Below are 51,938 nucleotides of genomic sequence, written 5' to 3' on the forward strand. Positions count from 1 at the left end.
ACCGAAGAGTACGTGTTTGTTGGTCGGTACGTAGTCCAGACCGTCATTGTTGAGCACGGCGGGGGTGGCTCGATTGGGGTCGAGTTGCATCACCCTGGTGGCGATGAACAGGCTGTAGTAGCGATAGGCAACCAGATAGATAGCGACTGCTGCGACTACGATCCAGAGGGCGTTGATCGCTTCGCCGCGGCGCAGGGCCACGACACTTAGCGCAAACGCTCCGAGGACAGCCACGGCAAACCAGGCGAGGTGTTTAGCCAGACGGGGCATAGCGTGTCTCCTGCCGACAGACAGTGGCTGCGGCGGTAATTTTTATAATTGTGTCCGCTGTGCGGAGCTGGCCCAATATCCCCGCATGGCGTCTACAAATAAATCCGCGTTACTACGTACGCGACGCCTACGTAGTTCTACGTAGATGGCTTGTCACTCTGTCCGGCACCGCTACTGGACGCGCGAATCTTTGGCATATGATGCCGGGCCTTCGCCTTGTAGGAGCGAGCTTGCTCGCGATGGACTTCGGAACGACGCGTACGTCCAGTGAACACACGTCTTCGTTAACGACCATCGCGAGCTAGCTCGCTCCTACAGTTCCGGGTATTCACCTTCCCTCGGTCAGGAGCAGAGATGCAACTCAAACACAAAATCGTCGCGCTCGGAATTCTGCCGCTGGTGCTGGCAATCGCGGTCATTTGTGCACTGGTGATTTCCCTGAACCGTCAACTCGGTGATCAACAGGCGCAACTGATCGAAGACAGCATTCTGGCCAGCAAACGCGCCGAACTTAAAAACTACGTGGAAATGGCGCAAAGCCTGATCGCGCCGCTGTACGACGACGGCCACGGTGACGCTCACGCCCAGCAGCAAGTGCTGGAGGAGCTGCGCAAACTCAGCTTCGGCATCAACGGCTACTTCTTCGTCTATGACCGCGAAGGCCGCAGCCTGATGCACGCGCGACAGTCAGAGCTGGTGGGCCAATACCTGTGGGACATGAAGGACCCGCACGGCCTGCCAGTGATCCAGGCCTTATTGAAAACTGCCGAATCCGGCGAAGGCTTTCAACGCTACGCCTGGAAAAAACCCTCCTCCGGCGAGGTCACCGACAAGCTCGCCTACGTGGTGATGCTGGATCGTTGGGGCTGGATGCTCGGCACCGGCATTTACCTTGAGGACGTTGAGCGCGCTACGCAACAGGCGCGCGCCGAGGTAGCTCAGGGCATCCACACAACCATGATGGCGATTGCCGTGGTAGCCCTCGTCGCAGTCCTGTTTGTCTTCGCCAGCGGCATGACGCTGAACGTCAGCGAGCATCGCCTGGCCGACAAAAAATTGCAGCGCCTGACCCAGCGTATCGTCAGCTTGCAGGAAGAAGAACGATCGCGTGTGTCCCGCGAGTTGCACGATGGCATCAGCCAGGTGCTGGTCTCGATCAAGTTTCAGTTCGAACTTGCCAGTCATGTGTTGGAGAATGGACAAGACAAGGGCCTGGGCATTTTAAGAGAGGCCACCGAGCGTCTGGGCGATGCGATTGGTGAAGTTCGCAGCCTTTCTCATGACTTGCGCTCGTCGCTGCTCGACACCCTGGGCCTGCCCGCGGCCATCGGTCAACTCGCGGCAGAATTCGAGCAGCGCAGCGGGCTCACCGTGACCTACAACGACAATGAGTTCGACTGTCATCTGGTCGATGGCGCGGCGGTCTCGCTGTTTCGCATCGTGCAAGAAGGACTGACCAATATCGAACGGCACGCCCAGGCGAAAAATGTCTCCATTACCCTGCACGGCTGTGAAGAGTCGGTAAGGCTGACGGTGATCGATGACGGCATCGGTTTTAATGTCACCCAGGTCGAACGTCGTCACTCGGGCATCGGCCTGCGTAATATTCGTGAACGCGTCGAGCATTTTGGTGGACGATTCGACCTGATCTCGACGCCCGGAAGAAGTGAGCTGGACGTTTTACTGCCGATGAAAATACCCGGCACAAAACGCTGATTCGCCCCTAACAACAAGAGTGAATGCCTTCGATGAACCTGCCCTACCCGATCCGCGTCGCCCTGGTCGACGATCACGCCCTGGTTCGTGACGGGATCAAAGCCCTGCTCGCTGTCATGACCCCTTTGGAAGTGGTGGGCGAAGCCGAAAATGGTGCCGATGCGATTGAGATGGTCGGGCGTTGCCAGCCCGATCTGTTGTTGGTCGACATTAGCCTGCGGGACATGAACGGGCTCGAGCTGACCCGCGTATTACGCAGCCAGTACCCGTCGCTCAAGGTGCTGATGCTGAGCATGTACGACAACAATGAATACGTGAGTGAATCCGTTCGCGCGGGGGCCAGCGGCTATGTATTGAAAAACTCTCCGTCGCGGGAAATCATTGCCGCGATTGAAGCCATTGCCAGCGGCGGGACGTTCTACAGTGCCGAAATCGCCCAGCGGCTGATTGCCGATAAAAGCACCGACAACGAGCTGACACCTCGAGAAAGCCAGGTGCTGTACAAAATGGCGCAAGGGTTGAACAACAAGGAAATGGCGCGCGAGCTGGATATCAGTGTTCGTACGGTAGAAACCCATCGCCTGAGCATTCGCCGCAAACTCAACATCGACAAACCCGCAGCCCTGGTCAAATACGCCATCGATCACGGGATCATTTCGCGATAGGGATTGCGATAGCAATGCTGAATTTCAGGCAAAAAAAAATCCCAGGCAGCTGATGGACGCCTAGGATTTAAAAATGCATAAACCGTGGTGGTGAACGCGGGGCGAATATTACGTAATATTTCGCCTTGTAACAAGATGTTTTGAATTCACCATTCAGTTACTAAATCTTCTAACCCCTTAAATATCCACACTATTTCTAAGGCAAACCACAGAAGAAAACGCTATTCCCAAAACAATGCTACCTCCGATCGATCCTACAAACAGTCCCGCACGACCTTGCGCATCGCTGCTGATTTTGCCCAGGGCGGCCCCTGATACAGCGATATATGGCTGCCATCCTTGTACTTCACGATGTCGACAATTTCATCCGCCGTGATGATGCTGGGCGCGGTGATTCTGTAGCCGTTGGAAATGGAAATTTGAGCCGTTTTGGGGATTTCCTTCTGCCAGGCGGGCAGAACGCACGCGGCATAGTCTTTTGGTGTCTTGTTACTGTACTTGCTGACATTTGGCTCACCTGGCACCAGGGACGCGGGCAATGAACAACCCGCTAGCAGCGCCAACCCAACTCCCCCTAGTAACATCCGCATGACGCTTCCTTATCCTGAAAAATGGAAATGTAACGCGTCGGCGTCCAGACATCCATCCGCTGCACACACATTTCAGGGGACGGCCTTGTTATCGCCCGGATCCGGATAGGACCGCTTGTTCAGATAGGTCATCCATCGTTCATACGCTTCATGCTGCCATCGAGTGACCCGCTCCCATTCCGGGCCGCTCAGCTGATGAGCGGAAATCAGTTTCATCATTTCCGTGGTGGCCGCGTCCAAATCAACCATCAGCTTATGAGCATGATCCCTAAAATCATCGGTAGTCGTCATTTGGCTGCCTCACCCTAGCGAAGAATCATTCCCTCTTCGACAGCAAGTCTGATGATTTGCCTTCATATTCCCGACAAAAGGCAATCTCGCTGTATCAGACGAACACAACCGCCCCGCCGTCTAAATGGGACTACTATTTTGTAGTGAAGACTGGCAGGAGGTCATCATGTGGCTTAACGAATCTGAACAAGAACTTCGGCGCGACCTGCAAGGCGTAGCGTCGGATCTGCGGTGGTCGGCGGTGGAGCTTTTGCGCATAGCTGAGCAGTTGCGCCAGGCCGGAAATGAGGTCGATGCCCAGGCCGCAACCCGTCTATGCGAACTGTTTCAGGGAGATGAAGAGCGATTGGCGGGCTACGCCGAAGAAATCAAGGCCAAGGCCATAACTCGAACGAAAGCTCAATAGCGGGAGGGAGGCTATGAACAAGCCTCTTTGCGCGCTGATCGTCGTACTGACAGCGTTGGGTGGTTGCAGCACTGAATCACGTCTCTATGGAGATCAGCCGCTGGTCGCCAAGGTCGAGAACGGCATGAGCAAGGAGCAAGTCCAGCAGATTGGCGGCCAGCCTTTATCGATCACCGATCGCACCGTTGAGCCGGGTTCGTGCTTTGACTACAAACTGGTGCAGGCCGGACATCAGCAGACCTTCAATGTCAGTTTCAATAATCGGGGCAAGGTCGATCATAAAAGCTTCATGACCTGTGCGGAATGGAGCGCGGTACAGCAAAGGGCCAGGGAACCTTCCCACACTACCGGCGGTGGTGGGTATTAATGTTTCGAATGAAAACCTCGATATGCCGGTCCAGCCCAAAGTAACCAAAGGGTTCTTGCCCCTGAGAATCAAAAGCGGTACCCCGCCCCACTGTAGGAGCGAGCTTGCTCGCGATGATCTATCAGCTACGTCGACGTCGACTGACACAACCCCTGTAGGAGCGAGCCTGCTCGCGAAGCTGTTGATCTTCAGATCTGCCACCCCTTTCCCAGAGGCCGAACGCAGGCGTTGCGCAGGAGGTACCGCGGCAAGGATGCCGCGGTACCGCCGCTACCAAAAAACGGATATGCCCTCCATCCCAGACCTTCAAACCCACGGTCACTCTGACTTCTGACTGACCGGCGATCGCGCCCTTGCTCTATAGGCAGGAAGTGCCGCCGCATACGCCAGTGCTTCCTCCCGGCTAGCAAAAGCGCCAAGTCGGTCACCTTTGGTGCAAACTCGCCAAGGGCCGTTGTTGACGCTGAGTACGTCATAACCGTTCATGTGCATTTTGTTCAGAACCGGAACGCTCATAGTCACCTCCTTTTCGGCAGTGATATCCGCTATTGACGTGCCTACCTTACACCTGACCTTTACCGAGGTGCCAACCAGATGTCACGCCAATATTCCAGCATCCAATTGCACTTTTCGTCACCCACCTCGCTCCAACCCTTGAAAAGCAGCCACATCGGCCTAAATACTGCATTTTTATAACTGGTTTATGACAGCTAGATCAGGTAACGCATGAAAGTACGCGCAACGGTCATTTGTGAGCAGGACCGCCATATTCTCCTGGTGCGCAAACTACGGTGTCGTTGGATGTTGCCCGGCGGAAAAGTCGAGCGCGGTGAAACCACGCGGGGCGCCGCCATGCGTGAACTTCAGGAAGAAACGGGTCTCGACGCTGACAGCATGCTGTACCTGATGGAGTTGGAAACGGGCGGCACCCGGCATCATGTTTACGAAGCTTTTGTGGTGAACTTTGATGCGCTTCGGCCACAAAATGAAATCTTCGATTGCATCTGGCATCCGCTGGACACCGTTCAAAACCTGAGCACCAGCGAAGCCACGCTCAGAATCGTCAAGGCATTCCAGCGTCGCCTGTAAGATTTTCTACGCCGTGGCCAGGGTTTGTCGCTCGTCACGAGGACTCCGTCAGTGGATGGTGGTGTCAGCCCTGATCGCCGCCGCCCACCGGCATGACCATGCCGGTGATGTAAGACGCGTCGTCGCTGGCCAGAAACAGAATAGCGCCTGCCTGCTCATCCAGCGTGCCGTAGCGTTTCATCAAGCTGCTGTCGAGGGTCTGGTCGACAATCTGCTGATACCACACCTTTTCCTCTGCACTTTGTTCGGCGCTGTTGCGCGGAATCACCCGTGGCGGCGCTTCGGTGCCGCCCGGCGCAGTGGCGTTGACCCGAACCCCACGCCCGGCCGTTTCGAACGCAAGGCAAGCGGTCAGCGCATTGACTCCGCCCTTCGCCGCGCCGTATGGCACGCGATTGACACTGCGCGTGGCAATCGAAGAAACGTTGACGATTGCACCACTCCCCTGCGCAAGCATGAACGGCAGCGCCGCGTGGCAGCACCATAATGTCGGGAACAGCGAGCGGCGGACTTCGGCTTCGATCTGCTGCGCCTCGTAATGCTCGAACGGCTTGGCCCAAATGGTCCCGCCGACGTTGTTGACCAGCACATCCAGACGACCGAAACGTTCGACAGCGGCGTGCATCACGCGGCTGCATTCGTCGTATTGCTCAAGGTCGGCGGTCAGGGCGAGCACCTGGCTGCCCTGTCCCAACTCCTTTTGCACCTCGAACACCAGCTCGGAACGGTCGACCAGGATCAATTGCGCACCCTCAGCCGCCATGCGTTCGGCGACGCGCCGACCGATGCCTTGCGCTGCACCGGTGATCAGCGCGACTTTATCGTGAAATCTGTTCATACATTCCTCGTTGCAAATATCGCTTTCGCGGAAAACGGGATCTGTAGCAGCTGGCGAAGCCCGCGTTCGGCTGCGCAGCAGTCGTAAAACCTGACTGCACGGTGTTCCTGATGAACCGCATTGTTTAATCTCACGACTGCTGCGCAGCCGAACGCAGGCTTCGCCAGCTGCTACAAAATGTGTTGCCGCGAAAATGCTCAAGCCGCGCTGGCGGCAAACTTTTCGTAGTAGAAATTCGCCGGCGCAATGCCTTGGTCGCGAATGAACTGGCTGACCGCCTCGACCATTGGCGGCGGGCCGCACAGGTAGACATCGACGTCGCCATCGTTCAAATGCCTGGGCTCGATGTGCTGGGTCACGTAGCCCTTGAGCGGGTGCTGACTGTCGGGGCTGGCCACGCAGGCACTGAAGCTGAAGTTCGGAATTCGTACGGCGAGCGCTTCCAGTCGGTCGAGTTCCACCAGGTCGAAATCGTGAGTCACGCCGTAAATCAGATGCAGCGGGTGCTCACTGCCATGTTCGGCGATTTTTTCCAGCATCGCGGTAAACGGCGCCAGCCCTGTACCACCGGCCAGCAGCAACAACGGTCGCCGGATGTCGCGCAGATAGAAGCTGCCCAACGGCCCGGCCAGGCTCATGCTGTCGCCGGCCTTGGCCATGCCGGTGAGGAAACTGCTCATCAAGCCACCGGGCACGTTACGAATCAGGAAGCTGACCTCGCCATCACGCTGCAATGAACTGAACGAGTAAGCGCGCGTTTGTTCGCTGCCGGGAACCCCCAGGTTCACGTATTGCCCCGGCAGGAACGCCAGTTTGCTCAGCGCCTCACCCTTGATCGACAGCGCGATGGTGCTGTCGGACAACTGGCGCACGGCGCTGATGGTCGCGTCATAGCTGGCCTGTTGCGTGCGACAAACCTGTGAAGAGGCCGGCACCCGCACCACGCAATCGCTCTGGGCGCGCATCTGGCAGGTCAGGACAAAACCCTGCTCGGCCTCGTCGGCCGTCAGCGCGTCTTCGATGTACTCCTCGCCCAGATCGTAACGCCCGGCTTCGGCGAAACACTTGCACGTGCCGCAAGCACCGTCGCGGCAGTCCAGCGGAATATTGATGCCCTGGCGATAGGCGGCATCGGCCACGGTTTCGCCCACATTGGCGTCGATGAATCGGGTGACGCCGTCTTCGAAATTGAACGCAATGGAATGAGTCATGACGGCCGCCTCAGAGGTGGTAAACATCGATGACCTGACGAACGTAGTCGTTCTTCAGGATCACTTTCTTGGCCTTGATCAGCGGGTTTTCGCCACGCATATCGAGGGTGTAGAAACTGCTGCCGAAATAGCTGTCGACGGTCTTGTAGCGAAAACTCAAGGTGTGCCAGTTGAAGCGCACGCGGCACAGCCCATCAGCCTGGTCGAGCAGCTCGATGTTGCTGATGTTGTGCGAGGTGCGGGTGTCTGGAATGCTCGCGCTGGAGCGTTCGGTCTTGATGCGGAAAATGCGGTCCTCAAGGCCGGTGCGATTGCCGTACCAGATCAACGAGATTTCGCGCTGAGGGTCTTCGGTCAGCTCGTCGTTGTCGTCCCAGGATGGCATCCAGAACGTCGCGTCCGGGGCGTACAACTCCAGCCAGTCGTCCCATTGCCGGTCATCGAGGTAGCGTGCTTCGCGGTAGAGAAAATCGCGCACGGCGTCGTAGGTGATGGTCATTGCACGGCCTCCACTGCAATCAATTCGGACTGTTCAGCGGCCAACGCCTTGAGCATCGTCTGCTGCCAATACTTGTGTTGCAGCACAAACAGGCCTTCGTCTTCGGTGCGTAAACCGCTGAGCAGCGGATGCAGGTCGATTTCCTTGGCCGCATCATCGGCGCCTTCGATCCAGTGTTCGGCGCCACGGGACATGTCGTTCCACGTCGTGACACTGCCCTGATAGCTGGTCTGGCAGGAGCGAAACTCTTCCAGATCGTCCGGCGTGGCCATGCCACTGACGTTGAAAAAGTCTTCGTACTGACGAATCCGGCTCGACCGTGCGGTGTCGCTTTCGCCTTTGGGGGCGACGCAATAAATGGTGATTTCGGTGCGGTTGACCGAAATCGGCCGCGCAATGCGAATCTGCGAGCTGAACTGATCCATCAGGTACACGTTCGGGTACAGGCACAGGTTGCGCGAATTCTCGATCATCCAGTCGGCGCGAGCCTGGCCGACGTCCTGGGCCAACTCATCGCGACGCTCGTACAGCGGACGGTCTTCGGGGTTGGCCCAACGGGTCCAGAGCAGCATGTGGCCCTTGTCGAAGGAATAGAAACCACCGCCCTGCTTGGCCCAACTGCCAGCGCTCATGGTCGGATTGGTGTCGCCGGCCTCGCGTTGTTTACGCTGGTTCTGGGTGGCGGCGTAGTTCCAGTGCACCGAGCTGACGTGATAGCCGTCGGCACCGTTTTCGGCGGTGAGTTTCCAGTTGCCCTCGTAGATGTAGCTGGAGGAACCGCGCAGCACTTCCAGGCCATCGGCGGACTGGTCGACGATCATGTCGATGATTTTCGCCGACTCGCCCAGGTGCTCTGCCAGCGGCACTACGTCGGCCTTGAGGCTGCCGAACAAGAAGCCACGATAGGACTCGAAACGCGCGACTTTGGTCAGGTCATGGGAGCCTTCGCAGTTGAAACTTGCCGGGTAGCCAGCCGCTGCCGGGTCCTTGACCTTGAGCAACTTGCCGGAATTGTTGAAGGTCCAGCCGTGGAATGGGCACGTGTAAGAGCTCTTGTTGCCGGACTTGTGCCGGCACAGCGTCGCGCCACGGTGACTGCAGGCATTGATAAACGCATTGAGCACACCGTCCTTGTTGCGCGCGATAAAGACCGACTGGCGCCCCATGGTGGTGGTGTAGAAATCATTGATGTTGGGGATCTGGCTTTCGTGGGCCAGGTACAGCCAGTTGCCTTCGAAGATGTGTTCCATCTCGAGATCGAACAACCGGGGGTCAGTGAACATCTCGCGTTTGCAGCGATAGATGCCCTGCTCTGGATTGTCTTCAAGCAGGGAGTGCAGGTATTCGGGTCGCAGGGACATGGCCGCCGCCTCCATTGTTTTTATCAGGCAAGGCCATGCTAGGACGGGAGGATGGGGCGGACTATCCGATGGGTGCAGACCTGTATCCGTTTTCTGCAGAGTACCCTGTAGGAGCGCTCGCTCGCGATGGACTTGAAAGCGCCGCGTTGATTCAGAAAGCACGCGTTATCGTTCACGTCCATCGCGAGCGAGCTCGCTCCTACAGGGGGATTTCAATGCCGGCGCTTGAGGGTGTCGGAGGGTAATTCGCCGAACTGCTTGCGATAGCTGTCGGAGAACCTTCCCAAATGCAGGAAGCCGTAATCCATCGCCACTTCCGTGACATTGCGCACGTTGCAGGTCGGGTCGCTCAGGCAGGCGTTAATACGCTCCAGCCGCTTCTGCCGGATGTAGTTTTTCGGTGTAGCGCCAGCGTTGCGCTCGAACAATCCATACAGCGAGCGCAGGCTCATCCGCGCCTGACGCGCCAATTCTTCGCTGTCGATGTCCTGCTTGAGGTTGCGCGCGATGTAATCGGCGATCACCTCGAACGTGGCGGCCGGTGAGCCGAGGCAGACCCGGCTGACATTGGTCTTCATCAGGCTGAGCATCTTGCTGACGATGATCTGCGCGTAATGCTCCTGAACCCTGGGGATCTGCTCGGTGGCCTCGGCTTCCTGGCAAATCATCGCCAGCAGATTGACGAAACCTTCCAACTCATTGAGTTGATAACGGTTCTCCAGGAACCGCACACCCTGCCCCGGATACCGCCAACGCTGTTCGTCGCACACCGACTCCAGCAGGTGAGTCGGAACTTTGAGGATGAATTTTTCGCAATCCTCGGAATAGGTCAGGTCCACGGGATCGTCGGGATTGATCAGCAGCAACTCGCCCGGAGCGAAGTAATGTTCCTCGTCGTGGCCACGCCACAGGCAGTTGCCGCGCAGCAGCACCTGCAGGTGATAAATGCTCTCCAGTGCGCCCGAGGTCACCCGCACGCTGGCGCCGTAACTGATGCGGCACAGGTCAAGACTGGCGAACTTGCGGTGGTCGAGGCTGGCCAGCGGCCGATCGGTCCTGGGCATCAGGATGCAATGGTTACCGACGTGTTGATTGACGTACCCCGACACCGCATAGGGGTCGGCGTGGTCGAACACTCTGCTGCGCTGACTCAACAGTTGCGCGTGCATCATCGGGTCACTCTCATTGTTGTTATCGATTACATCGGGCCATTCTAAGGCAGTACTTGCAGCGGTGTGTCAGTGGGCTGACCTGTGGAGCATTCTGGCCTCTTCGCGAACATTGCAATTGTGTACGACAAATTAACGGTGGGAGCGAGCCTGCTCGCGAAGAGGGCATCAGCTTCAACATCAACGTTGACTGACACTCCGCTTTCGCGAGCAGGCTCGCACACAGGGTGGCTCACATCGCGCTATCAGTCTTCAAGCGCGCGAACTCGCTCAAGTCGTTGTTGTTCCTCAGGTTGCGCAGACGACTGCAAGGTGAAATCGAATTCGATTTCGGCAAAGCGACCGCTGACGCCGTGCGCCTTTGCGCGTTCCTGATCATCGCTGAAGGTGATTTTGGCGATCAGCTCGTCACGGGTGGCGTAGGCGAAATCGTCGTGCAGGTACTGGTCGCCATCGAGGTTGATCTGGGTGGTCAGGTGACGATGGTCCGGCGCGGAAATAAAGAAGTGCACGTGCGCTGGTCGCTGACCATGACGGCCCAGTTGATCGAGCAGTTGCTGGGTCGGACCGTCCGGAGGGCAACCGTAGCCCGACGGCACGATGCTGCGGAAACGGTAACGGCCCTCGGCATCGGTGACGATGCGCCGACGCAAATTGAACTCCGATTGCGCGGTATCGAAATAAGAATAGGTGCCGCCTGTATTGGCGTGCCAGACGTCTACGACGGCGCCGGCCAACGGTTCGCCGGCGGTGTTCTTGACCTGGCCCTGCATGAACAGCACCACGCCCGGATCGAGGCCGTCATCGAGGCGCGCTTCGAAGTTCGACAGCGGTGCGCCCGCCACATACAACGGCCCTTCGATGGTCCGCGGTGTGCCACCGGACTTGCCGGCCTGCTCGTCTTCGGCGTCCATCAGCAGGTCGAGGTAATGCTCCAGACCGAGCCCGGCCACCAGCAAACCAGCCTCCTGACGCGCGCCCAGTACGTTGAGGTAGTTGACGGCTTTCCAGAATTCTTCCGGCGTCACGGCCAGGTCTTCGATGATGTTCACCGAGTCACGCAAAATGCGGTAGATCAAGGCTTTGGCGCGTGGGTTGCCGGCGTCATTGTGCAGGCCGCTGGCCTCTTCGAGAAATTTCTGGGCACTGGCAGTGTGGGAAATCTTGACGTTCATGGTGGTTCCTCATCTTGTAATTATTAACTTGGCAAACTGAACAGGCAGGTTCAGCGGTCGTCGTCACGGATGGAAGAAGGATGCCGGCACATCGCGGTGACTTCGATCGCCATGTATGGGTACAGCGGCAATTGCATCAGCAAGTCGTGTAGCTCTTGAACGCTGTCGACATCGAATACGCTGTAATTGGCATAGAGCCCCGCGATGCGCCACAGGTGACGCCATTTGCCTTGGTCTTGCAGTCGCTGGGCCAGCGCTTTCTCGTCAGCCTTCAGCTTGGCGGCCGCTTCTGGATTCATGTCGACCGGCAGGTTCACGGTCATTTTTACGTGGAACAGCATAATGCTCTCCTCAGGCTTGATGAATGGCAGTGGATGTCTTGTCGCGACGGAAAAACGCCAGGCGCTCTTCGTCCAGGCTCAGACCCAGGCCCGGCGTCCCGGGAACGTGCAGTTCGAAATCGCGATAGACCAGCGGCTCGCTGAGTATGTCTTCGGTCAGCAGCAAGGGGCCGAACAACTCGGTGTCCCAGGCCAGTTTATTCAGGGTGACAAAGGCATGGGCCGAGGCCAGTGTGCCGATGCCGCCTTCCAGCATGGTGCCGCCATACAGGCCGATACCGGCCGCTTCGGCAATGGCGGCGGTCCGCAGCACCGCTCGCGGGCCGCCATTCTTGGCGATCTTCAGGGCGAATACCGACGCCGCGCCTTCGCGGGCCAGATTGAACGCATCTTCCACACATTCGATGGATTCATCGGCCATGATCGGCGCCGGGCTCATGGCATTCAGGCGCACCATGCCCGAACGGTTATTGCGCGAGATCGGTTGTTCGATCAGGTCAATGCCGTTGCTGCCGAGAATCCGGCAGGCGCGCAACGCGACCGCCTCGTCCCAGGCCTGATTGACATCGACCCGCACGCTGGCGCGATCGCCCAGGGCTTTTTTGATGGCAATGACGTGGGCCAGGTCGCGGTTGACTTCGCCGGCACCGATTTTCAGTTTGAAGATCCGGTGGCGACGCAGGTCGAGCATTTTTTCCGCTTCGGCGATGTCCTTGGCAGTGTCGCCACTGGCCAGGGTCCACGCCACCGGCAACGCATCGCGAACCCGGCCGCCCAGCAATTCGCTGACCGGCAGGCCAAGGCGTTTGCCCTGGGCGTCGAGCAATGCGGTTTCGATACCTGATTTGGCAAATGTGTTGCCGCGAATGCTGCGTTCCAGCCTCAACATCGCGGCATTCACGTTGCCGCTGTCCTCACCGACCAGCAGCGGCGCGAAGTGTTTATCGATGTTGGTCTTGATGCTGTCCGGGCTTTCATTGCCATAGGACAGACCACCAATAGTGGTCGACTCGCCAATCCCTTCGATGCCATCGGCGCAACGCACGCGAATGACCACCAGCGTCTGATTCTGCATGGTGTGCATCGCCAGCTTGTGCGGGCGGATGGTCGGCAAATCGACGATGATTGTCTCGATCGATTCAATGGCTGTTGCAAGCATGTCGATACCCGTCAGGTTCTTAAAGTTCTGGCACCGATTCTGGTACGGCTTTTTTTCCGAAGCCAATATAGAATTGGTCTGGCTTGATACCTTAAAGGTATGCAACCGATTGACGATTGGAGGCCCCATGGAATTGCGTCACCTGCGGTATTTTCAGGTGCTGGCTCAAACCCTCAACTTCACCCGCGCTGCCGAACTGTTGCATATCGCCCAACCACCCTTGAGCCGGCAGATCCAGCAGCTGGAAGATGAACTGGGCGTGTTGCTGCTGGAGCGTGGGCGGCCGTTAAAGTTGACTGACGCCGGGCGGTTTTTCCATGAACACTCCACCGCCCTGCTCGAACAGCTGGGTAAGGTGTGCGACAACACGCGACGGATCGGACTGGGCGAAAAGACCTGGCTGGGCATCGGTTTTGCGCCATCGACACTCTACGGCGTGTTGCCGGAGCTGATTCGCCGCTTGCGCGGACGGGAGACGCTGGAGCTCGAGTTAGGGCTCTCTGAAATGACCACCTTGCAACAGGTGCAGGCGCTGAAGGCCGGGCGGATCGATATCGGCTTCGGCCGAATCCGTATCGACGACCCGGCGATCATCCAGACCGTCTTGACCGAAGATCGGCTGGTTGCCGCCCTGCCCGCTGGCCATCCACTGCTGGCCGGCCCCATCAGCCTTCGCGAACTGGCGAAGGAACCCTTTGTGCTGTACCCCGGCAACCCGCGACCCAGTTACGCCGACCATGTTATTGCACTGTTCGAGTCCTATGGCGTGAGCATCCACGTGGCGCAATGGACTAACGAGCTGCAAACAGCCATCGGTCTGGTGGGGGCTGGAATCGGCGTCACCCTGGTGCCGGCCTCGGTGCAATTGCTGCACCGCGACGACATCGGCTTCACGCCGCTGCTGGAAGAAAACGCAACCTCGCCGATCATTCTCAGTCGGCGGGTGGGCGATGTTTCACCGGGGTTGAATCATTGTTTGAAGGTGATCGAGGTGTTGCAACCGCAGGAGCGGGCATCGACGCCGGACACTTAAAGAGAGAGCCCTGTGGCGAGGGCGCTTATTGCCTTGCCACCGTTTCGGTGATCGTCTCTGACATCCTGGTGCCTCAGCCGGCAAACGCCCGGCGCCCCGCGCTTATCTCGGTGCGCAACTCACCAATGAAATCGGAGATGGCGCGCACGCTGTCCAGATGTTCGGTCGAGACCCCGCGAATCAACAGCTCGATTCGCCTGCTGCTGGGCTCATAAACCGTGATTTGCAGCAACCCGCCGCTCTCCGTGCATTCGCAGGACAACGGCATGAAACCGGACTCGACGATGTTGCAAAGGACTGAGATGGGAACCATGGCCGGCGCCTCTGTCCGCAGCTGATCGGATTGGATCCACTCAGGATAGATGCACTTTGCCGTTTCTGCGCCAGAAAAATTGTTAGCTGCCTCTCACTTCGAACTGTTATTCACTGGAATTACCTTTCCAGATCCAATTCCAGATCCCCGGCAATTCAACCGGCTGAGAGCTGTCGCGCACTGTTCGCGCCATCGCCGCCCGTTGCAGTGCGGCGGTGTCGTCGTAAAACGGTTGTTCTGCGGTTTTCACGCCTGCCGCCTGCGCACTGTCGAGCAGGATTTGCAGGTACTCGCGGGTGTGCCGGGCGGTATAGCGATTGAGGTCGTGAAAGGTCACCACCACCGGAATCACTCCGTCCACCACCGGAAGCTCTCCCAACGCAATGCGCTCGCGCACTTCGGACATTGAGCGCAGGAAGTGAGCCCGCCGCCGGGGGCTGGCGTTAAAACCCCAGATCTTGCCGTCATTGGCGCTCAAGTCGGTCAACAACATATGCAAGCCATGTTGCTGATAAGCGGCGAAGGTACGCTTGTCGTAACTCCAGAATGGCGGGCGTAGCAGCGTCGGTGGTGCGCCGGTGATCGCGGCGATGTCGGCACTGCCATCGGTGAGTGCTTGTTCAAGTTCCTGTGGGTCGAGAGAGCGATGGTTGGTGTGCGAAGGCGTGGCGGTATGAAAGCCCAGAATGTGCCCGGCGTCCCGCTCATGGTGCATGACCTCGCGTCCTATCTCACTGCCACCGGCTCGCGTTGCACGGGTCTGCACGAAGAACACGGCTTTGATGTCCGGCTGCAGCGGATTACGCGCCAGGCTATCGAGCACGGTTTCGGTCGGATTCCAGAAACTCGATGCGCTGGGACCGTCATCGAAGGTCAGCAGAAAGCGGATCGGTGGTTGTGCGCGCAGACGCTGTTCGGTCTGCGGTGTCATTTCGATGGGGGCCGCGATGCAGCCCAGCAGACTGGCTGCAATGGCGATCGCCGAGAGAACCTTGAACAACTGTTTCATGTTTTGCCTTGGGCCAGACCGTTTCGGTCACCACTTCAAACGGCAAAAATCCATTGCCCGTTTATCCTTCGCCAGCCCGCAGGTCGCTGCGGGCCGAGGTTGGATCAGGGTACACAGAGTTTGGTTCCGACGCTGCCCGGCAATCACGGGTTACTGGATAAAAGGCGGCTGGAACAAGTTATCGAGGATCGGCGCGGTCGCCACCTCGTTTGGGCGTAGGTGTCGACCCTGGCCCGAGGCCGAACGCAGGCGTTGCGCAGGGGGCACCGCGGCAAGGATGCCGGGTTAGCCGCCCCCGGAGCAATGCCTTCGTTATGGCATGCCGAGCCTTAGCGAGGCACCGAATGGAGGGGCAACGCCTTTTGGTTCCTTTTTGCCGGGCCGGCACTCCGGCGCTTGAAAAAGGGACTCGCCGTAAGGGCGAAACCGCCAGCCGCCGTCACCTCAAAAACGGATATGCCCCCCCCTAAACAGCACTGGCGTTCAACAACAACCCCTGCTCCCGCTCACACAACTCCACCACATAATCCCAAAGCACCCGCAACCGCACCGACTTGTGCAGTTCGCGGCGCGTGCTGATCCAGTAGCTGCGCTGAATACTTTCATCCGGCAACAGCGGCACCAACTCCGGATCCGCACTGGCCATGTAGCACGGCAACACCGCAATCCCCAACCCTGAACGCGCGGCCTGTTGCTGGGCGATGACGCTAGTGCTATGGAAAACCACCTGCGGATTGCGACAAAAGCTGTTGAGGAACATCAGCTCCTGGCTGAACAGCAAGTCGTCGACGTAACCGATCCAGGCATGACGACCAAGGTCTTCACGGCTGCGCAGCGGTGGCGAGCGATCCAGATAGGCCTGGCTGGCGTAGAGCGCCAGGCGATAGTCAGTCAGTTTTCGGGTGACCAGCATATCGGCCGCCGGGCGTTCGAGGTGGATACTGATCTCGGCTTCGCGGTTGAGGATGCTGACAAAGCGCGGCACCGCCACCAGTTCAACCTCCAGCCCCGGATAGCGCTCGAACAAGCCATTCATGCGACTGGCGAGGAACATGATGCCCAGCCCCTCAGTCACACCCACGCGGATCTTGCCCAGTGGCGCACTCGATTGGGTGATTTCCTCTTGAGCCAGCAGCGCGACGTTTTCCATGGCTTCGGCGTGTTTGAGCAGCGCATCACCGGCCGGGGTCAGTTCGTAGCCTTGGGCATGCTGAACAAACAGCGCGGTGCCGAGGCTCTTTTCAATGGCCTCGATGTGCCGGGCCACGGTGGCGTGGGTCGTATTTAAACGGCGGGCAGCCGTCAGCAAACGCCCGCTCCGCTGTAGTTCGAGAAAAAACCGCAGGTCATTCCAGTCAAACATGAATCGTCCTTAGGGCTGCGCTGTTTAAAAACGCACAGCAGCTGCGTAAAAACTAACATTCTTTTAACGAAAGCTAACAACTAGGATGACCGACAACAAGAACAACAAGACGAGGTCAGGGATGCAGACTTCTCTGGATGAATACGACTACATCGTGGTCGGCGCCGGGCCGGCAGGCTGTTTGCTGGCCAATCGGCTGTCGGCCAACCCGCAACATCGGGTGCTGCTGCTCGAAGCCGGCGGTCGGGACAACTACGCGTGGATTCACATCCCCGTGGGTTACCTGTTCTGCATCGGCAACCCACGCACCGACTGGTGCTTCAAGACCGAAGCACAACCTGGCCTGCAAGGTCGCGCCCTAAGCTACCCGCGCGGTAAAGTGCTGGGCGGTTGTTCCTCAATCAACGGCATGATCTACATGCGCGGCCAGGCCGGCGACTACGACGGTTGGGCCGCCGATGGAAATCCCGGTTGGAGCTGGCAAGACGTTCTGCCGCTGTTTAAACAAAGCGAAAATCATTTTGCCGGCGAGTCGGCGTTTCACGGTGCTGCCGGCGAATGGCGGATCGAGCGCCAGCGTCTGTCGTGGCCGATACTGGATGCCTTTCGCAGCGCAGCCGAACAAAGTGGCATCGCCAGCATCGATGACTTCAACCTGGGCGACAATGAAGGGTGTGGCTACTTTCAGGTCAATCAGAAAGCCGGAATTCGCTGGAATGCGGCCAAGGCGTTTCTCAAGCCCATCCGCCACCGTGCCAATCTCACCGTGTTGACCGACGTCGAAGTCGACCGCGTACTGCTGGAAAATGGCCGCGCCTCAGCGGTCACCACACGCTGGCAAGGCCAGGCGAAATCCTTCAAGGCGCGCAAGGAAATCGTCCTTTGCGCAGGCTCCGTCGGTTCACCCACTATCCTCCAACGCTCCGGCATCGGCCCTCGCCCGCTGCTGGAAAAACTCGGAATCGGCGTGGTTCATGAACTGCCAGGGGTGGGTGGCAACCTGCAGGATCACCTGCAACTGCGCCTGATCTACAAGCTCGAAAACGCCCGCACCCTGAACCAGATCGCCAACAGCCTGTGGGGCAAGATGGGCATGGGCCTGCGTTACCTTTATGACCGCAGCGGGCCGCTGTCCATGGCACCCAGTCAGCTCGGTGCCTTTGCCCGCTCGGGGCCGGAGCAGACCTCGGCGAACCTGGAGTATCACGTGCAGCCCTTGTCCCTCGAACGGTTCGGCGAGCCGCTGCACCCCTTCCCTGCCTTCACTGCATCGGTCTGTGATCTAAGGCCGCACAGTCGGGGTCGAGTGGAAATCCGCAGTGCCGATCCACAAGCGGCACCCCTTATCCAGCCCAACTATTTGAGCCATCCAGAAGACTTGCGCGTCGCTGCCGACGCGATTCGCCTGACCCGCCGCATCGTTGCCGCGCCGGCCCTGCAAGCCTTCAAACCGGTGGAATACCTGCCCGGTGACAGCCTGCAAAGCGAGGAACAACTGCACGAAGCCGCCGCGCGGATCGGCACCACGATTTTTCATCCAGTCGGCACCTGCCGCATGGGCCCTGACGCGGACGCCGTGGTCGATGCGCAACTCAACGTCCACGGCATCCCCGGCCTGCGCATCGCCGATGCCTCGATCATGCCGCGCATCACCTCGGGCAACACCTGTTCGCCTACGTTGATGATTGCCGAAAAAGCCGCGCAACTCATCCTCAACCCCAATACAAGAATCATCACCGGGCAAAAGGAACTGGTCACCCACACTTGAACACGGACCCGGATACTGTAGGAGCGAGCTTGCTCGCGATGGTGTGTCAGTCGACACCTATGTAGCTGACACACCATCGCGAGCAAGCTCACTCCTACAGGTAAAGGTAACGAGTCCCCCCCGATACATCGAAGTAGCGGCGCCAACCCAAAAGGCCGGCGCCGACAGTGGAACAACAAAAACAATCACTGTGAGGGATAACGCTATGTCAGAACATGTTCAGCCTATGGAAGCCGTGCGCAGCGCGGGCACCAGCCAAGACACGCAAAAAGTCATCTTCGCTTCGTCACTCGGGACGGTATTCGAGTGGTACGACTTCTTCCTCTATGGCGCGCTCGCCGCGGTGATCAGCAAACAGTTTTTTGCCGGGGTCAACGACACCACCGCGTTCATTTTTGCGCTGATGGCCTTCGCCGCCGGCTTCATCGTCAGGCCATTCGGCGCGTTGGTATTCGGTCGATTGGGGGACATGATCGGGCGTAAATACACCTTCCTCGCGACCATCATCCTCATGGGTCTGGCGACGTTCTGCGTCGGATTATTGCCGACCTACGCCAGCATCGGCATCGCCGCGCCGATCATCCTCGTGATGCTGCGCATGCTTCAGGGCCTGGCCCTGGGCGGTGAGTACGGAGGTGCTGCGACGTATGTCGCGGAACACGCACCGATCGGAAAACGAGGCTTCCACACCAGCTGGATTCAGTCCACCGCGACCCTCGGGTTGCTGCTGTCGCTGCTGGTGGTACTCGGGTGCCGCTACTTCACCGGTGACCAATTCGAAGTCTGGGGCTGGCGGATTCCGTTTCTGTTTTCGATCATTCTGCTGGGCATCTCGACCTGGATTCGCCTGAGCCTGCACGAGTCGCCCGCGTTCGTGAAAATGAAAGCGGAAGGCAAACTCTGCAAATCGCCACTGCGCGACTCCTTCGGTAAATGGGAAAACCTCAAAGTCGTGTTGATCGCCCTGTTCAGCATCAACGCCGGGCAAGCGGTGACGTTTTACGCGGCGCAATTCTATGTGCTGTTCTTCCTCACGCAATTTCTGAAGATGGACCCGGCCCTGGCCAACAGCCTGCTGATCGTCAGCGTGATCATCGGCGCGCCGTTCTTCATCTTTTTTGGCTGGCTCTCGGATAAGGTCGGGCGTAAACCGGTGTTGATGATCGGCCTGCTGCTGGCCACCGCGCTGTACTTCCCGATCTTCAAAACCCTGGCTCACTATGCCAACCCGGCCATCGACCAGGCGAGCCGTCAGGCACCGATCACCGTCATGGCCGACCCGGCCACGTGCACCTTCCAGTTCGACCCGGTGGGCAAGGCTAAATTTGATAGCCCGTGCGACAAGGTCAAAACCTTCCTGGTGAAACAGGGCCTGCCCTACTCCAGCGCGGCGGCACCTGCGGGCGCCGGCGTGCAGGTCAGCGTCGGCGACGTGAAACTCGATGGCTTTGACGAAGCGGCCCTGCGCGGAGCGGTGACATTGGCCGGGTATCCGTCACAAGCCGACGTGCAGCAGATCAACAAGCCGATGATTGTCGCGTTGATTGTGGCGCTGATCATCATCTCCGCCATGTGCTACGGGCCGCTGGCGGCGCTGATGGTCGAACTGTTCCCGACCCGCATCCGCTACACCTCGATGTCCCTTCCGTACCACATTGGCAACGGCTGGTTTGGCGGGTTCCTGCCGACCGTGTCCTTTGCGTTGGTGGTGTACACCGGGGACATTTTCTATGGGCTTTGGTACCCGGTGGTGATTACCGGGGTGAGCCTGGTGGTCGGGCTGATCTGTTTGCGTGAGACCATGAATGTGGATCTGCATACCAACTGATATCAAACGCCCTGTGGGAGCGAGCCTGCTCGCGAAGCAGACACCGCGGTTTAACAGACAGACCGCGTCATCGTTCTTCGCGAGCAGGCTCGCTCCCACAGGGTTCCCGGAGCAAGCTCGCTCCTACAGTGATCGGCATGATCGCAAAGCGGGCCGTTTTCGCTAATCTGACCTGATACATAGCCCCGCCACTCACCAGACCGAGGCACCATGATCATTTCATCTGCATCCGACTACCGCGAGGCAGCACGCCGCAAACTCCCCCGTTTCCTGTTCGAATACATTGATGGCGGAGCTTATGCAGAACACACGCTAAGGGCCAACAACGCCGATCTGGCAGAAATCAGCCTACGCCAGCGCATTCTAAAAAACGTCGAAACCCTGAGCCTCGAAACCACCCTCTTCAATCAACCCCTTTCAATGCCAATCATATTGGCGCCGGTCGGCCTGACCGGCATGTTCGCCCGCCGTGGCGAAGTGCAGGCCGTCAAAGCGGCGGAAAATAAAGGCATCCCCCTCTGCCTCTCAACCGTCTCGGTGTGTTCGATCGAAGAAGTCTCGACCCAGAGCCAACAATCCATCTGGTTTCAGCTGTATGTGCTGAAGGACAGAGGGTTCATGAAAAATGCACTGGAGCGTGCGAAAGCCGCCGGTGTGAAGAACCTGGTGTTTACCGTCGACATGCCCACCCCCGGTGCCCGATACAGGGATGCGCACTCGGGCATGTCCGGCCCTTTTGCGGCATCGCGGCGAATTTTTCAGGCCATGACCAAACCCGACTGGGCATTCAATGTCGGCGTCATGGGGCGCCCACATGACCTGGGCAACATATCGAAGTACCTCGGCAAGGCCGTCACGCTCGAAGACTACATGGGCTGGCTGGCCAATAACTTCGACCCTTCGATCAGTTGGAGCGATCTGGAATGGATTCGTGATTTCTGGAAAGGCCCGATGATCATCAAAGGCATTCTCGACCCTCAAGATGCCAGAGACGCGGTCAGCTTTGGCGCGGATGGCATTGTGGTGTCGAACCACGGTGGCAGGCAGCTGGACGGCGTGCTCTCCACGGCCCGGGCATTACCGCCCATCACGCAAGCGGTGGGTAATGATCTGACAGTGCTGGTCGACTCGGGAATCCGCTCGGGGCTTGATGTGGTGCGGATGTTGGCGCTGGGCGCGAAAGGCGTATTACTGGGGCGTTCGATGGCCTACGCGTTGGCCGCCGATGGCCAACGCGGGGTGGAAAACATGCTGGACATTTTCGCCAGGGAAATGCGCGTGGCCATGACCCTGACCGGTGTGACTTCGATTGGCCAGATTGATGAGTCCACGCTGGTTGAGGCTGTTCGATAACAACCGCAGCTTCGTTATCGGCTGAAAAAGCGAGCGTCAGACCTCCGAGTCGAGGAGTTCAAACTTCACTTGATCGGGATAGAACGCCATGTACTTTTTGATCTGCTCTACCGACACTTTGGGTTTTTCATAGCTCCACACCGCATTGGCGCCTTCATGCCCCGGGACTTGCAAGCTGAAATAGGTGGCATCGCCCTTGTAGGGGCAATAACTGGTGTGATCGGTGATGGCAAAGTACTTTTCGTCGATATCTTCCCGCGGAATGTAATACACCGGCGGATAGTTGGCCTCGAGCATCACCAGCGCCCGTGAAGACGCGGCCACCTGGATACCGTGAAACTTCACCAACAGGCAGCCTGGCTGCTCGGCGATGGTGATGACAGGACTAGGACCGGAGCTTTTCATGGAATACATTCCTCATGATGCTAATGAACCTGTAGGAGCGAGCTTGCTCGCGAAGGACTTGAGAGCAACGCGTTTATTCATGAAGAACGCGTTATCGTTAACGTCCTTCGCGAGCAAGCTCGCTCCTGCATTCCCCGCGACGGCTGCGCCGCAGCCCCAAAACCAGAGACCACGACTGTCAGGTATAACCCAGAATTCGCAATCACGACGGTTTCGCAGCCGAACGGGATTGCCACTCTCCTGGAAACGGGCGAAACACTCGAACCGGGTAAAACATCGTCTACGATCAATAGCACCGTGACACCCCTACTGGGCAGTCGAGCAGTCGTGGCGTGGGGGGGACGAGTCTCAACAGCTTGAGGGACCCTACATGCCGGCCACACAGTTCGCTCTCGATCAAAAGCTCATCACCCTCGATGCCCGTCCGGATCGCCTGGATCTACGCGATCGCATTTTCACCCCGCGCGTCCAGTCACTGCCGCCCTCCTGGCCCGCCGACAAAGACATTGCGACCGAGCTCTCGGCTTACCTGGCTAAAGGCATGGTGCTTTACCAGGGCAACGAAGGCGCGTGCACCGGGTTCGGGTTGGCGGCGGTGGTCAACTATCTGTTGTGGCGACGGGACCGGGCCTCCACACAAACCAGCCCGCGCCAGCTTTATCATTTGGCCAAGCTGTATGACGAATGGCCCGGTGAAGACTACACCGGCTCCAGTTGCCGGGGTGCCTTGAAGGGATGGCATAAGCATGGCGTCTGCGCGCAGGCGCTGTGGCCGTATACCGTAAAACCCGACGGTTCGGTGCCGGATTTCGAAGCGCCGGCCGAGAATTGGGCGATTGACGCGATGACTCGACCGCTGGGGGTCTATTACCGTGTCGAGAAAAACGATGTCACCGCGATGATGGCGGCGCTCTACGAAGCGGGCGTGTTGTACGTTTCCGCCAATGTGCATCAGGGGTGGGCGCTGATGCAGCCCAACGCCAAAAAACGCCCGCCCGTGGTGTTCAAGAGCATGTCTGTGCTTCCCGTCATCAAATGGCCGGCAAAGCCTCAGGGCGGTCACGCGTTTGCCTTGATCGGCTACACCTATCAGGGGTTCATCGTGCAGAACTCCTGGTCAACCGACTGGGGATTTTCAGGTTTCGCCATCCTGACGTTCGAGGACTGGCTGGCCAATGGCACCGACGCCTGGACCGTGGCTCTCGGCGTGCCGATCGAACACGGTGCGCTTTCGAATAGCCCGTCGGCACGCGCCAGGGTCGATGCTCGATCGCCGTTTCGCAACGCGCTGTCGAGCGCCAGCGCCAAGCGCGAAGGTGTCTCGCTGTTCACCGCCAGCGCCCCCGATCTCGATCGCAAAGGCCCGCCGCTGTTGACCATGGACCAAGCCTATGGACTGACCATCGTGATGGAAAACAACGGCAGCATCGGGCCCCGACTCACCGACGTGGAAAACGTCCAGGCCGGGGTCAGGCGTATCGTCTACGAGTCCCCCCGCGCCTGGTACGACAAGCTGCCGGCAGCCAGCAAACCGGCGGTGTTGCGGATCGCCATCTATGCCCATGGCGGACTCAATTCAGAGCAAGACTCCATCAACCGGATTTGTGCGATGGCGCCCTACTTCCTCGAAAACAGCCTTTACCCGCTGTTCGTCACGTGGCGCACCGGCGCGCTGGAAACGTTCGCCGACATCGTTAAAGACACCCTGCCGGGACTGTTTCCCGAAGCCGGCAGCCTCAGCGATGTGTTGAAGAACATCAAGGACAAGGCCCTGGAAGGCCTGGACCGCACGGTGGAGCTGGCAACCAAGAAACTCGGCGGCGATCAGTGGAGCCAGATGAAGCAGAACGCCGACGCCGCCTCCGTGGCAGGCTTCACGCCGCGCGGGCTGGTGGAAATGGCGGATAATCTGAAACAACTCGTCGCCGACATGGGCAAGAACAACGTCGAGTTGCACCTGATCGGTCATTCGGCGGGCTCGCTGATCAATGGCCACTTGATTCAACTGTTGTGGGCCAGAAGTTTGTCCATCGAAACGTCGACGCTGATGGCCCCGGCCTGCACCCTCGATTTCGCCAATCAGACCTACCGCAAAGTCATCGAGGCCGGTGGGCTCAAGCGCGAGGATTTCCACATCCACATGATGTCCGACAACCGCGAACAGGACGACAACGTCATCAACGTGTACCACAAGTCACTGCTGTATCTCGTGTCCCGTGCCTACGAAGAACTGCAACGCATGCCGCTGCTGGGCATGGCCAAAGCCCTGGATAAAGACTTCCAGGACTTCAGCGACCCCGATCTGTCCGAGTGGAACATCGCCGCGAAAAGCATGACCGAACAGTGGAATCAGTTTTACTGGGGGAGCACCATTCCAGCCGGTTTTGCCGCGACAGGCCGCGGGCTACCGGAGGAATTCGCGAAAACCCTGCACATCTTCAACGATCCCAAAATGAACTATGGCGCAGGCACCAAGGCAGACACATCCCACGGAGGATTCGACAACGACGTAAACGTCATTACCGCCGTGTTACTGACCATCCTCAGGCGCGACCCCGACGCGAAGCTGGACCTGCCAGTGGTGAACCTCAACTATTAATGTAGGAGCAAGCTTGCTCGCGATGGAGGTGAACGATGACGCGTACCGTTTGGAAAAATGCGTCGCCTTCAAATCCATCGCGAGCAAGCTCGCTCCCACAAGAAAAAACTGTACATCCATACAGATAAAGATTGATCCATCGTTCATCAGCCGCCATTCTGTCCGCCTCTCGACTGTTCATGAGCGATGGTGGTTATGCGGCTGTATCTCTGTGAAAAACCTTCCCAGGCCAAAGACATTGCGGCGGTGCTCGGCGCCAGGCGTCGTGGCGACGGCTGCTGGTTGGGAACGGACGTCACGGTGACCTGGTGCATCGGCCACCTGCTGGAAACCGCGCCACCGGATGCCTATGACGCACGTTACAAGCGCTGGGTACTGGCGGATCTGCCAATCATTCCAGAAAAGTGGAAGATGACCGTCAAACCGCGCACGGCCAGCCAGTACAAGGCCGTCAAACGGCTGCTGGGCGAAGCCGATGAGCTGGTGATCGCCACCGACGCCGACCGTGAAGGCGAGATGATCGCCCGGGAGCTGGTGGAGCATTGCCGGTATCGCGGGCCGATCCAGCGTCTGTGGCTCTCGGCGCTGGACGATGCCTCCATCCGCAAAGCCCTGGCGGCGCTCAAGCCCGGGGCCGAAACCTTCAGTCTTTATCATTCGGCGCTGGGGCGTTCCCGGGCCGACTGGCTGATCGGGATGAACATGAGCCGGCTGTTCACACTGCTAGGGCGTCAGTCAGGCTATCAAGGCGTATTGCCGGTCGGCCGGGTACAAACCCCCACCTTGCGCCTGGTGGTGGATCGCGACCGCAGCATCGCCGATTTCGTGCCGGTGGCTTACTGGGCCATCGACGTGCAATTGCGGCACGACGGCACCGCGTTCACCGCCCAGTGGCGTGCGGCGTCCGAGGTTTGCGACGACCAGGATCGCTGCCTCAATCAGGCGCTTGCCCAACAAGCCGCTGCGGCAATAGGCAGCGCGGCGACTGCCCGGGTGATCAAAGTGCGCACCGAGCGCATGCGTGAAGTGGCGCCGCTGCCGTTCGATCTGGGCACGTTGCAGGAAGTCTGCTCGAAGAAGCTCGGCCTCGGCGCGCAAGAAACCCTCGATATTGCCCAGGCACTCTACGAAACCCACAAAGTCATCACCTATCCCCGCAGCGATTGTGGCTACCTGCCCGTGAGTCAGCACAGCGAAGCGCCCAGTATTCTGGCGGCGCTGCGCCAGGCCGACCCGACGCTGAATGCCTTGAACGATCACCTGGAGCCGCAGCGACGCTCGCGGGCCTGGAACGACGCCAAGGTCAGCGCGCACCACGGCATCATCCCCACGGCGGCGGCGAAAAACCTTGAGCGACTGGCGGGCAAGCAGCGCGCGGTCTACACCCTGATCCGCGCGCGTTATCTGGCGCAGTTTCTGCCCAATCATGAATACGACCGGACCCAGGCCGACTTCGATTGTGCAGGTGAAGCCCTGCGCGCGGTGGGCAAACAGATCGTTGAGCCCGGCTGGAAACGTGCCCTGCCCGAGGCCCTTGCCCCGGCAAAGGGCCGCGAAGCGCCGGCGCCGCAAACACTGCCGGCCTTGGCCGAGGGCCGCGACTGTGCGGTGGTCGACGTGAAACTCAAGGACCTGTGGACGCAACCGCCGAAACCGTTCACCGAAGGCGACCTGATCAAGGCGATGAAGAACGTTGCCAAACTGGTGGAAGATCCACTCCTCAAGCAAAAGCTCAAGGACACCACCGGCATCGGCACCGAGGCGACCCGAGCCTCGATCATTCAGGGTTTGCTCGACCGCGGTTACCTGATCAAGAACGGCAAGGCCCTGGCCGCGACGCCAGCAGCTTTCAGCCTGATCGATGCCGTGCCGCGCGCCATCGCCGATCCCGGGACCACGGCGATCTGGGAGCAGGCCCTGGACATGGTGCAGAGCGGTGAAATGAGCCTGGAAGAATTCGTCACCAAGCAGGCCGCGTGGATGAGCAAGCAAGTCGCCCGTTGCGCCGGCCTGAGCCTGACCATCAGTGGGCCGGCCAGCCCTGCCGGGCGCGGTGCGACACCTTGGAAGAACAAACGAAAACCGGCCAAACGCAAGCCGTCGACCGGCATCAAACGCGCAGCAAAACCCGCTAGCAACACGTAATGTTTCATTTTAATCCGAAGCTTTTTCAGCCATTTTGAAATTCCATGAGGCATTACACACAGCAGACTGCGGACGACTTTCGCGCGGCCTGGTTGCCTGCTCGTCAATCAACTAGAGTGAAGTGACAGCCCTTGCTGCAACTGCCGGGGCCTGGATCGATGTGCTGAAACTACCGCAGTAGTGGATGGCCTCGAGGTCATCCAGGGGCCACATCGGGCTGAACGCCTTGAGGAACACCGATGTATTCAAACATCCTTTTCACTTGGGGGCTGGCGGCCAGTACGGTGTTCGTACATGCCATGGGTATTGCGCTGATGCTCAGGGCTCTGGATCGCTGGGCAAGGACGCATCCAACGACCCTCTGGGCCATTAGCTGGCGGTTGGCCTGGGTGGCCTGTTACCTGCTCTTGCTCCACCTGGTAGAAATTTCGATCTGGGCAGCGTTTTATCTGTGGCAAAAGTGTCAGCCCGATCTCGAAACGGCTTTCTACTTCTCCGGCGTGACTTACGCGACGATTGGTTACGGAGAGGTGGTGATGGCGAAACCATGGCGGTTGCTCGCGCCGATCGAGGGCTTGACCGGAATCCTCATGTGCGGTTTATCCACTGGCATCTTCTTCGCGATGGTTAATCACATTTACCAGATGGCCCGCACGGAAACCAACAGCGATCACAAATCCTGATGGATTTTTAGTGGCTGGCGAGTAATCCCGCTTGAACAGGAGCCCGTCAGCATGCCTTCGATAGCACTGCACGCCGCCCAGCGCGACGAGTGGGAAACGATTGAAAACCTGATGCAGTTCTATGTGTACGACTTAAGCGAGTGGTTGCCGCTGAAACTGGCTGAACATGGTTTTTTCAAGGTCCAGCCCAAACCCGGTTACTGGCGCCACCCCGCGACCCAGCCTTTTCTGATCCGCGTCGATGGCGAGCTCGCCGGCTTTGTGACCGTGGATGACGACACCCACCTGGACGGTGCCGAACACAACATCGGCTACCTGTTTGTCACTCGACGCTTTCGTGGCCAAGGTGTCGGGAAGTTTGTCGTGTCTACCCTCTTGAGCCGCATCCCCGGTCAGTGGCAAATTTTCCACATCGATGCGAACCTGCCTGCGCGGCGGTTCTGGGCCCGGGTCATGTCCGAGCTGGTCGGTATCGAGTGCTCTCTGCATCAGCGTAAGGTGGACGGTTATCCGTGTACCTTCTACCGCTTCCAGGCTCCGGCCCCTTTGGCCTGAGCAACGCTTCCCCGTCCTTTTCTAATTCCAAACGGCTTTGTCGGACAATATGTAGTGACTGAAAATATTCACTACAAAACCGTTGACGCCTCCGATTTGCCCTTGCATGATGCAGACATCTCCCCGATCGGGAGTACAGCAACATGTTTGAGCAAGCTCGTCTGACCGCCGAGCTGTTTTCCCCGGATACACGCTGCCCACAAGGCAGATTGAAGAAGCTGACCTGGCCCGAACGTCCAGTACAAGGACGAGAAACGCTGGCGATCAATCCTCATGAAGCTTGTGGCCGACCCTGAAAAGGTCGGCAGTGGCCTCCAGGTTTTCGCTGCTTCTCTTCGTTGTGACGCTATTGCGTAGCAGCTACTCAACAAGACTACATGCAACAGACGCGGGACCTCGCCAATTTGGCGGCCGAACGCTGACGTCCTGGTTTCGGTGCCAGGGATCAACTAACCGATGGGCTACTTGTATTAGCGAATCAACTTTGAAAGATCACCAAATGGTCAAGGGGCATTATTATGAATCTGAACAATCAACCTACTATCGATGAACTGGCTCGTATGTTCGCTGCAAAAAAAGACAGCCATGACAGCCATATTCTGTGGATCAGCAAGTCGGGCCAGGTTCATATCGACTGCCTGTCGCCTCACGCCCATGAAGCGGAGTTCGACAAGAACAACCAGCACCTGCTCGCCCGACTGAAGATGTACCGTCGCGGCCAGGGCTATGTCGGCAAGAAAGCCGCAGCCGACAAGGATTTCATCGGTAAAGTTCTGCAAACGCTGAAACAGGCGTGGGCATCGATGCAGAACCACAACGAAGTTCGGGTGATTGACCGGTTCTACTGATTGCTCAATGGGTTTAATCCCTTCCCAACAATAGAAAGGCCCCGCTCGTCACATCGAGCGGGGCCTTTTTGTTTTTCTCGTGCTCATCAAACATAGCTATCGTTAAGTCTATCCACCGACCATTGGAGGCTAACGATGAACAATACCCTGATGTCCTTGCTGTTGTTGACAGTTGTGAATGTTGCCTACGCAAACAGTACACCCGACATGCCTGCTTTCGATGTCGACTGCCCCGGAAAAATCCCCGTCCACGCGGATCAGGACGGGCCGGTATTGATCAACGGCAAAGAAGCCGAGAGCAAAGCCATCGACAATCACCACTTCGAGGCCAAAGGACAGGGCCTCACGCTGTCGATCGTCCTCGACGATGAAGACACGGTGACCGTGACCCCCATTGGCAAGACACCCAATACCCCGTGCCTGTCAGTGGATGACTGATTTCGCTCTCAGCACCAGGTCCATGAAGGCCAGCGATGCTGCGCTGTGATAGTTGTTTTTGCGTCGCAGCAGAGCGGCGCCGCGCTTGGGCGCCTCCCCCAACAGCGGAATTTTGCGCAACGCGCGGTCCTGGGTGGCGATGGCTTCCGGAAGAATAGTGGCGATGGCCGTGTGCCGGATAATTTCCAGCAAGGTATTCACCGAGTTGACCTCAATCACCACCTTCGGCGTGATCTGCGCCTGGGCAAAATACTCATCGATGCGGGTGCGGGTAACGAAGTCCCGGGCCAGCAACGCAAACTCCAACTGCGCCAGGTCCTCGGCGGACAACCCGCTGTTGCTTTCATAGAGCGGATGATCGCGCCCGACCATCACCCCCAACGTCTCGGTAAACGCCGGGATCGATTCGATATCGGCACTGCGCACCTGGGAAAACGCGATGGCGATGTCCAGTGAGTCATTCGCCAACCTGGCCTCGATGTCGTCCATCGACAACTCGAAAATCTGCAGATGGATGTTCGGAAACCGCGCCACGTAATCGCGTACCAACGGGCCCACCAGGTACGCCATGAATGTCGGCGTCATCGCCAGCCGCAAAGAACCCCGGGACAAGTCCTTCACGTCATGCAGCGCGCGCTTGCCGGCGGCCAGTTCCACCAACACCCGTCGGGCGCACTCGATGTAGGCCTCACCGGCATCGGTGGGCTTGACCGTGCGCGAGGTTCGGTCGAACAGGTTGACGCCCAAGGTGTCTTCCAGTTGCCGGATCTGTTGGGACAAGGTCGGCTGGGAGACGTGCAGCGCCTCGGCGGCGCGGGTGAAACCGCCGTGGTCGGCGACCGCCAGCAAATAGCGCAGATGTCGGAGCAGCATGGAGTCATCATCCATAGGCAGTACTTATGCGCTGCATTGTATATCGGTCTTGGACGCTATGGATCAACCGGCAGAAGATTTGCTCCACACCCAAGCGTACCCACCCGATAGGAGCCCCCCCATGCAACAGTCCCACGCTTACAACGACCCAAGCCTGGCCCTGACCACGTCGATCCTCGATGCCAAGGCGCGCAAAAACCTGTCCTGGCAGGACCTGACCGACGGCACCGGCCTGGGTCTGGCCTACGTCACTGCGGCCCTGCTAGGTCAGCACCCCTTGCCGGAAAGCGCCGCCAAAGTGATTGGCGAGAAACTCGACCTGGACGCCGACGCCGTGGCCCGTCTGCAGATCATTCCGCTGCGCGGCAGCCTCTCGAGTGTCCCGACCGACCCGACCATCTACCGTTTCTACGAGATGATCCAGATCTACGGCACCACCCTCAAAGCCCTGGTTCATGAACAATTCGGCGACGGCATCATCAGCGCGATCAACTTCAAGCTCGACATGAAGAAAGTCGAAGACCCGGAAGGCGGCTCCCGCGCCGTGATCACCCTCGACGGCAAGTTCCTGCCACTGCGTCCTTTCTAAGCAGATACCGGCCGCAACGAATTTTCACCCCACGAAACCTTGTAGCAGCTGCCGAGCCCGCGAGGCTGCGTCCGAGGACGAAGTCCTCGCAGACCTTGGCGACTGCTTCGCAGCCGGACGCAGCCGGACGCAGCCTCGCGGGCTCGGCAGCTGCTACGGAAAATCACCCGATTCATGCATGAGGAAGCCACCATGAAAGCGCTCATCGACGGTTTTTTGAAGTTTCAGAAGGAAGCCTTCCCACAACGCACCGACCTGTTCAAACACCTCGCCACCACGCAACACCCCGGCACGCTGTTCATCACCTGTTCCGACAGCCGTGTCGTGCCGGAACTGCTGACCCAGCAAGAACCCGGTGAACTGTTTGTGATCCGCAACGCCGGCAATATCGTGCCGTCCTACAGCCCGCATCCAGGCGGTGTATCGGCCACCGTCGAGTATGCGGTCGCGGTACTGGGCGTCACCGACATCGTGATTTGCGGCCATTCGGACTGCGGTGCCATGACCGCAGTCGCCCAGTGCAAATGCATGGATCACCTGCCCGCCGTCAGCGGCTGGTTGCAACACACAGAGTCGGCGAAAGTCATCAATGAGTCCCGTACTCACGCCAATGACGCGGCAAAAGTGAGCTCGATGGTCCGGGAAAATGTGATCGCCCAACTGGCCAACATCCAGACCCACCCTAGTGTGCGACTGGCTCAGGAAAAGGGCCTGCTGAACCTGTATGGCTGGGTCTACGACATCGAAACCGGTTCGGTCGAGGCGCTGGACGCCAACAGTCGCAGTTTCAAGCCGTTGGCTGAGTACCCGAATACCTGTGCCGTTTACAGTAAAGCGGTTGAAGCCGCGTAATAGCCATCATCAACGGCTCGCCCTTGGCGTAACCCGCCTTGCGCCAATTCAATCCCATGTAGGAGTGAGCTTGCTCCGGGCTGCATTCCGACGATGAGGCCTTGCCAGTCACTGTTAACATTGACTGCCGGTCCGCTATCGCGAGCAAGCTCGCTCCTACCATTGATTGGCGCTGGACGTATCAAAGTGTGTACAGCCCCGCCTTTGACACACCGCCCCTATAAAACCCCGCACCAAAGACACATCGCAGATACACCCGCTTGATGAAATGTGCCTGTCGATTGGCCAAGCCGATCAACACGCTCAACTCACTCAATGCGACGGAATATCACCATGTTCAAGTTCTCGACTTCTTCCCTGACCCTCGGCCGGGGCACGCCGTTTGCCCCGCATTCCTGACTGCACGGAGACCTGGCCCATGAACACCGCAATCTCGTCGGCCGTGAAAGGCCTGCACCTGAACCTCGACCGTGCCGGTAGCTGGCTCGCCCCCCTGACCTTGCGGTTGTTCATCGCCTGGGAGTTCTTCGAGTCAGGTCTGGAAAAGTGGAACGGTGAAAACTGGTTCGCCGACATCCAGGACCGCTTTCCGTTTCCGTTCGACCATGTGTCGGCGACGCTGAACTGGGAACTGTCAATGTGGGCTGAGTTGATTTGCGCCCTCGCCATTCTGGTGGGTTTTGGCACGCGAATATCGGCCATTGTTCTGATCGTGGTCACCGTTGTTGCAACGGCTGCCGTTCACTGGCCGGCCGATTGGTCTACATTGAGTGAGCTTGCCCAGGGTTACGCCATCAGCAACAAGGGCCACGGCAACTTCAAACTGCCGCTGATCTACCTCGCCAGCCTGATGCCATTATTGCTCTCGGGGGCCGGCAAGCTGAGCCTGGATACGCTGCTGGCGCAATTCTTCTGGCACCGTAACAATCGTTGAAATGTTACTGTGGCAAGCTTCATCCCCACCTCACTTGCGTAGACAGGAGCCACCATGGCCGTGACCACCCAATGGATCGAGATCGACAGCGCAGAAGGTAAATTCGGCGCTTACCTGGCGATTCCTCATACCCAAAAAGGCCCGGGGATCGTATTGATCCAGGAGATCTTCGGCGTCAACGAGCACATCCGCTCCGTCGCCGAGCAATACGCCGCCGACGGCTATCTGGTGATCGCACCAGACCTGTTCTGGCGCAACGGCCACCGCATCGAACTGGGCTACGACGAAGCCGGCTGGAAACGTGCGGTCGAGCTGATGAATGCCACCGACATCAAAAAAGCGCAGTTCGACATCGGACTGGCCATCGACGCCCTGAAAGCTCATCCGGGTCTGGACGGCGGGATCGCATCCATTGGTTATTGCTTTGGCGGCTTGCTCTCCTACCTTACTGCCGCCAATGGGCTGGTGGACGTGGCGATCGCCTATTACGGTGGCGGGATCCAGAATCATCTGGATCGGGCCGATGAAATCGAAGTGCCGCTGCTGATGCACTTCGGTGAACAGGACAGCCACATTTCATTGGAAGCCGTGGAGAAAATCGCCGAGCGTTTCGACACCAACGATAACGTCGAAATTGTCGTCTATCCGGAAGCCGAGCATGGCTTCAACTGCTCGCATCGCGACAGCTACAACCAACGCGCAGCGGCTGAAGCCCATGGCAATACGCTGATCTTTTTGGGCATGGAAATGTAGGGCCGGCGCCAACGCCAAAGGCACCTTCATCAAACGATGAGGGTGCCTTTTTTTTTGTGGGCGGCGCTTACATCTGCAAGGCAATGCTGTAGATCGGTTCGTCTACTGTGCCGCTGGCTATCCGAAGTGTTCGCGAAATACAGACGCCTACTTCGCCGCCCCCTCATGCGGCTTATAAAAGAGAAATTTGCGGGTCTCGGTAGTCTTGATGTATTCCTTGGCCCAATCGGGTTTCACATGGCGGTCATGGAAATACATGGCGCCATGGGTTCGGTCGTTCAGTTGTTTGTTGAGCGCTTTGCGGGCGATTTCCTTGGCAATCACGTATTGGGATTCTTCCTGGGCTTGATCGGAACGCCCGTCACACCACCACGAAAACTGGCAGCTCTTTTTCTCGGAGCCTTGCTTGACCACGCCGCACACCGTATCCGGAAAGCCCTCATGACCCAGTCGGTTCATGACCACGCTGGCGACGGCTTCCATGTCTGCCGATTCCCCACCTTTGGCTTCCCAGTAAATGGAACGAGCCAGGCAGGTGATTGCCTCGTCCATAGGCGCTTTTCCTGCCGGATCGACTGCCTGCACTTCGGAGGTTGTGATGGTTTCGGCCTTGGGCACCGGCACGTCGCTGCCTTTCTCCGCGGCTTTCTGCTCCAGGACCTGGGCTTTGTCTACAGCCACTTCTTTTTTTTGTTCCTCGTTATCCGCCATCACGTGACCGGTGAGAAGGGTTAATGCAAGGCAGGTTACTGTCCAGATAAATCGCATGATCGACCCTTCTGAGTGAACTGCGTTTGAACCTCTAAATGTCGACGCTGTAGCGCATCTTATGGCGATCTGGCTTGATTGTAGTAGCCAGAGTTCATTCCAACAGACAGCGAATAAACTGTATTTCGGCGCGAAAAGGCATTGCGCTCGCGGGGGGGATATCGCGCATCATGGGCGCAGTCAGCCCAAGGGGAATTTCCATGCGTTTGATTTCATCCATTACACGTTTTGCCGCGTTGTCATTGGCGCTGTTATTCGCCGGCCAAGCACTGGCGGCCGACGATATGCAATTGATTGACTCGATCAACCTCTACCGCAGCCAGGTGCAGCGTTGCGCAGGTCAGCCGGCGGGAGAGTTGCCACCGCTGGTGGGCGATCCACGTCTGGTGCTGTCCGCCACCAGTGTTAGCGATCTGCGTCAGGCCATGGCGAGCGCGGGGTATCCGATGGTCAACGTGCAGGCGATCCGCCTGTCCGGGCCGCAAGATGCGCCGGCGGCGATGAAGGCGATTCAGGAAAGTTTTTGCCAAGTGGTGCTGAACCCGCAATTCGTCGATATCGGGGTCAGTCGGGATGGGCGTGAGTGGCGCATTGTGCTGGCGCGTCCGTTGTTGAGCGCACGTCTGGGCGACACGCAGGCTGAAGGGCAAAAGCTGCTGGCAGCACTCAATATCGCCCGCAGCCAACCCCGTCAGTGCGGCACACAATCCTTCGCCGCGACCACGCCGCTGGCCTGGAACGCCATGCTGGCCACCGCAGCGGAGGGCCATTCACGGGCCATGGCCAACAATAACTTCTTCGATCACAAGGACCGCGAGGGTCGTACACCGGGTGACCGGGCTGAATTGGCGGGTTACATCGGCCAGCAGCTCGGCGAGAACATCGCCGCCGGACAAGACACCGTTGCCAAGGTGGTCAATGGTTGGCTGAACGGTCCGGGGCACTGCGCCAACCTGATGAACCCGCAGTTCCGGGAATTTGGGGCAGCGTATGCGGTGGATCCGAAGAGTGATGCGGGGATTTACTGGACGGCGATGTTTGGCACGCAGTGAGTGTCCGGTTGTCATCAATTTTCTTGATCCTTTAAATCATGAAGCCGAATTTTTTATTTTTTTCCGACCTGTTCAAGATGGTTGCACTTTTGATATCTCGGGGGGGAACTTCATGAATCTCAATTTTGCGTTTGCGTGCATGATCGTGGTCTCGTTTGCGATCGCGTTAGTCCACAGCTGATTCACTAAGGAGCAGCCGCTTGAGCAACACGCCCTCGTGGCGGGGACGGCGCCGCGCTAACAGACGTGGTGGGGTGTATATCCGTTTTTTTGGTAACGGCCGTTACCAAAAAAATGGATATGTCCCACGTCCAAAACCTTTCGCCAGATAACATCACTAGCCCTAAACACCCGGACCTTTTCGTGAGCTATGGGTCCATTCCCGCGGACTGGCACCTGTTTTACGCCGAAAAGCCCGAGCCAGCGCCGAGGGACTTTCGTAACCGACCTCATCAGCGATCAAGGCTATGGGCTTGCCTTCGCGCAGGCGTTTCTGCGCCAGGCTGATCCGCCAGCTCACCAGATAATCGACGGGAGTTTGCCCCACCACCCGACGAAAGTGCTCGGCAAAGCTGGCGCGAGACATGTTGGCCGCTGCCGACAACTCAGCCACCGTCCAGGCTTTGCCGGGCTCGTCGTGCATGAGACTCAAGGGCCGCGCCAGTCGCGGATCGGCCAGGCCAGCCATCATCCCTGGGCTCTGATCACGGTTGGTCAGAATGTGCCGCAGCAACTGAATCACCAACAATTCGAACAGCCGGTCCATCATCGCTTCACGACCGCAAATGCCGCCGAACGCTTCGTTGAACAGCCACTCCAGTGTGCCGGCCATCGACGGTATTTCATCGAGTTCCAGCACCAGGTAATCAGGCAACGCCGCCGCCAGTGCATTACCCACCCCGCCATCGAAGGTCAGCGACGCACACACCAGCTGAGTCTCGAAGGTTTCAGAGGCGAACAAACGATGACGGTAAGGCCGGGGGAAAAACATCAACGTCGGCTTGCTGAGCCGAATCTCTCGCTCATCGGCCAGTTTGAGGCCCAACTCACCGGCCTGAAGCAAATGCAGATGCCCGCTAGCTTGATCGCCATCGAAGCCGGTGGTGCCGCAAAACGCCCCGCTGTGAAAGGTGCCGGCACTGACACTGAAATGCGTGAGCAAGGTGGACAAGCGATCCATAAAGCGACTCCCAAGCGGATAGCTGGACGATCTGTTGCATATCCTCGACGATTTGCACCCGAAAGACCAGCTTCGGCCACTAGCATGGACCCCGTACCCCGCGCATTTTGCGCATCAATCTACGGAGAATGACCATGAGCCGTATCACCACACTGAGTCTCGAACAGAGCACCGACGCCACCCGCCCACTGCTGGAGGGCATGCAGAAAAAAATCGGCTTTTTGCCGAATGTATTCAAGACCCTGGCCCGTGCCCCGGCTGTGCTAACGGCCTATTTGCAACATTCAGTGGCCTTGGGCGCAACGTCCTTGAGCGCCAAAGAGAAGGAAGCAATCTTTCTCGCCACCTCACAGGTCAACGGCTGCGACTACTGCCTGGCCGCACACACACTGTTTGCCGGCAAGGCCGGGCTCTCTGCGCAAGAGATCCTTAGTGCCCGGGATGGCCAGCTCAACGCATTTTCCGTGCTCGCCCGACAAATCACCGAAAGCCGCGGCCATCTGAAGAGCGAGCAGCTCGAAGCTGCCCGCACCGCCGGCATTGACGACGCCAAGATCATTGAGGTCATCGCCCACGTGGCCTCGCAAACCCTGACCAATTACCTGAACAACGTCGCCCTGACCGAGATCGATTTCCCTGCAATCGATGCGTGAACACCTCGTCAACTTTTGGAGTACAGGCCATGAACACGGTCACGCTTTACACCACTGACACCTGCCCTTACTGCCATAACGCCAAGGCGCTGCTGGCCAGCAAAGGGATCAACACGGTGGAAATAAACGTTCAATCCGACCCCGGAAAATTTCAGGAAATGCTCAACCGAAGCGGTCGGCGCAGCGTCCCGCAAATTTTCGTCGGTGATACGCATATCGGAGGTTTTGACGACTTGGCCAAGCTCGACCGTCAGGGCGGTTTGTTGTCGATACTGGCTTGATGCGATGGGTCTGACCACCGGCAGATGTTTGCCGGTGGTCGCACGACTTACTCAGGCGAGCTTGACCAGTTCCAGCAGCGCCACCAGGCCAATGGCGACGGCGGTAAAGAGGAAATGATTGAAGCCCGCCATCGCTTCAGCAAGGGGGTAGGCCACCATCAAGGCCCAGGTGCTTGGCGCGCAGCAAGTGGCGCAGCTTTTTGTAAAAGGCGCTACAAAGGAAAAGAGTCCGTTGCGGCCGAGCCCATGGGCCATCTGATGAACCTTGTTGTTAACGGAAGCGATTATTCACAGGCCAGATGAGTGGTCATTCAATAAGCGGCGAAATGCGGGTGATGGGACTAGCGTTATAAGTTCTCGCTGGTCCTCCAGCATTCTTGCAGTGGTGAACTTCAATGGAAAAAATCGCCAGAAAGCTGAGTGAATTCACTGCCGCTCGCCTCGCGGGCGCGGGGTTGGCATTAGTTGTCGGATTGAGTAGTCCGATCGCCGCACACGCCGATGAGGCCGCTGCCAAAAGTCTGTTCAAGAACATGTCTGACTATATGGCAGCGCAAAAAAACATATCGTTTAACTACGACACTGACTTTGACGTCGTCACCAAACAAAATCAGAAACTCACACTGGCCGCATCCGGCACGTTGGTCATCAATCGGCCAGACAAAATCCGCAATAACCGTTCGGGTGGATTTGCCGACGTCGAGATGCTGTTCGATGGCAAGACCCTGACCCTGTTCGGCAAAAACGCTAACGCTTACACGCAGGTTGAGGTACCTGGAACGCTTGATCATTTGATTGATCAGCTAAGGAATAAGTTTAACCGACCGTTACCCGGCGCAGACCTGTTGATGTCCAATCCTCAAGCAGAACTGATGGACGGTGTGAACGACATCAAGGATTTGGGCAGTGGTGTGATCGGCGGCGTGGAATGCGATCACCTGGCCTTTCGAACCAAGGACGTCGACTGGGAAATCTGGATCGCCCAAGGCGACCGCCCTTACCCTTGCCGCTATGTCATCACGTCTAAACAGGTGACCGGTTGGCCGCAGTACAGCATTCAGTTGCGGGACTGGAAAAGCGGCGATGAAGTGACCGCTGACGACTTCGCGTTCAACAACTCGACGAATGCCAAAAAAATCGAGCTCAAAGACCTTCCCAACGCAGACGACCTGCCGAAGAACTTTGTACGAGGAAAACTCAAATGAACCTCTTGATGAAAACGGGTGGTTTGCTGGTGTTCGGGTTCGTCCTGATCGGTGCGCTTGAACTCGGCGAAACCCTGTCGATCCCAGGCGTGCACAGCGTGATTTCACCTGCCGAAGCGGTTGTCGGGCGTCCGCTCACGCCAGTCAGTGTGGCCGGGGTAGCACGGCGCTCGGCGCGGCGTTGAGCGCGCAGCAGGGTACGGCTCAAGGTATTCGATCGTGTGGAGGGTATTTTTGCTGGAGAGCACAGCCACCGATTGGGCGTGATGCAAGTGGTGGGGCTGTTACCCACCGGCAGGAAATGGCAGGGGCGGCTGGATTCGAACCAACGCATGGCAGGATCAAAACCTGCTGCCTTACCGCTTGGCGACGCCCCTGTAACTTGCGCGGAAATTTATCAACTTTCGCGTCGTACGGGAAGCCCTACGCAAAATATTTTTTGTTTTAAAACAGCCACTTATCATTAATCACAGCGACACACAAGCCTCAAGGGCAGAGCCGACCAGCGGAAACCGAACCATCCAACCCCCTCCACTACGCTTTGCGCTCGACATCAAAAACCCGGCCAGGCTCGCATTGAATACCAGTAAAAGGCATTTCCAACAGCGGAGTGAAGTCACATGACACAGGTATTGTTCATCGGGCAGACGCTGGAAACCGTGGATTTCTCCGACCCGGCCTTACCCCCAGGCTTGACGGTCGAAAAGATACAAGCAGGCATAGCGATTGCCATGGCATCCATGGCGGAACGGGGATGGCAGGCTGACCTTTGTCTGGTCCCGCCCGACAAAACCGCCGGTCCCTTGCTGGAAAAACAGTTAGCCAGAAAGTCCTACAACTGCGTCGTCATCGGGGCAGGTATTCGCCTTCCGCCAAAGAGCTTGCCCCTGTTCGAAGTGGTTATTAACGCCGTGCATAAAGGCGCGCCCGACGCAGTCATTGCCTTCAACACGGGGCCAGAGACAACCGCCGACTGCGCCGCTCGCTTGTTAAAACTGAACTAAGCCAACGGCTGGTGTCGGCGTAATGTCCGCCCCATTGATCACGAAGGTATTGATGTAGCCAGCAGCGAAGTCAGGGCTGTCGTCTTTGAACGAGCTCTTGCGCGCAATTGAAGTCATTTTGCTGTCGCCGTCTTGAACTTGGTCCAGGTTCGCATGCGCGCCCGCATATCCGACTGGGGAATGTCCTTGCCCGGAATCAATCGTGCATACGTGGCCTCATCGAGGTAGATGTCCGGGTTGTTGCGCATGCTCGCATCCACGCCCGGACGCGCCTTGGCATTCGAGGTCGGGTAGCCGGTGAAGTTACTGATGGCGGCCATATTCTCCGGCCGCATGACGAAGTTGATGAACGCATAGGCATATTCCGGATGTTTGGCGTCGACCGGAATCGCCATGGTGTCCATCCACACCGTGGTGCCTTCTCGGGGAATGCGGTACTGGAACGTGGTTTTCTTGCCTGCGCTATCCGATGTCCGTTGCGCCTGGGTCATGTCGCCGCTGTAACCGAGTGACATGCACAGGTTGCCATTCACCAGATCGGTCACTGGCTGCGACTGGAACTTGCGAATGTACGGCCGCAGTTTCAACAGCAGCTCACTCGCTGCGGCCAGGTCCTCAGGCTTGGCGCTACGGGGTTCGCGCCCCAGGTAATTGAGCACCACCGCCAGCACTTCATCCGGGGAATCGATCATCGAGATGCCGCAGTCGGCAAATTTGGCAGCCAGTTCCGGCTTGAACAGCATGTCCAAGCTATTGACGGGGGCATCCGGCAGACGCTGTTTGATCTGTTCGGTATTGTAGGTCATGCCGATGGTGCCCCAGGTGTAGGGGACGGTGGCCTGGCTCGAATGTTCATACTGTTTGCGCAGCTTCTGCAAACCAGGCTCGATGTCCCCCATGGCGGTAAGTTTTGAGCGGTCCAGCGGCAGCAGGCTGCCGGCGCGCATCAAGCGCTCGGCAACGGTGTCGCCGGGGAAGATCAGATCATACCCACTGCCGCCGGCCAGCATTTTGGCTTCCAGTGTTTCACTGCCATCCATCACGTCGTAGATCACCTTGATCCCGGTTTCGGCGGTGAATCTGGCCAACGTGTCTTCGGCGAAATAGTCGGCCCAGTTGTACAGCCTGAGGGTTTTCTCTTCGGCGTGCAGCGATGGCAAGGCACAGGCCAGTGCCAGGGCACCGAGCAACACTCTGTTGGCAATACGCATATCAAACTCCTTGGGTAGCCCAGCGTGAGTGAAGGTGACGACCGTCCTGACTTAACAGCGCCCCATACATCTCCGGGCGACGGTCGCGGTAGATACCCCAGCTCAGGCGCTCTTCGCGAATCGCGTTCAAGTCCAGGCTATGAACCAGCACGCCGGTACTGTCTCGGTCCGCCTCGGCGAGCAACTTCCCCTTGTGGTTGCAGATAAACGACGAGCCGTAGAAGTTCATCTGCAAGTTTGGATCGAGGGTCGCGGTCTCTGGGCCGACGCGATTGGCGGCCACCACCGGCAGAATGTTCGCGGCGGCATGACCGCGCATGGTCATCTGCCAGTGGTCACGGGAATCCAGCGTTGTGCAGCCAGGCTCAGAGCCGATGGCCGTGGGAAACAGCAAGACTTCGGCGCCCATCAATGCCAGGCAACGGGCGGTTTCGGGGAACCACTGATCCCAGCAGATCCCCACACCGATGCGCCCGAAAGCCGTGTCCCACACACGGAACCCGGTATCACCAGGGCTGAAGTATTCTTTCTCCTGATAACCGATGGCGTTGGGGATATGGGTCTTGCGGTACACACCCAGCAGGCGCCCGTCGGCATCCGCCACGCTCAAGGAATTGAAGTAAGCATTGCCGGCCTTCTCGAACCAGCTCAGCGGCAGCACCACGCCCAACTCTTTGGCCAATGCCGCGAAGCGCTTGAGTACATGGCTGTCTCGGTATTCTTCGGCCAGCGCCAAGTGCTTATGGCTTTGCTCGATGCAGAAATACGGTGTGGCAAACAGCTCTTGCAACAGGATGATTTGGGCGCCCTTGGCCGCCGCCTCACGCACCAACTGTTCGGCCTGATCGAGGTTATGTGGCAGGTGCCACGTGCAAGGCATCTGGGTAGTGGCAATCGTCAACAAAGTCATGGCATCAGCCCTCTACTCGCCAGACGGGCTGTTGCTGGGTGATGCAATGCACCCCGCCGCCGCCATGGGCCAGATGATTGATTCGGACCGGCACCACTTCTCGCCCCGGGAACGCCTGACTCAGCACCTCGGCAGCCGCCTGATCGGCCTCAATGCCATACGCCGGCATGATGATCGCGTCGTTGGCGATGTAGAAGTTGGTGTACGAGGCACAGAACACTTCAGCGTCGGTGTCCACGGCATCCGTGGCTTCATACAGCGCGATCAGCTCGAACGTGCGCCCTTGGGCATCGGTAGCCAGTTCCAGCGCACGGCGGTTCTCCCGGACCACTTCGGCATACACCGACTGCTTGTCGTGGGTCGCGTCGACCAGCAATACGCCGGGGCGTGCGAACGCGCAGACGCCATCGACATGGCCGTCCGTCATGTCGCCGGTCACGTGGTCTGGATCGCCCGGTAGCCAGATGGTTTTTTTTACACCCAGCAGACGCGTGAAGATGTCTTCCATCTCCGCCTTGCTCATGCCCGGGTTGCGATTGGCATTGAGCAATACCGATTCCGTGGTGATCAGCGTGCCCTCGCCGTCGACATGAATCGCGCCGCCCTCGTTACTCAACGGTGTGCCAAAACATTGCACACCGAGGTGATTGAGTGCGCGGCGCGCCAGGCTTTCGTCCAGGTCGTGCGCCGACTTCTCGCCCCACGCGTTGAAGCGCCAGCTCACTCCGGCCAGCCCCTGTTGCGGGTGGCAGATGAAGCTCGGGCCGGAGTCACGGCACCAACTGTCGTTGACCGCCAACTCGATCAGTTCGATGTTGGACCCGCACAGGGCCCTGGCACTCGCGACAGCAGACGGGTCGACCACCATTTTCACTGGTTCGAAACGGGCAATGGCGTTGGCCACCCGTGCGAAATCGGCCTGCACCAGCGGCAATGTCACGTGCCAACCCGACTCCCAAAGGGCCTGGTTGTGCGGCCAGACCATCCAGGTCGCGGCGTGTTTTACCCACTCTGCCGGCATCCACCAGCCACTGTTTTGTCGTTCGTTTTGCTGCATGACATGCGGCATGATAAAAAGCCCTTTAGTTAAGCTATTGTGTTCAATGAAAACTGCCTTGGCGGTCTCGTCATGCATGCTACGGCTATAAAAATAGGCCAACAAACGATGGATTTAGTAGAAAAGTGATTAGAGGAACTTATCAATATGCTCAAGCACTGGCCCCCGCTCAGCACCCTGCGCGGCTTTGAAGCGGCCGCACGACTGGGCAGTTTTCACAAGGCCGCCGACGAGTTGCACCTGACCCAGTCAGCCATCAGCCAGCAAATCCGCAGCCTTGAGGCGTACCTTGAACAGCCGTTGTTTTTTCGCAGTGGACGCAGTGTCAGCCTGACTGATGCCGGCCACGATTTGCTCAGCACCACCCAGGCGCTATTGCAGCAACTGGCCGTGGGCATACGCCGTCTCGGGCAATACCAGAAACCCAATCAACTGGTGCTCAACACCACGCCGACGTTCGCCCGGCACTGGCTGCTGCCACGCCTTGGCGATTTTCGCCGTCAGCATCCGGAAGTTGATTTGTGGATTTTCAGCACCGATGAAGTCCCGGACATGACCACCCAGACCATCGACCTCGCGGTGCGCGACGACATCAGCTCCCAGGCTGAGTGCAGCTTCAAGGTGCTGCACGCAGACCGCCTTTACCCGGCGTGTCACCCGGATGTGCTGGCAACGCCCGTCGAACAGCGCACCACCCTTCACGGCGAACGGGAAATGGACTGGAGTCACTGGGCTGTGGAGGCTGGCATCGACGTCGGCCAGAAGGATCAGGGCCTGAACTTTTCCGATCCCGGCCTGCTGCTGGACGCTGCATGCGCGGGGCTCGGCATCGCACTGGTCAGCCAGTTGCTAAGTCAGCCAGCGCGTGCCAGCGGACTGTTGCAACCGTTGGTGGAGGACACCATTCGTGGCCCGAACTGGGCCTTGCTGACCCATCGCGACAGTGAACACAATCCGTTGGCGCGATGCTTTATCGAGTGGCTTCTGGGTAACCTGGACACAACAGGAACGGCTATTTGACGAGCCGCGTTTCCTTGGACGGCCGGTAGCCAAAGTACGAGCTGTAGCACTTACTGAAATGACTCGGCGACACAAAGCCGCACGCCACCAGCACATCCACCTGGGACAGTTCGGTGTGCTGAAGCAGTCGCCGCGCCTCGGTAATCCGCAGTTCCATGTAATAGCGTTGCGGTGTCGTACCCAGTTGCTCCTTGAACAAACGCTCGAGTTGTCGGCGTGAACGGCCGGCGTAGACCGCCAGTTGCTCCAGCTCCAGAGGCTCTTCAAGGTTGGCGTGCATCAGTTTCACCACCTCGCGCAGGGGCGCGCTGACACAGATATTTTCAGTCGGTTTTATCCGCCGGTAGCGGGACTCCTCGAAGGCCAGGATGTCCTCGATCCCCTCGACGAGGGCTTTGTCGTGCAAGCCTTTGATCCAGTCCAGCGCCATGTGGAATGCGCCTGATGGACTGGACGCCGTGAGCCGGTCTCGGTCGATCACGTAGGGCTCACTGGTGACCTGTGCCGCCTTGGCAATTTCCGCGAGTGCGGGACGATGTTCGGGGTGAATCGCACAACGATAGCCATCCAGCAAGCCCGCACTCCCCAGGAACCATGCACCATTCCACAAGCCGGCCAGCGTGACGCCGTGGTCGGACGCATTTCTCAGCAAACCGATCAACTCATCCGTCGCCTTCAGCTCTGTCCTGTAGCCGCCACACACCACCAACAGGTCCAGGTGTTGAATCGCGGCACAATCGATCCGGGCATCTGGCCGGATGATCAGCCCCAGGTCGCTGACCACCTCTGCGTCATGCAAGCCGAACGTTCGGGAAGAGAACAACCTGGGCCGTAACAGGTTCGCGGTGACAATCGTATCCAGTGCCTGGGTAAACGCAGGCAGCGAAAAATGTTCGAGCAGCAAAAAGCCTGTCCGTGTCATTTGAACAGGCTCATTGGGGTTCTCGTTCAGATAGCGAAGGTTTTTCCCCTTCATGCCTCCGCTAAATTGGCGTCTTTCGATCAATGTTCAGGCCACTCGTTTACGTTAACGAACCTATAGTTTGGCACATCGGAATTTCGTAATGCGGTCTACGTTCCGTGGATCAAATGAGTCAGTCTCCTTTTGGATAAAGGATCCTCAGCCAAGGCCAGCGAGCCTGATAACTTTTCGCCTTTTGATCGAACAAGCAAGGTTGGGCATTTTTGGGGTTGATCCGCAGAATGCCTTGCTCGATGTCTGCCAGGCCATTGGGCGCATAAACTTCACCGGTTTCAGCATCCAGCCCAATGCATGTCCCCGCAACAAGGTAACGATCAACTCCGTCTTTAGTCGACTGAAGCTGAGGGTAAGCACTGCCAAATCGCTGAGGATACCAAAGGTGGATGCGAGCCTGATTCTTGACCTCAACGTTAACGTCCAGGTCCTGGAAGAGGCGCCGAGCTGAGTTGATCACCTCATTCTCGGCCTCCCAGGACAGATCAGTATCGAAGTAAAAAACGTCGTAATCCTTGATACCCCAATCGGGCGGCTGCTGCGACTGATGATTCCACACCGCCTGGAAAAGGCAGCCCGCCGTGAGCATGCACTGGCTCAAACCGAGTGAAGGCAAGCGTGCGGTAATTTGAGCGTTGATGGGATTGGTCATTGCAATGCTGACCAGATTTTCGACAGTCAATGTCATGTTCAGTCCTTGTTGAAAATTGGGCTGAGGCGCCCATTTTGGCGGGAGGGCCTGCGCCCGCGAGCATACCACTGGGCCCTTCAATTGAACCCCGCGCCTCATCGGCGGTGGTCACTGGAAGGCGAAGTAACCGGTTTCCACCAAGGATCGCCCTCACCACCCCGGGAACGGGCGAATACCCCATTTAGGCAATGTCCCGATCCTTGGTTTCCGGCAGGAAGAACGTGCCAAGAATGGCCGTCATCACAGCGATGACGATCGGGTACCACAACCCGTAGTAAATATCCCCCGTGGCCGCGACCATGGCGAACGCCACCGTCGGCAAAAAGCCGCCGAACCAGCCATTACCGATGTGGTACGGCAGCGACATCGAGGTATAGCGGATACGCGCCGGGAAGAGCTCCACCAACCAGGCCGCGATTGGACCATAGACCATGGTCACGTAGATCACCAAAAGGGTCAGGAGTGCCAGTACCACCGGGTAATTGGACTTGGCCGGGTCGGCTTTCTCGGGATAGCCGGCGTCCTTGAGCGTAGCGCCGAGGGTGGCGGTGAAGGCGTCGTTGCGGGTCTTGAAGTCGGCGGCTGGCAGACTGGAGCCCTCGAAACTCTGGATCACCTTGTCGCCGATGCGGACCTGCGCGACGCTGCCTGGCTCGGCCTTCTCGTTCTTGTAGGGTATGGCCTTCTTGGCCAACAAAGTCTTGGCGAGGTCGCAGGAGCTGGTGAATTTGGCTTTGCCCACCGGGTCGAACTGGAACGAGCACTGGCCGGCATCGGCAATTACAGTGACGGGATTCTTCTCCTGCGCGATGAACACATCGGGGTTACCGTATTGGGTCAACGCATGGAAGATCGGGAAGTAGGTAACTGCCGCCAATATGCAGCCGGCCATGATGATCGCCTTACGGCCGATACGGTCGGACAGACTGCCGAATATGACGAAGAACGGCGTGCCGATCAGTAGAGAGCCGGCAATCAGCAAGTTGGCGGTCTGCGGGTCAATCTTCAGCGTCTGCAGCAGAAAAAACAGCGCATAGAACTGCCCGGTGTACCACACAACAGCCTGGCCAGCGGTACCGCCGAGCAGGGCCATGATCACGATCCTGAGGTTGTCCCAGCGAGCGAAGGATTCGGTCAGCGGCGCCTTGCTGGCCCTGCCTTCAGTCTTCATCTTCACGAACACCGGCGACTCGCTGAGCTGCAGGCGGATGTAGACCGAAACGATCAGCAGCAAGATCGACAACAGGAAGGGAATCCGCCAGCCCCAGGTCTCGAAGGCTTCGGAGCCGAGCAGGGTTCGGCAGGCGAGGATCACCAGCAGGGAAAGAAACAGGCCGAGGGTCGCGGTGGTTTGAATCCACGAAGTAAAGTAGCCACGCTTGCCTTTCGGCGCATGTTCCGCCACGTAGGTCGCCGCGCCACCATACTCACCACCCAGTGCCAGGCCTTGCAACAGGCGCAGGGTGATCAGGATGATCGGCGCTGCCACGCCGATGGTCGCGTAGCCGGGTAGAAAACCCACTACAGCGGTGGAGATACCCATGATCACAATAGTGATGAGAAAGGTGTACTTGCGTCCGATCATGTCGCCCAGTCGGCCGAACACTATGGCGCCGAAGGGGCGTACGGCGAAGCCCGCGGCGAATGCGAGCAGCGCAAAGATGAAGGACGTTGTCTCGTTGACGCCAGCGAAGAAGTGCTTCGCGATAATCGCGGCGAGGGAGCCGTAAAGGTAAAAGTCGTACCACTCGAACACGGTGCCCAGGGACGAGGCGAAAATGACCTTGCGCTCCTCCCTGGTGATCCCGCGGTTGGGCGCGCTGCCCGTGCTTGTGTTGTCGATTGCGGCCATGGGGCTTCTCCGTCTTGCTCTTGTTGTAGGCCGGAGCACCTCACCAGCATTACCGCACCCAGGCCCTTAGGCTGATGTCATCGGATTACGGATTGCGCAACGCATGCAAACAGGCTGACGACCTCGCATCACCACAAGGTTTCTTAAAGCATAATCACCTTCGCGCAGATATCCACTCACTCACCGCCCGGGTCGTCGGATCAGCGCGCAAACTCAGCCCTTGGCCGCCATCGCGGTCACTTCCACGCGCATGCCTTCGACCGCCAAAGCCGCCACACCGACAGCTGCGCGAACCGGCCATGGCTTGGCAAAGAAACGCTTATAAACCTCGTTGAACGCGGCGCGGTCGGCCATGTCGGTGAGGTAGATGGTCAAGTGCATGACCCGGTCCATGGAACTGCCGGCGCGTTCCAGCGCGACCTTCAATGCCTGCAACGTGCACTCGCTCTGCAGGGTGATGTCGCCCAGTTCCAGGCTGCCGTCGGCGCGGGTCGGGATCTGGGTGGAGACCAGGATGCCGGCGAAACCGGCGACGTCGGAGGAGATGGAATCGGCGTCGGGATCGGGGGTAAAAGTGATGTCTTGGTTTGCCATGGGGAGCCCCTGCTTGAGGTGATAAAAAGTGCGGCCAGTTTACAGCCCCGCTGAATCAAACGCTCTGCATCAGTTATTTATACTCAAATGCCAGCTTAATAATATTTTACCGATACCAGGGTGATCCCTAGTCTTGAGCCCAAGAAATGGCAGGCCGTTAGCGACCTAACTCCAACTTCGAAGGGTATTGAGATGACCACTGAAAAAATAAAAACAGATACGCTGATTGTTGGCGCCGGTCAGGCTGGCGTGGCCATGAGTGAACACTTGAGCAAACTGGGGGTGCCGCACCTGGTGCTGGAGCGCAACCGTATTGCCGAGCGCTGGCGCACCGGCCGCTGGGATTCGCTGGTCGCGAACGGCCCGGCCTGGCACGACCGGTTTCCCGGTCTTGAGTTTGACGATCTCAGCCCAGACGGCTTTGCACCGAAAGAACGGGTCGCCGATTACTTCGAAGCCTACGCCAGGAAATTCAACGCCCCGATCCGCACGGGCGTGGATGTGCTGAAGGTGGAACGCAACATCGGTCGCCCTGGCTTCACCATCGAAACCTCTGAAGGCGTGATCGAGGCCAATCGCGTGGTGGCCGCCACCGGGCCTTTCCAGCGTCCGGTTATCCCGCCGATTGCACCGAAGGATCAACCCTTCATGCAGATCCACTCGGCCGACTACCGCAATCCGGCGCAACTGCCCGAAGGCGCAGTGCTGGTTGTCGGCGCAGGCTCCTCCGGCGTGCAAATCGCCGATGAATTGCAGCGTGCAGGGAAGAAGGTTTACCTCTCCGTTGGCGCCCACGACCGCCCTCCTCGCGCCTATCGCAACCGTGATTTCTGCTGGTGGCTGGGCGTGCTCGGCGAATGGGATCAGGTGGTAATGAAGCCGGGCCGTGAACACGTCACCATCGCCGTGAGCGGAGCCCATGGCGGTCGCACGGTAGACTTCCGTGGGCTGGCGCATCGCGGGATGACGCTGGTCGGCCTGACCCAATCGTTCAACGGCGGCGTGGCCACCTTTCAGCCAAACCTGGCCGACAACCTGGCGCGCGGCGACGAGAACTACCTGGCACTGCTCAATGCCGCCGACGCCTACATCGAACGCAATGGCCTGGACCTGCCGGAAGAACCGGAAGCGCGCAGTACCTTCCCGGACCCGGACTGCGTGAAAAACCCGATTCTGCAACTCGACCTGGAAAAGGCGGGCGTGACTTCGATCATCTGGGCCACCGGTTTTGCCACCGATTACAGCTGGCTCAAGGTCAATGCCTTCGACGACAACGGCAAGCCGCAGCATCAGCGCGGCGTGTCGAGTGAGCCCGGCGTGTATTTCCTCGGCCTGCCGTGGCAGTCCCGTCGCGGCTCGTCGTTTATCTGGGGTGTTTGGCATGACGCCAAGTACGTGGCTGATCACATCGCCATCCAGCGTTCATACCTCGACTACCACGATGCGGCGCAGCGTCAGGCTGAAACCGTTCCGCTCGCCCACAAAACCACTGTCAGCGCTTAAGTCATCGTTCAGGAGCTTCAAATGTCCACGCCAACCCATACCCGTATTCGCATGTTCAACACCAAGGAAACCTACCCGAACCAGAGCCTGGACAACGACCTGTGCCAAGCCGTTCGCGCGGGCAACACCGTTTATGTCCGGGGTCAGGTCGGTACTGATTTCGAGGGTAATCTGGTGGGGCTGGGTGACCCGCGTGCCCAGGCCGAGCAAGCCATGCGCAACGTCAAGCAGTTGCTGGAAGAGGCTGGCAGCGATCTTAGCCACATCGTTAAAACCACGACTTACCTGATTGACCCGCGCTATCGCGAGCCGGTTTATCAGGAAGTGGGCAAGTGGCTAAAGGGTGTGTTTCCGATTTCGACCGGGCTGGTGGTGTCGGCATTGGGGCAGCCACAGTGGTTGATGGAGATTGATGTGATTGCGGTGATTCCCGAGTAAACCGAGTCGCGGCCTTCGCGAGCAAGCTTCGCTCCTACAGGTGATCGGGGTCGTCCATGAAATGGAGATCTCCTGTAGGAGCGAAGCTTGCTCGCGAAGGCGCCAGAGCAGACACCTCATGTGCCAAGGCTAACCAAGGAGCAAAACCATGACCTTCTCCATCGCCGCCCGTTGCCCCGAAACAGGTCAGTTCGGCATCGCGATCAGTTCCTCCAGCATCGCCGTCGGCGCACGCTGCCCGTGGTTGCTGCCGGGCGTTGGCGCGGTTTCGACGCAAAACATCACCCTGCCATCCCTCGGCCCGGAAGTCCTGGCCCTCATGGAGCAAGGCCTCGCCCCCTTTGATGCGTTAGACAAAGTCCTGACCCGCAACGGCTACAGCCAATACCGGCAGATCATCGCGATTGACCACCTCGGCCAAACCGCACACTTCAGCGGCGCGCAAACCCTCGGTAACCACAACGCCGTGTCCGGCGAGCAATGTGTGGCGGCCGGCAACATGCTCGCGGATCGCTCCGTGATCGAAGCCATGGTCGATGCGTTCGAACACGGCGAAGGTCAACTGGCCGACCGTTTGCTCGCCGCAATGAAAGCCGCCATCGCGGCAGGTGGTGAAGCCGGACCGGTGCATTCGGCCGCGATGGTGGTGGTCGGCGAACTGACCTGGCCGATCATCAACCTGCGGGTCGACTGGGCTGACGAAAACCCGATCGGCCAGTTGGAAAAACTGTGGGACGCCTATCGACCACAGGTTCAGGACTACATCGACCGCGCACTCGCCCCCGACAAATCCCCAGGCTACGGCGTCGCTGGAGACGACCGATGAGCACCAGCCGCGATTTGCTGAAGACGTTGGTGGCGTTCGACACCACGAGCCGCGAATCAAACCTGCACCTCATCGAATTCGTGCGCGACTACCTCGCGCGCTTCGATGTGCCTTGCGAGCTGGTCTACAACGAACAGCGCAGCAAGGCCAATCTGTTCGCCACCATCGGCCCGGCAGACAAGCCGGGCATTGTGCTGTCGGGGCACACCGACGTGGTGCCCGTCGACGGCCAAGCGTGGACCGTTGCGCCGTTCGAACTCACCGAGCGCGACGGAAAACTGTACGGTCGAGGCACCGCGGACATGAAAGGCTACATCGCCTGCGTGCTCGCCCTCGCGCCCTTCCTGGTGAACGCGTCACTGCGGCTGCCGGTACACATTGCGCTTTCGTACGATGAAGAAGTCGGCTGCCTCGGCGTGCGCTCGTTGCTGGCCGAGCTGGAACAGCGTCCGGTCAAACCGATGCTCTGCATCATCGGCGAGCCCACCGAGCTCAAACCGGTACTCGGCCATAAAGGCAAACTGGCGATGCGTTGCGACGTTCACGGTGAAGCGTGTCACTCCGCCTACGCCCCGCTCGGGGTCAATGCGATTGAATATGCCGCCGAACTGATCGGTGAACTGGGGCGGATCGGCAACCGACTCAAAGCGCCCGAGCATCACGATGCACGTTTCGATCCGCCGTTCAGCACGGTGCAAACAGGCGTCATCTCTGGCGGCAAAGCCCTGAACATCGTCCCCGCCGATTGCCGCTTCGACTTCGAAATCCGCGCATTGCCCTCGCACGATCCAAGTGAAGTGGCGCAGGAATTGAAAGCCTATGCCGAGCAGCAGGTTTTGCCGCGCATGCGGGTCGTGAGTGGACAGAGCGAGATCCGCTTTAGTGAGTTGTCGGCGTATCCCGGGTTGGCGACCGATGAGCAGAGCGAAGCGGCTGAACTGATCGCCGCATTCTCCGGCTCCCGCGAATTCGGCACCGTGGCGTTCGGCACCGAGGGCGGCCTGTTCGACGCCGCCGGCATTCCCACCGTCGTCTGCGGCCCCGGCAGCATGGACCAGGGCCACAAGCCCGACGAATTCGTCAGCCTGGAACAACTCACCGCCTGCGATGCCATGCTGCAACGGCTGCTTTCATCTATCTCTGGCTGACGCGGCACACACCTCTGTAGCAGCTGCCGAAGGCTGCGTTCGGCTGCTGTAGGAGCGAAGCTTGCTCGCGAAGAACGATAA

At 58.6% G+C, this 51,938-nt stretch carries 57 protein-coding genes and 1 tRNA gene; 30 read left to right on the top strand and 28 right to left on the bottom strand.

Annotated features, from left to right (window positions below; genetic code table 11):
* On the bottom strand, positions 1-270 hold a 270-nt coding region (locus ACM6IR_RS16785), incomplete at its 3' end, for a carbon starvation CstA family protein (RefSeq protein ID WP_414908735.1).
* 354 nt (positions 271-624) lie between these two features.
* On the opposite strand from ACM6IR_RS16785, the gene ACM6IR_RS16790 reads away from it, so the two are divergent.
* On the top strand, positions 625-1,986 hold the full coding sequence (locus ACM6IR_RS16790; protein WP_414908736.1) for a cache domain-containing protein: 1,362 nt from the start codon (positions 625-627) through the stop codon (positions 1,984-1,986).
* Positions 1,987-2,018: 32 nt separating this feature from the next.
* Complete coding sequence (locus ACM6IR_RS16795) at positions 2,019-2,651, top strand: response regulator (protein ID WP_414908737.1); 633 nt, start codon at positions 2,019-2,021, stop codon at positions 2,649-2,651.
* A 254-nt stretch (positions 2,652-2,905) separates the two neighbouring features.
* Here ACM6IR_RS16795 and ACM6IR_RS16800 read toward each other — a convergent pair whose 3' ends face one another.
* Complete coding sequence (locus ACM6IR_RS16800; RefSeq protein ID WP_414908738.1) at positions 2,906-3,241, bottom strand: hypothetical protein; 336 nt, start codon at positions 3,239-3,241, stop codon at positions 2,906-2,908.
* Between the two features lie 72 nt (positions 3,242-3,313).
* Positions 3,314-3,532 carry a hypothetical protein gene (locus ACM6IR_RS16805; RefSeq protein ID WP_414908739.1) on the bottom strand — a complete coding sequence of 73 codons (219 nt, stop codon included), beginning with the start codon at positions 3,530-3,532 and terminating at the stop codon, positions 3,314-3,316.
* A 166-nt stretch (positions 3,533-3,698) separates the two neighbouring features.
* Here ACM6IR_RS16805 and ACM6IR_RS16810 point away from each other — a divergent pair, with 166 nt between their 5' ends.
* The gene (locus tag ACM6IR_RS16810; RefSeq protein ID WP_414908740.1) at positions 3,699-3,938 is read left to right on the top strand and encodes a hypothetical protein; all 240 of its coding nucleotides are present in this window, start codon (positions 3,699-3,701) and stop codon (positions 3,936-3,938) included.
* Positions 3,939-3,951: 13 nt separating this feature from the next.
* Entirely contained in the window at positions 3,952-4,305 is a 354-nt protein-coding gene (gene osmE, locus ACM6IR_RS16815) for an osmotically-inducible lipoprotein OsmE (RefSeq protein WP_414908741.1), read from the top strand.
* A gap of 318 nt (positions 4,306-4,623) precedes the next feature.
* Here the strand turns inward: osmE and ACM6IR_RS16820 are convergent, their stop codons facing one another.
* Positions 4,624-4,821, bottom strand: coding sequence for a DUF2188 domain-containing protein (locus tag ACM6IR_RS16820; RefSeq protein ID WP_414908742.1), 198 nt, complete (start codon positions 4,819-4,821; stop codon positions 4,624-4,626).
* 210 nt (positions 4,822-5,031) lie between these two features.
* Between ACM6IR_RS16820 and ACM6IR_RS16825 the strand changes: the two genes are divergently transcribed.
* Positions 5,032-5,394, top strand: coding sequence for an NUDIX hydrolase (locus tag ACM6IR_RS16825; protein WP_414908743.1), 363 nt, complete (start codon positions 5,032-5,034; stop codon positions 5,392-5,394).
* 64 nt (positions 5,395-5,458) lie between these two features.
* Here ACM6IR_RS16825 and ACM6IR_RS16830 read toward each other — a convergent pair whose 3' ends face one another.
* The 8 genes from ACM6IR_RS16830 to ACM6IR_RS16865 all read right to left on the bottom strand — a co-directional run bounded on the left by ACM6IR_RS16830 (position 5,459) and on the right by ACM6IR_RS16865 (position 13,147).
* Entirely contained in the window at positions 5,459-6,232 is a 774-nt protein-coding gene (locus ACM6IR_RS16830; protein WP_414908744.1) for a 1,6-dihydroxycyclohexa-2,4-diene-1-carboxylate dehydrogenase, read from the bottom strand.
* A 197-nt stretch (positions 6,233-6,429) separates the two neighbouring features.
* Positions 6,430-7,443 carry a benzoate 1,2-dioxygenase electron transfer component BenC gene (benC, locus tag ACM6IR_RS16835; RefSeq protein WP_414908745.1) on the bottom strand — a complete coding sequence of 338 codons (1,014 nt, stop codon included), beginning with the start codon at positions 7,441-7,443 and terminating at the stop codon, positions 6,430-6,432.
* 10 nt (positions 7,444-7,453) lie between these two features.
* Positions 7,454-7,942 (bottom strand): benzoate 1,2-dioxygenase small subunit, encoded by a 489-nt coding sequence (gene benB / locus ACM6IR_RS16840; protein ID WP_414908746.1) that lies wholly within the window; start codon positions 7,940-7,942, stop codon positions 7,454-7,456.
* Entirely contained in the window at positions 7,939-9,303 is a 1,365-nt protein-coding gene (gene benA / locus ACM6IR_RS16845; protein ID WP_414908747.1) for a benzoate 1,2-dioxygenase large subunit, read from the bottom strand. The genes benB and benA overlap by 4 nt, the downstream gene beginning before the upstream one ends.
* 212 nt (positions 9,304-9,515) lie before the next feature.
* On the bottom strand, positions 9,516-10,475 hold the full coding sequence (locus ACM6IR_RS16850; RefSeq protein WP_414908748.1) for an AraC family transcriptional regulator: 960 nt from the start codon (positions 10,473-10,475) through the stop codon (positions 9,516-9,518).
* Between the two features lie 242 nt (positions 10,476-10,717).
* Positions 10,718-11,647, bottom strand: a complete 930-nt coding sequence (gene catA / locus ACM6IR_RS16855; RefSeq protein ID WP_414908749.1) for a catechol 1,2-dioxygenase — start codon at positions 11,645-11,647, stop codon at positions 10,718-10,720.
* Positions 11,648-11,697: 50 nt separating this feature from the next.
* Positions 11,698-11,988: a muconolactone Delta-isomerase gene (gene catC, locus ACM6IR_RS16860; RefSeq protein ID WP_414908750.1), complete on the bottom strand. Its 291-nt coding sequence runs from the start codon at positions 11,986-11,988 to the stop codon at positions 11,698-11,700.
* 10 nt (positions 11,989-11,998) lie between these two features.
* The gene (locus ACM6IR_RS16865; protein ID WP_414908751.1) at positions 11,999-13,147 is read right to left on the bottom strand and encodes a muconate cycloisomerase family protein; all 1,149 of its coding nucleotides are present in this window, start codon (positions 13,145-13,147) and stop codon (positions 11,999-12,001) included.
* Positions 13,148-13,274: 127 nt separating this feature from the next.
* Between ACM6IR_RS16865 and ACM6IR_RS16870 the strand changes: the two genes are divergently transcribed.
* On the top strand, positions 13,275-14,180 hold the full coding sequence (locus tag ACM6IR_RS16870) for a LysR family transcriptional regulator (RefSeq protein WP_414908752.1): 906 nt from the start codon (positions 13,275-13,277) through the stop codon (positions 14,178-14,180).
* Between the two features lie 73 nt (positions 14,181-14,253).
* On the opposite strand, the gene ACM6IR_RS16875 is transcribed toward ACM6IR_RS16870, so the two are convergent.
* The 3 genes from ACM6IR_RS16875 to ACM6IR_RS16885 form a co-directional block, all read right to left on the bottom strand.
* Complete coding sequence (locus ACM6IR_RS16875; protein ID WP_414908753.1) at positions 14,254-14,493, bottom strand: DUF1652 domain-containing protein; 240 nt, start codon at positions 14,491-14,493, stop codon at positions 14,254-14,256.
* 106 nt (positions 14,494-14,599) lie between these two features.
* Positions 14,600-15,502 carry a polysaccharide deacetylase family protein gene (locus ACM6IR_RS16880; protein ID WP_414908754.1) on the bottom strand — a complete coding sequence of 301 codons (903 nt, stop codon included), beginning with the start codon at positions 15,500-15,502 and terminating at the stop codon, positions 14,600-14,602.
* A 466-nt stretch (positions 15,503-15,968) separates the two neighbouring features.
* The gene (locus ACM6IR_RS16885) at positions 15,969-16,865 is read right to left on the bottom strand and encodes a LysR family transcriptional regulator (RefSeq protein ID WP_414908755.1); all 897 of its coding nucleotides are present in this window, start codon (positions 16,863-16,865) and stop codon (positions 15,969-15,971) included.
* A 121-nt stretch (positions 16,866-16,986) separates the two neighbouring features.
* Here ACM6IR_RS16885 and ACM6IR_RS16890 point away from each other — a divergent pair, with 121 nt between their 5' ends.
* The 3 genes from ACM6IR_RS16890 (at position 16,987) to lldD (ending at position 21,814) form a co-directional block, all read left to right on the top strand.
* On the top strand, positions 16,987-18,633 hold the full coding sequence (locus ACM6IR_RS16890; protein WP_414908756.1) for a GMC family oxidoreductase: 1,647 nt from the start codon (positions 16,987-16,989) through the stop codon (positions 18,631-18,633).
* Between the two features lie 205 nt (positions 18,634-18,838).
* The gene (locus tag ACM6IR_RS16895) at positions 18,839-20,461 is read left to right on the top strand and encodes an MFS transporter (RefSeq protein ID WP_414908757.1); all 1,623 of its coding nucleotides are present in this window, start codon (positions 18,839-18,841) and stop codon (positions 20,459-20,461) included.
* A gap of 210 nt (positions 20,462-20,671) precedes the next feature.
* Complete coding sequence (gene lldD, locus ACM6IR_RS16900; protein ID WP_414908758.1) at positions 20,672-21,814, top strand: FMN-dependent L-lactate dehydrogenase LldD; 1,143 nt, start codon at positions 20,672-20,674, stop codon at positions 21,812-21,814.
* Positions 21,815-21,850: 36 nt separating this feature from the next.
* On the opposite strand, the gene ACM6IR_RS16905 is transcribed toward lldD, so the two are convergent.
* On the bottom strand, positions 21,851-22,219 hold the full coding sequence (locus ACM6IR_RS16905) for a DUF427 domain-containing protein (protein ID WP_414908759.1): 369 nt from the start codon (positions 22,217-22,219) through the stop codon (positions 21,851-21,853).
* A 370-nt stretch (positions 22,220-22,589) separates the two neighbouring features.
* On the opposite strand from ACM6IR_RS16905, the gene ACM6IR_RS16910 reads away from it, so the two are divergent.
* The 6 genes from ACM6IR_RS16910 to ACM6IR_RS16935 all read left to right on the top strand — a co-directional run bounded on the left by ACM6IR_RS16910 (position 22,590) and on the right by ACM6IR_RS16935 (position 29,487).
* Complete coding sequence (locus tag ACM6IR_RS16910; protein ID WP_414908760.1) at positions 22,590-24,818, top strand: C1 family peptidase; 2,229 nt, start codon at positions 22,590-22,592, stop codon at positions 24,816-24,818.
* A 195-nt stretch (positions 24,819-25,013) separates the two neighbouring features.
* Positions 25,014-26,963: a DNA topoisomerase III gene (locus ACM6IR_RS16915; protein ID WP_414908761.1), complete on the top strand. Its 1,950-nt coding sequence runs from the start codon at positions 25,014-25,016 to the stop codon at positions 26,961-26,963.
* A gap of 239 nt (positions 26,964-27,202) precedes the next feature.
* Complete coding sequence (locus ACM6IR_RS16920; protein WP_414908762.1) at positions 27,203-27,646, top strand: potassium channel family protein; 444 nt, start codon at positions 27,203-27,205, stop codon at positions 27,644-27,646.
* Positions 27,647-27,697: 51 nt separating this feature from the next.
* Positions 27,698-28,201: a GNAT family N-acetyltransferase gene (locus ACM6IR_RS16925; protein WP_414908763.1), complete on the top strand. Its 504-nt coding sequence runs from the start codon at positions 27,698-27,700 to the stop codon at positions 28,199-28,201.
* A gap of 518 nt (positions 28,202-28,719) precedes the next feature.
* Positions 28,720-29,049 (top strand): hypothetical protein, encoded by a 330-nt coding sequence (locus ACM6IR_RS16930; protein ID WP_414908764.1) that lies wholly within the window; start codon positions 28,720-28,722, stop codon positions 29,047-29,049.
* Positions 29,050-29,184: 135 nt separating this feature from the next.
* Positions 29,185-29,487, top strand: a complete 303-nt coding sequence (locus ACM6IR_RS16935) for a hypothetical protein (RefSeq protein WP_414908765.1) — start codon at positions 29,185-29,187, stop codon at positions 29,485-29,487.
* Here the strand turns inward: ACM6IR_RS16935 and cynR are convergent.
* Positions 29,473-30,360, bottom strand: coding sequence for a transcriptional regulator CynR (gene cynR / locus ACM6IR_RS16940; RefSeq protein ID WP_414908766.1), 888 nt, complete (start codon positions 30,358-30,360; stop codon positions 29,473-29,475). The genes ACM6IR_RS16935 and cynR overlap by 15 nt on opposite strands.
* Before the next feature lie 121 nt (positions 30,361-30,481).
* Between cynR and cynS the strand changes: the two genes are divergently transcribed.
* The 4 genes from cynS (at position 30,482) to ACM6IR_RS16960 (ending at position 33,488) form a co-directional block, all read left to right on the top strand.
* Positions 30,482-30,949 (top strand): cyanase, encoded by a 468-nt coding sequence (gene cynS, locus ACM6IR_RS16945; RefSeq protein WP_414908767.1) that lies wholly within the window; start codon positions 30,482-30,484, stop codon positions 30,947-30,949.
* A gap of 192 nt (positions 30,950-31,141) precedes the next feature.
* Positions 31,142-31,801, top strand: a complete 660-nt coding sequence (locus ACM6IR_RS16950) for a carbonic anhydrase (protein ID WP_414908768.1) — start codon at positions 31,142-31,144, stop codon at positions 31,799-31,801.
* 418 nt (positions 31,802-32,219) lie between these two features.
* On the top strand, positions 32,220-32,735 hold the full coding sequence (locus tag ACM6IR_RS16955; RefSeq protein WP_414908769.1) for a DoxX family protein: 516 nt from the start codon (positions 32,220-32,222) through the stop codon (positions 32,733-32,735).
* Positions 32,736-32,789: 54 nt separating this feature from the next.
* Positions 32,790-33,488, top strand: a complete 699-nt coding sequence (locus ACM6IR_RS16960; RefSeq protein ID WP_414908770.1) for a dienelactone hydrolase family protein — start codon at positions 32,790-32,792, stop codon at positions 33,486-33,488.
* Between the two features lie 147 nt (positions 33,489-33,635).
* On the opposite strand, the gene ACM6IR_RS16965 is transcribed toward ACM6IR_RS16960, so the two are convergent.
* A complete protein-coding gene (locus ACM6IR_RS16965; RefSeq protein ID WP_414908771.1) occupies positions 33,636-34,256 on the bottom strand; it encodes a cell wall hydrolase in 621 nt (206 codons plus the stop codon).
* 200 nt (positions 34,257-34,456) lie between these two features.
* Here ACM6IR_RS16965 and ACM6IR_RS16970 point away from each other — a divergent pair, with 200 nt between their 5' ends.
* Positions 34,457-35,308 (top strand): CAP domain-containing protein, encoded by an 852-nt coding sequence (locus tag ACM6IR_RS16970; protein ID WP_414908772.1) that lies wholly within the window; start codon positions 34,457-34,459, stop codon positions 35,306-35,308.
* 343 nt (positions 35,309-35,651) lie between these two features.
* On the opposite strand, the gene ACM6IR_RS16975 is transcribed toward ACM6IR_RS16970, so the two are convergent.
* Positions 35,652-36,488, bottom strand: a complete 837-nt coding sequence (locus tag ACM6IR_RS16975; protein ID WP_414908773.1) for a cupin domain-containing protein — start codon at positions 36,486-36,488, stop codon at positions 35,652-35,654.
* A 134-nt stretch (positions 36,489-36,622) separates the two neighbouring features.
* On the opposite strand from ACM6IR_RS16975, the gene ACM6IR_RS16980 reads away from it, so the two are divergent.
* Both ACM6IR_RS16980 and grxC read left to right on the top strand, forming a co-directional pair.
* Positions 36,623-37,141, top strand: coding sequence for a carboxymuconolactone decarboxylase family protein (locus ACM6IR_RS16980; protein WP_414908774.1), 519 nt, complete (start codon positions 36,623-36,625; stop codon positions 37,139-37,141).
* Between the two features lie 29 nt (positions 37,142-37,170).
* A complete protein-coding gene (gene grxC, locus ACM6IR_RS16985; RefSeq protein WP_414908775.1) occupies positions 37,171-37,422 on the top strand; it encodes a glutaredoxin 3 in 252 nt (83 codons plus the stop codon).
* 51 nt (positions 37,423-37,473) lie between these two features.
* Here the strand turns inward: grxC and ACM6IR_RS16990 are convergent, their stop codons facing one another.
* Entirely contained in the window at positions 37,474-37,677 is a 204-nt protein-coding gene (locus tag ACM6IR_RS16990; RefSeq protein WP_414908776.1) for a hypothetical protein, read from the bottom strand.
* 140 nt (positions 37,678-37,817) lie between these two features.
* Here ACM6IR_RS16990 and ACM6IR_RS16995 point away from each other — a divergent pair, with 140 nt between their 5' ends.
* Positions 37,818-38,627, top strand: coding sequence for a DUF2092 domain-containing protein (locus tag ACM6IR_RS16995; protein WP_414908777.1), 810 nt, complete (start codon positions 37,818-37,820; stop codon positions 38,625-38,627).
* Entirely contained in the window at positions 38,624-38,812 is a 189-nt protein-coding gene (locus ACM6IR_RS17000) for a hypothetical protein (RefSeq protein WP_414908778.1), read from the top strand. Before ACM6IR_RS16995 ends, ACM6IR_RS17000 begins: the two co-directional genes overlap by 4 nt.
* A 117-nt stretch (positions 38,813-38,929) precedes the next feature.
* On the opposite strand, the gene ACM6IR_RS17005 is transcribed toward ACM6IR_RS17000, so the two are convergent.
* A tRNA-Gln gene (locus tag ACM6IR_RS17005) sits at positions 38,930-39,004 on the bottom strand.
* Between the two features lie 243 nt (positions 39,005-39,247).
* On the opposite strand from ACM6IR_RS17005, the gene ACM6IR_RS17010 reads away from it, so the two are divergent.
* Positions 39,248-39,631 carry a hypothetical protein gene (locus ACM6IR_RS17010; protein WP_414908779.1) on the top strand — a complete coding sequence of 128 codons (384 nt, stop codon included), beginning with the start codon at positions 39,248-39,250 and terminating at the stop codon, positions 39,629-39,631.
* Positions 39,632-39,744: 113 nt separating this feature from the next.
* On the opposite strand, the gene ACM6IR_RS17015 is transcribed toward ACM6IR_RS17010, so the two are convergent.
* Genes ACM6IR_RS17015 through ACM6IR_RS17025 form a run of 3 tightly spaced genes read right to left on the bottom strand, consistent with a single transcriptional unit; the run spans position 39,745 to position 42,809 of the window.
* Complete coding sequence (locus tag ACM6IR_RS17015) at positions 39,745-40,842, bottom strand: extracellular solute-binding protein (protein WP_414908780.1); 1,098 nt, start codon at positions 40,840-40,842, stop codon at positions 39,745-39,747.
* 1 nt (position 40,843) lies between these two features.
* Entirely contained in the window at positions 40,844-41,752 is a 909-nt protein-coding gene (aguB, locus tag ACM6IR_RS17020; RefSeq protein ID WP_414908781.1) for an N-carbamoylputrescine amidase, read from the bottom strand.
* Positions 41,753-41,756: 4 nt separating this feature from the next.
* A complete protein-coding gene (locus tag ACM6IR_RS17025) occupies positions 41,757-42,809 on the bottom strand; it encodes an agmatine deiminase family protein (protein ID WP_414908790.1) in 1,053 nt (350 codons plus the stop codon).
* Positions 42,810-42,956: 147 nt separating this feature from the next.
* Between ACM6IR_RS17025 and ACM6IR_RS17030 the strand changes: the two genes are divergently transcribed.
* Complete coding sequence (locus ACM6IR_RS17030) at positions 42,957-43,829, top strand: LysR substrate-binding domain-containing protein (protein ID WP_414908782.1); 873 nt, start codon at positions 42,957-42,959, stop codon at positions 43,827-43,829.
* Here ACM6IR_RS17030 and ACM6IR_RS17035 read toward each other — a convergent pair.
* From ACM6IR_RS17035 to ACM6IR_RS17050, 4 genes are all read right to left on the bottom strand, one after another.
* Complete coding sequence (locus ACM6IR_RS17035; protein ID WP_414908783.1) at positions 43,822-44,805, bottom strand: GlxA family transcriptional regulator; 984 nt, start codon at positions 44,803-44,805, stop codon at positions 43,822-43,824. The two genes, ACM6IR_RS17030 and ACM6IR_RS17035, sit on opposite strands and share 8 nt — an antisense overlap.
* A gap of 118 nt (positions 44,806-44,923) precedes the next feature.
* The gene (locus ACM6IR_RS17040; protein ID WP_414908784.1) at positions 44,924-45,493 is read right to left on the bottom strand and encodes a nucleotidyltransferase family protein; all 570 of its coding nucleotides are present in this window, start codon (positions 45,491-45,493) and stop codon (positions 44,924-44,926) included.
* Positions 45,494-45,677: 184 nt separating this feature from the next.
* Positions 45,678-47,348, bottom strand: coding sequence for an MFS transporter (locus ACM6IR_RS17045; protein WP_414908785.1), 1,671 nt, complete (start codon positions 47,346-47,348; stop codon positions 45,678-45,680).
* 213 nt (positions 47,349-47,561) lie between these two features.
* Positions 47,562-47,942, bottom strand: coding sequence for a RidA family protein (locus ACM6IR_RS17050; RefSeq protein WP_414908786.1), 381 nt, complete (start codon positions 47,940-47,942; stop codon positions 47,562-47,564).
* A gap of 192 nt (positions 47,943-48,134) precedes the next feature.
* Here ACM6IR_RS17050 and ACM6IR_RS17055 point away from each other — a divergent pair, with 192 nt between their 5' ends.
* From ACM6IR_RS17055 to argE, 4 genes are all read left to right on the top strand, one after another.
* The gene (locus ACM6IR_RS17055) at positions 48,135-49,445 is read left to right on the top strand and encodes a flavin-containing monooxygenase (RefSeq protein WP_414908787.1); all 1,311 of its coding nucleotides are present in this window, start codon (positions 48,135-48,137) and stop codon (positions 49,443-49,445) included.
* A 21-nt stretch (positions 49,446-49,466) separates the two neighbouring features.
* A complete protein-coding gene (locus tag ACM6IR_RS17060) occupies positions 49,467-49,883 on the top strand; it encodes a RidA family protein (protein WP_046027689.1) in 417 nt (138 codons plus the stop codon).
* 148 nt (positions 49,884-50,031) lie between these two features.
* On the top strand, positions 50,032-50,709 hold the full coding sequence (locus ACM6IR_RS17065; RefSeq protein WP_414908788.1) for a DUF1028 domain-containing protein: 678 nt from the start codon (positions 50,032-50,034) through the stop codon (positions 50,707-50,709).
* Positions 50,706-51,857: an acetylornithine deacetylase gene (gene argE, locus ACM6IR_RS17070; protein WP_414908789.1), complete on the top strand. Its 1,152-nt coding sequence runs from the start codon at positions 50,706-50,708 to the stop codon at positions 51,855-51,857. The genes ACM6IR_RS17065 and argE overlap by 4 nt, the downstream gene beginning before the upstream one ends.
* Positions 51,858-51,938 lie beyond the last annotated feature (81 nt).

The organism is Pseudomonas sp. IT-P253 (assembly GCF_949768125.1).
Taxonomy (GTDB): Bacteria; Pseudomonadota; Gammaproteobacteria; order Pseudomonadales; family Pseudomonadaceae; genus Aquipseudomonas.

Coding starts and splice junctions, on each gene's coding strand:
- ACM6IR_RS16790 (WP_414908736.1), top strand. CDS start 625: ATGCAACTCAAACACAAAATCGTCGCGCTCGGAATTCTGCCGCTGGTG.
- ACM6IR_RS16795 (WP_414908737.1), top strand. CDS start 2,019: ATGAACCTGCCCTACCCGATCCGCGTCGCCCTGGTCGACGATCACGCC.
- ACM6IR_RS16800 (WP_414908738.1), bottom strand. CDS start 3,241: ATGCGGATGTTACTAGGGGGAGTTGGGTTGGCGCTGCTAGCGGGTTGT.
- ACM6IR_RS16805 (WP_414908739.1), bottom strand. CDS start 3,532: ATGACGACTACCGATGATTTTAGGGATCATGCTCATAAGCTGATGGTT.
- ACM6IR_RS16810 (WP_414908740.1), top strand. CDS start 3,699: ATGTGGCTTAACGAATCTGAACAAGAACTTCGGCGCGACCTGCAAGGC.
- osmE (WP_414908741.1), top strand. CDS start 3,952: ATGAACAAGCCTCTTTGCGCGCTGATCGTCGTACTGACAGCGTTGGGT.
- ACM6IR_RS16820 (WP_414908742.1), bottom strand. CDS start 4,821: ATGAGCGTTCCGGTTCTGAACAAAATGCACATGAACGGTTATGACGTA.
- ACM6IR_RS16825 (WP_414908743.1), top strand. CDS start 5,032: ATGAAAGTACGCGCAACGGTCATTTGTGAGCAGGACCGCCATATTCTC.
- ACM6IR_RS16830 (WP_414908744.1), bottom strand. CDS start 6,232: ATGAACAGATTTCACGATAAAGTCGCGCTGATCACCGGTGCAGCGCAA.
- benC (WP_414908745.1), bottom strand. CDS start 7,443: ATGACTCATTCCATTGCGTTCAATTTCGAAGACGGCGTCACCCGATTC.
- benB (WP_414908746.1), bottom strand. CDS start 7,942: ATGACCATCACCTACGACGCCGTGCGCGATTTTCTCTACCGCGAAGCA.
- benA (WP_414908747.1), bottom strand. CDS start 9,303: ATGTCCCTGCGACCCGAATACCTGCACTCCCTGCTTGAAGACAATCCA.
- ACM6IR_RS16850 (WP_414908748.1), bottom strand. CDS start 10,475: ATGATGCACGCGCAACTGTTGAGTCAGCGCAGCAGAGTGTTCGACCAC.
- catA (WP_414908749.1), bottom strand. CDS start 11,647: ATGAACGTCAAGATTTCCCACACTGCCAGTGCCCAGAAATTTCTCGAA.
- catC (WP_414908750.1), bottom strand. CDS start 11,988: ATGCTGTTCCACGTAAAAATGACCGTGAACCTGCCGGTCGACATGAAT.
- ACM6IR_RS16865 (WP_414908751.1), bottom strand. CDS start 13,147: ATGCTTGCAACAGCCATTGAATCGATCGAGACAATCATCGTCGATTTG.
- ACM6IR_RS16870 (WP_414908752.1), top strand. CDS start 13,275: ATGGAATTGCGTCACCTGCGGTATTTTCAGGTGCTGGCTCAAACCCTC.
- ACM6IR_RS16875 (WP_414908753.1), bottom strand. CDS start 14,493: ATGGTTCCCATCTCAGTCCTTTGCAACATCGTCGAGTCCGGTTTCATG.
- ACM6IR_RS16880 (WP_414908754.1), bottom strand. CDS start 15,502: ATGAAACAGTTGTTCAAGGTTCTCTCGGCGATCGCCATTGCAGCCAGT.
- ACM6IR_RS16885 (WP_414908755.1), bottom strand. CDS start 16,865: ATGTTTGACTGGAATGACCTGCGGTTTTTTCTCGAACTACAGCGGAGC.
- ACM6IR_RS16890 (WP_414908756.1), top strand. CDS start 16,987: ATGCAGACTTCTCTGGATGAATACGACTACATCGTGGTCGGCGCCGGG.
- ACM6IR_RS16895 (WP_414908757.1), top strand. CDS start 18,839: ATGTCAGAACATGTTCAGCCTATGGAAGCCGTGCGCAGCGCGGGCACC.
- lldD (WP_414908758.1), top strand. CDS start 20,672: ATGATCATTTCATCTGCATCCGACTACCGCGAGGCAGCACGCCGCAAA.
- ACM6IR_RS16905 (WP_414908759.1), bottom strand. CDS start 22,219: ATGAAAAGCTCCGGTCCTAGTCCTGTCATCACCATCGCCGAGCAGCCA.
- ACM6IR_RS16910 (WP_414908760.1), top strand. CDS start 22,590: ATGCCGGCCACACAGTTCGCTCTCGATCAAAAGCTCATCACCCTCGAT.
- ACM6IR_RS16915 (WP_414908761.1), top strand. CDS start 25,014: ATGCGGCTGTATCTCTGTGAAAAACCTTCCCAGGCCAAAGACATTGCG.
- ACM6IR_RS16920 (WP_414908762.1), top strand. CDS start 27,203: ATGTATTCAAACATCCTTTTCACTTGGGGGCTGGCGGCCAGTACGGTG.
- ACM6IR_RS16925 (WP_414908763.1), top strand. CDS start 27,698: ATGCCTTCGATAGCACTGCACGCCGCCCAGCGCGACGAGTGGGAAACG.
- ACM6IR_RS16930 (WP_414908764.1), top strand. CDS start 28,720: ATGAATCTGAACAATCAACCTACTATCGATGAACTGGCTCGTATGTTC.
- ACM6IR_RS16935 (WP_414908765.1), top strand. CDS start 29,185: ATGAACAATACCCTGATGTCCTTGCTGTTGTTGACAGTTGTGAATGTT.
- cynR (WP_414908766.1), bottom strand. CDS start 30,360: ATGCTGCTCCGACATCTGCGCTATTTGCTGGCGGTCGCCGACCACGGC.
- cynS (WP_414908767.1), top strand. CDS start 30,482: ATGCAACAGTCCCACGCTTACAACGACCCAAGCCTGGCCCTGACCACG.
- ACM6IR_RS16950 (WP_414908768.1), top strand. CDS start 31,142: ATGAAAGCGCTCATCGACGGTTTTTTGAAGTTTCAGAAGGAAGCCTTC.
- ACM6IR_RS16955 (WP_414908769.1), top strand. CDS start 32,220: ATGAACACCGCAATCTCGTCGGCCGTGAAAGGCCTGCACCTGAACCTC.
- ACM6IR_RS16960 (WP_414908770.1), top strand. CDS start 32,790: ATGGCCGTGACCACCCAATGGATCGAGATCGACAGCGCAGAAGGTAAA.
- ACM6IR_RS16965 (WP_414908771.1), bottom strand. CDS start 34,256: ATGCGATTTATCTGGACAGTAACCTGCCTTGCATTAACCCTTCTCACC.
- ACM6IR_RS16970 (WP_414908772.1), top strand. CDS start 34,457: ATGCGTTTGATTTCATCCATTACACGTTTTGCCGCGTTGTCATTGGCG.
- ACM6IR_RS16975 (WP_414908773.1), bottom strand. CDS start 36,488: ATGGATCGCTTGTCCACCTTGCTCACGCATTTCAGTGTCAGTGCCGGC.
- ACM6IR_RS16980 (WP_414908774.1), top strand. CDS start 36,623: ATGAGCCGTATCACCACACTGAGTCTCGAACAGAGCACCGACGCCACC.
- grxC (WP_414908775.1), top strand. CDS start 37,171: ATGAACACGGTCACGCTTTACACCACTGACACCTGCCCTTACTGCCAT.
- ACM6IR_RS16990 (WP_414908776.1), bottom strand. CDS start 37,677: ATGGCCCATGGGCTCGGCCGCAACGGACTCTTTTCCTTTGTAGCGCCT.
- ACM6IR_RS16995 (WP_414908777.1), top strand. CDS start 37,818: ATGGAAAAAATCGCCAGAAAGCTGAGTGAATTCACTGCCGCTCGCCTC.
- ACM6IR_RS17000 (WP_414908778.1), top strand. CDS start 38,624: ATGAACCTCTTGATGAAAACGGGTGGTTTGCTGGTGTTCGGGTTCGTC.
- ACM6IR_RS17010 (WP_414908779.1), top strand. CDS start 39,248: ATGACACAGGTATTGTTCATCGGGCAGACGCTGGAAACCGTGGATTTC.
- ACM6IR_RS17015 (WP_414908780.1), bottom strand. CDS start 40,842: ATGCGTATTGCCAACAGAGTGTTGCTCGGTGCCCTGGCACTGGCCTGT.
- aguB (WP_414908781.1), bottom strand. CDS start 41,752: ATGACTTTGTTGACGATTGCCACTACCCAGATGCCTTGCACGTGGCAC.
- ACM6IR_RS17025 (WP_414908790.1), bottom strand. CDS start 42,809: ATGCAGCAAAACGAACGACAAAACAGTGGCTGGTGGATGCCGGCAGAG.
- ACM6IR_RS17030 (WP_414908782.1), top strand. CDS start 42,957: ATGCTCAAGCACTGGCCCCCGCTCAGCACCCTGCGCGGCTTTGAAGCG.
- ACM6IR_RS17035 (WP_414908783.1), bottom strand. CDS start 44,805: ATGAAGGGGAAAAACCTTCGCTATCTGAACGAGAACCCCAATGAGCCT.
- ACM6IR_RS17040 (WP_414908784.1), bottom strand. CDS start 45,493: ATGACATTGACTGTCGAAAATCTGGTCAGCATTGCAATGACCAATCCC.
- ACM6IR_RS17045 (WP_414908785.1), bottom strand. CDS start 47,348: ATGGCCGCAATCGACAACACAAGCACGGGCAGCGCGCCCAACCGCGGG.
- ACM6IR_RS17050 (WP_414908786.1), bottom strand. CDS start 47,942: ATGGCAAACCAAGACATCACTTTTACCCCCGATCCCGACGCCGATTCC.
- ACM6IR_RS17055 (WP_414908787.1), top strand. CDS start 48,135: ATGACCACTGAAAAAATAAAAACAGATACGCTGATTGTTGGCGCCGGT.
- ACM6IR_RS17060 (WP_046027689.1), top strand. CDS start 49,467: ATGTCCACGCCAACCCATACCCGTATTCGCATGTTCAACACCAAGGAA.
- ACM6IR_RS17065 (WP_414908788.1), top strand. CDS start 50,032: ATGACCTTCTCCATCGCCGCCCGTTGCCCCGAAACAGGTCAGTTCGGC.
- argE (WP_414908789.1), top strand. CDS start 50,706: ATGAGCACCAGCCGCGATTTGCTGAAGACGTTGGTGGCGTTCGACACC.